The organism is Intrasporangium sp. DVR, assembly GCF_040365325.1.
In the GTDB taxonomy this organism is placed as follows: Bacteria; Actinomycetota; Actinomycetes; order Actinomycetales; family Dermatophilaceae; genus Intrasporangium.
Window position 1 is genome coordinate 228605 of the sequence record NZ_BAABZW010000013.1, and the last position, 57047, is coordinate 285651.

50 protein-coding genes and 3 tRNA genes (2 of these 53 running past the window's edge) are annotated in these 57047 nt (G+C 71.1%); 19 read left to right on the top strand and 34 right to left on the bottom strand.

Annotation, left to right across the window (positions count from 1 at the left end; translation table 11 throughout):
• On the top strand, positions 1-330 hold the final stretch of the coding sequence (locus tag ABWV20_RS10685; protein WP_353355137.1) for an acetyl-CoA C-acetyltransferase. The gene continues 894 nt to the left of window position 1, outside the view; 330 of the gene's 1224 nt are visible here — the last part of the coding sequence; its start codon lies off the left edge, out of view; it ends in the stop codon at positions 328-330.
• A gap of 87 nt (positions 331-417) precedes the next feature.
• Here the strand turns inward: ABWV20_RS10685 and ABWV20_RS10690 are convergent, their stop codons facing one another.
• Together ABWV20_RS10690 and ABWV20_RS10695 are read right to left on the bottom strand one after the other, a co-directional pair.
• Positions 418-717, bottom strand: a complete 300-nt coding sequence (locus ABWV20_RS10690) for a hypothetical protein (RefSeq protein WP_353355138.1) — start codon at positions 715-717, stop codon at positions 418-420.
• A 32-nt stretch (positions 718-749) separates the two neighbouring features.
• On the bottom strand, positions 750-1631 hold the full coding sequence (locus ABWV20_RS10695) for a Bax inhibitor-1/YccA family protein (RefSeq protein ID WP_353355139.1): 882 nt from the start codon (positions 1629-1631) through the stop codon (positions 750-752).
• A gap of 198 nt (positions 1632-1829) precedes the next feature.
• On the opposite strand from ABWV20_RS10695, the gene ABWV20_RS10700 reads away from it, so the two are divergent.
• Positions 1830-1903: transfer RNA gene (locus ABWV20_RS10700), tRNA-Leu, on the top strand.
• On the opposite strand, the gene ABWV20_RS10705 is transcribed toward ABWV20_RS10700, so the two are convergent.
• The 4 genes from ABWV20_RS10705 to eno form a co-directional block, all read right to left on the bottom strand.
• Positions 1878-2921: a Ppx/GppA phosphatase family protein gene (locus ABWV20_RS10705; protein WP_353355140.1), complete on the bottom strand. Its 1044-nt coding sequence runs from the start codon at positions 2919-2921 to the stop codon at positions 1878-1880. The two genes, ABWV20_RS10700 and ABWV20_RS10705, sit on opposite strands and share 26 nt — an antisense overlap.
• A complete protein-coding gene (locus ABWV20_RS10710) occupies positions 2914-3504 on the bottom strand; it encodes a DUF501 domain-containing protein (RefSeq protein WP_353355141.1) in 591 nt (196 codons plus the stop codon). The genes ABWV20_RS10705 and ABWV20_RS10710 overlap by 8 nt, the downstream gene beginning before the upstream one ends.
• Positions 3501-3893 (bottom strand): FtsB family cell division protein, encoded by a 393-nt coding sequence (locus ABWV20_RS10715; RefSeq protein ID WP_353355142.1) that lies wholly within the window; start codon positions 3891-3893, stop codon positions 3501-3503. Before ABWV20_RS10715 ends, ABWV20_RS10710 begins: the two co-directional genes overlap by 4 nt.
• Before the next feature lie 363 nt (positions 3894-4256).
• Positions 4257-5552 (bottom strand): phosphopyruvate hydratase, encoded by a 1296-nt coding sequence (gene eno, locus ABWV20_RS10720; protein WP_353355143.1) that lies wholly within the window; start codon positions 5550-5552, stop codon positions 4257-4259.
• Between the two features lie 263 nt (positions 5553-5815).
• Between eno and ABWV20_RS10725 the strand changes: the two genes are divergently transcribed.
• Together ABWV20_RS10725 and ABWV20_RS10730 are read left to right on the top strand one after the other, a co-directional pair.
• Positions 5816-7324: a sugar transferase gene (locus ABWV20_RS10725; RefSeq protein WP_353355144.1), complete on the top strand. Its 1509-nt coding sequence runs from the start codon at positions 5816-5818 to the stop codon at positions 7322-7324.
• 76 nt (positions 7325-7400) lie between these two features.
• The gene (locus tag ABWV20_RS10730) at positions 7401-7523 is read left to right on the top strand and encodes a hypothetical protein (RefSeq protein WP_353355145.1); all 123 of its coding nucleotides are present in this window, start codon (positions 7401-7403) and stop codon (positions 7521-7523) included.
• A 19-nt stretch (positions 7524-7542) separates the two neighbouring features.
• Here the strand turns inward: ABWV20_RS10730 and ABWV20_RS10735 are convergent, their stop codons facing one another.
• The 6 genes from ABWV20_RS10735 to ABWV20_RS10760 form a co-directional block, all read right to left on the bottom strand.
• Positions 7543-8547, bottom strand: coding sequence for a nucleoside triphosphate pyrophosphohydrolase (locus ABWV20_RS10735; RefSeq protein WP_353355146.1), 1005 nt, complete (start codon positions 8545-8547; stop codon positions 7543-7545).
• Positions 8544-9080 (bottom strand): hypothetical protein, encoded by a 537-nt coding sequence (locus ABWV20_RS10740; protein ID WP_353355147.1) that lies wholly within the window; start codon positions 9078-9080, stop codon positions 8544-8546. The genes ABWV20_RS10735 and ABWV20_RS10740 overlap by 4 nt, the downstream gene beginning before the upstream one ends.
• A gap of 56 nt (positions 9081-9136) precedes the next feature.
• Entirely contained in the window at positions 9137-12751 is a 3615-nt protein-coding gene (gene mfd, locus ABWV20_RS10745) for a transcription-repair coupling factor (protein WP_353355148.1), read from the bottom strand.
• A 114-nt stretch (positions 12752-12865) separates the two neighbouring features.
• Positions 12866-13450: an aminoacyl-tRNA hydrolase gene (pth, locus tag ABWV20_RS10750; protein WP_353355149.1), complete on the bottom strand. Its 585-nt coding sequence runs from the start codon at positions 13448-13450 to the stop codon at positions 12866-12868.
• A 95-nt stretch (positions 13451-13545) separates the two neighbouring features.
• Positions 13546-14229 carry a 50S ribosomal protein L25/general stress protein Ctc gene (locus ABWV20_RS10755; protein WP_353355150.1) on the bottom strand — a complete coding sequence of 228 codons (684 nt, stop codon included), beginning with the start codon at positions 14227-14229 and terminating at the stop codon, positions 13546-13548.
• Positions 14230-14461: 232 nt separating this feature from the next.
• Positions 14462-15499: an EamA family transporter gene (locus tag ABWV20_RS10760; RefSeq protein ID WP_353355151.1), complete on the bottom strand. Its 1038-nt coding sequence runs from the start codon at positions 15497-15499 to the stop codon at positions 14462-14464.
• 57 nt (positions 15500-15556) lie between these two features.
• Between ABWV20_RS10760 and ABWV20_RS10765 the strand changes: the two genes are divergently transcribed.
• Positions 15557-16132 (top strand): CGNR zinc finger domain-containing protein, encoded by a 576-nt coding sequence (locus ABWV20_RS10765; protein ID WP_353355152.1) that lies wholly within the window; start codon positions 15557-15559, stop codon positions 16130-16132.
• 73 nt (positions 16133-16205) lie between these two features.
• Here ABWV20_RS10765 and ABWV20_RS10770 read toward each other — a convergent pair whose 3' ends face one another.
• The gene (locus ABWV20_RS10770; protein WP_353355153.1) at positions 16206-17186 is read right to left on the bottom strand and encodes a ribose-phosphate diphosphokinase; all 981 of its coding nucleotides are present in this window, start codon (positions 17184-17186) and stop codon (positions 16206-16208) included.
• On the bottom strand, positions 17183-18628 hold the full coding sequence (gene glmU / locus ABWV20_RS10775) for a bifunctional UDP-N-acetylglucosamine diphosphorylase/glucosamine-1-phosphate N-acetyltransferase GlmU (RefSeq protein ID WP_353355154.1): 1446 nt from the start codon (positions 18626-18628) through the stop codon (positions 17183-17185). The genes ABWV20_RS10770 and glmU overlap by 4 nt, the downstream gene beginning before the upstream one ends.
• Positions 18629-18866: 238 nt before the next feature.
• On the opposite strand from glmU, the gene ABWV20_RS10780 reads away from it, so the two are divergent.
• Positions 18867-18945: transfer RNA gene (locus tag ABWV20_RS10780), tRNA-Gln, on the top strand.
• Between the two features lie 105 nt (positions 18946-19050).
• Complete coding sequence (locus ABWV20_RS10785) at positions 19051-19650, top strand: TetR/AcrR family transcriptional regulator (protein WP_353355201.1); 600 nt, start codon at positions 19051-19053, stop codon at positions 19648-19650.
• Positions 19651-19701: 51 nt separating this feature from the next.
• On the opposite strand, the gene ABWV20_RS10790 is transcribed toward ABWV20_RS10785, so the two are convergent.
• Positions 19702-21369 (bottom strand): sigma-70 family RNA polymerase sigma factor, encoded by a 1668-nt coding sequence (locus ABWV20_RS10790; protein WP_353355155.1) that lies wholly within the window; start codon positions 21367-21369, stop codon positions 19702-19704.
• A 303-nt stretch (positions 21370-21672) separates the two neighbouring features.
• Positions 21673-22497 carry a methyltransferase domain-containing protein gene (locus tag ABWV20_RS10795; RefSeq protein ID WP_353355156.1) on the bottom strand — a complete coding sequence of 275 codons (825 nt, stop codon included), beginning with the start codon at positions 22495-22497 and terminating at the stop codon, positions 21673-21675.
• A gap of 58 nt (positions 22498-22555) precedes the next feature.
• Here ABWV20_RS10795 and ABWV20_RS10800 point away from each other — a divergent pair, with 58 nt between their 5' ends.
• Both ABWV20_RS10800 and ABWV20_RS10805 read left to right on the top strand, forming a co-directional pair.
• Positions 22556-23071: a MarR family winged helix-turn-helix transcriptional regulator gene (locus ABWV20_RS10800; RefSeq protein WP_353355157.1), complete on the top strand. Its 516-nt coding sequence runs from the start codon at positions 22556-22558 to the stop codon at positions 23069-23071.
• A 92-nt stretch (positions 23072-23163) separates the two neighbouring features.
• Entirely contained in the window at positions 23164-26397 is a 3234-nt protein-coding gene (locus tag ABWV20_RS10805; RefSeq protein WP_353355158.1) for a M36 family metallopeptidase, read from the top strand.
• A 159-nt stretch (positions 26398-26556) separates the two neighbouring features.
• On the opposite strand, the gene ABWV20_RS10810 is transcribed toward ABWV20_RS10805, so the two are convergent.
• From ABWV20_RS10810 to metG, 7 genes are all read right to left on the bottom strand, one after another.
• Positions 26557-28698, bottom strand: a complete 2142-nt coding sequence (locus ABWV20_RS10810; protein WP_353355159.1) for a multicopper oxidase family protein — start codon at positions 28696-28698, stop codon at positions 26557-26559.
• Positions 28699-28812: 114 nt separating this feature from the next.
• On the bottom strand, positions 28813-30726 hold the full coding sequence (locus tag ABWV20_RS10815) for an ABC-F family ATP-binding cassette domain-containing protein (RefSeq protein ID WP_353355160.1): 1914 nt from the start codon (positions 30724-30726) through the stop codon (positions 28813-28815).
• Between the two features lie 130 nt (positions 30727-30856).
• Positions 30857-31810 carry a 4-(cytidine 5'-diphospho)-2-C-methyl-D-erythritol kinase gene (locus ABWV20_RS10820; RefSeq protein ID WP_353355161.1) on the bottom strand — a complete coding sequence of 318 codons (954 nt, stop codon included), beginning with the start codon at positions 31808-31810 and terminating at the stop codon, positions 30857-30859.
• 4 nt (positions 31811-31814) lie between these two features.
• Complete coding sequence (rsmA, locus tag ABWV20_RS10825) at positions 31815-32720, bottom strand: 16S rRNA (adenine(1518)-N(6)/adenine(1519)-N(6))-dimethyltransferase RsmA (protein ID WP_353355162.1); 906 nt, start codon at positions 32718-32720, stop codon at positions 31815-31817.
• A gap of 122 nt (positions 32721-32842) precedes the next feature.
• A complete protein-coding gene (locus ABWV20_RS10830; RefSeq protein WP_353355163.1) occupies positions 32843-33994 on the bottom strand; it encodes a resuscitation-promoting factor in 1152 nt (383 codons plus the stop codon).
• Between the two features lie 260 nt (positions 33995-34254).
• Positions 34255-35112, bottom strand: a complete 858-nt coding sequence (locus ABWV20_RS10835; protein ID WP_353355164.1) for a TatD family hydrolase — start codon at positions 35110-35112, stop codon at positions 34255-34257.
• The gene (gene metG, locus ABWV20_RS10840; protein WP_353355165.1) at positions 35109-36932 is read right to left on the bottom strand and encodes a methionine--tRNA ligase; all 1824 of its coding nucleotides are present in this window, start codon (positions 36930-36932) and stop codon (positions 35109-35111) included. The genes ABWV20_RS10835 and metG overlap by 4 nt, the downstream gene beginning before the upstream one ends.
• Before the next feature lie 141 nt (positions 36933-37073).
• Between metG and ABWV20_RS10845 the strand changes: the two genes are divergently transcribed.
• The 4 genes from ABWV20_RS10845 (at position 37074) to ABWV20_RS10860 (ending at position 39603) form a co-directional block, all read left to right on the top strand.
• Entirely contained in the window at positions 37074-37499 is a 426-nt protein-coding gene (locus tag ABWV20_RS10845) for an SRPBCC domain-containing protein (protein WP_353355166.1), read from the top strand.
• A 103-nt stretch (positions 37500-37602) separates the two neighbouring features.
• Positions 37603-38034: an OsmC family peroxiredoxin gene (locus tag ABWV20_RS10850; RefSeq protein WP_353355167.1), complete on the top strand. Its 432-nt coding sequence runs from the start codon at positions 37603-37605 to the stop codon at positions 38032-38034.
• A gap of 105 nt (positions 38035-38139) precedes the next feature.
• Positions 38140-38982 (top strand): 16S rRNA (cytidine(1402)-2'-O)-methyltransferase, encoded by an 843-nt coding sequence (gene rsmI, locus ABWV20_RS10855; protein ID WP_353355168.1) that lies wholly within the window; start codon positions 38140-38142, stop codon positions 38980-38982.
• A gap of 36 nt (positions 38983-39018) precedes the next feature.
• On the top strand, positions 39019-39603 hold the full coding sequence (locus ABWV20_RS10860) for a DinB family protein (protein WP_353355169.1): 585 nt from the start codon (positions 39019-39021) through the stop codon (positions 39601-39603).
• 432 nt (positions 39604-40035) lie between these two features.
• Here the strand turns inward: ABWV20_RS10860 and ABWV20_RS10865 are convergent, their stop codons facing one another.
• The 3 genes from ABWV20_RS10865 to ABWV20_RS10875 form a co-directional block, all read right to left on the bottom strand.
• Positions 40036-41340, bottom strand: a complete 1305-nt coding sequence (locus ABWV20_RS10865; protein WP_353355170.1) for an anaerobic C4-dicarboxylate transporter — start codon at positions 41338-41340, stop codon at positions 40036-40038.
• Positions 41337-42830 carry an aspartate ammonia-lyase gene (gene aspA, locus ABWV20_RS10870; RefSeq protein WP_353355171.1) on the bottom strand — a complete coding sequence of 498 codons (1494 nt, stop codon included), beginning with the start codon at positions 42828-42830 and terminating at the stop codon, positions 41337-41339. Before aspA ends, ABWV20_RS10865 begins: the two co-directional genes overlap by 4 nt.
• A 185-nt stretch (positions 42831-43015) precedes the next feature.
• Entirely contained in the window at positions 43016-43750 is a 735-nt protein-coding gene (locus tag ABWV20_RS10875; protein WP_353355172.1) for a dienelactone hydrolase family protein, read from the bottom strand.
• Positions 43751-43773: 23 nt separating this feature from the next.
• On the opposite strand from ABWV20_RS10875, the gene ABWV20_RS10880 reads away from it, so the two are divergent.
• The 3 genes from ABWV20_RS10880 (at position 43774) to ABWV20_RS10890 (ending at position 46481) form a co-directional block, all read left to right on the top strand.
• A complete protein-coding gene (locus ABWV20_RS10880; protein WP_353355173.1) occupies positions 43774-44610 on the top strand; it encodes a CPBP family intramembrane glutamic endopeptidase in 837 nt (278 codons plus the stop codon).
• A gap of 123 nt (positions 44611-44733) precedes the next feature.
• Positions 44734-46338, top strand: a complete 1605-nt coding sequence (locus tag ABWV20_RS10885; RefSeq protein ID WP_353355174.1) for a dolichyl-phosphate-mannose--protein mannosyltransferase — start codon at positions 44734-44736, stop codon at positions 46336-46338.
• 67 nt (positions 46339-46405) lie between these two features.
• Positions 46406-46481, top strand: a tRNA-Ala gene (locus ABWV20_RS10890).
• Between the two features lie 67 nt (positions 46482-46548).
• Here the strand turns inward: ABWV20_RS10890 and ABWV20_RS10895 are convergent.
• Complete coding sequence (locus tag ABWV20_RS10895) at positions 46549-47736, bottom strand: PucR family transcriptional regulator (RefSeq protein ID WP_353355175.1); 1188 nt, start codon at positions 47734-47736, stop codon at positions 46549-46551.
• Between the two features lie 285 nt (positions 47737-48021).
• Between ABWV20_RS10895 and ABWV20_RS10900 the strand changes: the two genes are divergently transcribed.
• Positions 48022-48786 (top strand): bile acid:sodium symporter family protein, encoded by a 765-nt coding sequence (locus tag ABWV20_RS10900; RefSeq protein ID WP_353355176.1) that lies wholly within the window; start codon positions 48022-48024, stop codon positions 48784-48786.
• A 55-nt stretch (positions 48787-48841) separates the two neighbouring features.
• Here the strand turns inward: ABWV20_RS10900 and ABWV20_RS10905 are convergent, their stop codons facing one another.
• Positions 48842-49900, bottom strand: a complete 1059-nt coding sequence (locus ABWV20_RS10905; RefSeq protein WP_353355177.1) for a zinc-dependent alcohol dehydrogenase family protein — start codon at positions 49898-49900, stop codon at positions 48842-48844.
• 52 nt (positions 49901-49952) lie between these two features.
• Positions 49953-51317, bottom strand: coding sequence for an NAD(P)-binding protein (locus ABWV20_RS10910; RefSeq protein ID WP_353355178.1), 1365 nt, complete (start codon positions 51315-51317; stop codon positions 49953-49955).
• An 89-nt stretch (positions 51318-51406) separates the two neighbouring features.
• On the opposite strand from ABWV20_RS10910, the gene ABWV20_RS10915 reads away from it, so the two are divergent.
• Together ABWV20_RS10915 and ABWV20_RS10920 are read left to right on the top strand one after the other, a co-directional pair.
• Positions 51407-52222 carry a DUF72 domain-containing protein gene (locus tag ABWV20_RS10915; protein WP_353355179.1) on the top strand — a complete coding sequence of 272 codons (816 nt, stop codon included), beginning with the start codon at positions 51407-51409 and terminating at the stop codon, positions 52220-52222.
• 65 nt (positions 52223-52287) lie between these two features.
• A complete protein-coding gene (locus tag ABWV20_RS10920) occupies positions 52288-53427 on the top strand; it encodes an AI-2E family transporter (protein ID WP_353355180.1) in 1140 nt (379 codons plus the stop codon).
• 7 nt (positions 53428-53434) lie between these two features.
• Here ABWV20_RS10920 and ABWV20_RS10925 read toward each other — a convergent pair whose 3' ends face one another.
• The 5 genes from ABWV20_RS10925 to ABWV20_RS10945 all read right to left on the bottom strand — a co-directional run.
• Positions 53435-54577, bottom strand: a complete 1143-nt coding sequence (locus ABWV20_RS10925; RefSeq protein ID WP_353355181.1) for a SepX/GlpR family protein — start codon at positions 54575-54577, stop codon at positions 53435-53437.
• A gap of 70 nt (positions 54578-54647) precedes the next feature.
• Positions 54648-55283, bottom strand: a complete 636-nt coding sequence (locus ABWV20_RS10930) for a GNAT family N-acetyltransferase (RefSeq protein ID WP_353355182.1) — start codon at positions 55281-55283, stop codon at positions 54648-54650.
• Between the two features lie 45 nt (positions 55284-55328).
• Positions 55329-55838 carry a MogA/MoaB family molybdenum cofactor biosynthesis protein gene (locus tag ABWV20_RS10935; RefSeq protein WP_353355183.1) on the bottom strand — a complete coding sequence of 170 codons (510 nt, stop codon included), beginning with the start codon at positions 55836-55838 and terminating at the stop codon, positions 55329-55331.
• Positions 55831-56256, bottom strand: a complete 426-nt coding sequence (gene moaC, locus ABWV20_RS10940; protein WP_353355202.1) for a cyclic pyranopterin monophosphate synthase MoaC — start codon at positions 56254-56256, stop codon at positions 55831-55833. Before moaC ends, ABWV20_RS10935 begins: the two co-directional genes overlap by 8 nt.
• Before the next feature lie 326 nt (positions 56257-56582).
• Positions 56583-57047 carry the final stretch of a UTP--glucose-1-phosphate uridylyltransferase gene (locus ABWV20_RS10945; RefSeq protein ID WP_353355184.1) on the bottom strand. 2205 nt of this gene lie beyond the right edge of the window, so only the last 465 of its 2670 coding nucleotides appear in the window; the start codon falls outside the window, past its right edge; its stop codon occupies positions 56583-56585.

Here is a 57047-nt window from a genome sequence, read left to right on the forward strand (position 1 = left end):
CCCGAGATCATGGGCCTCGGCCCCGTCGACGCCGTCAACCTCGCGCTCAAGCGGGCCGGCATGTCGATCGGCGACATCGACCTCTACGAGATCAACGAGGCGTTCGCCGCGCAGGTCGTCGGCTCGGCCGACCAGATCGGGATGGACTTCGACAAGCTCAACGTCAACGGCGGCGCCATCGCGATCGGCCACCCCTTCGGCGCCACCGGAGCCCGCATCACCGGCACGATCATCAACGCCCTGCGCGAGCGGGACGAGCAGTTCGGTCTCGAGACGATGTGCGTCGGTGGCGGCCAGGGCATGGCCGTCATCTTCGAGCGCCTCAGCTGAGCGCACCACCCCTCGCAACACACCCGCTTACCGCGTGCGACCACCTGCTGCAGCAGGTGGGAGCGCGCGGTGAGCGGGTGTGTTGCGTCAGAGTCGGTGACGTATGCCGCTGAGCTCGCTCAGGACGTCGGCGACCTCAGCGTCGGGCTGGGCCGCGTAGAGGTCGAACACCATGACGGTCAGCTGGTCCATGACGGCTGCCGGCCCGAGGTCGGGCACCCGCCGGGGCGGCCTTCCGCGCGAGCCGGCGACGCGGTCGGCGAGCCGTTGCACGACAGCCGACGTCAGCGGCATACGGGAAAGCGCGTGGTCGAGCGGCAGCTGACGCCACCGCTCGACCACGCGCCGGAGCTCCTCGGAGACCTCCTGCGGAACAGGCGATCTCACCGTCGGTCAGTCCTTTCGAGCGGGACTGACGGTCACGCGTCGCGCAGTCGCGCGAGGAGCCGGGCGATCTCGATGTAGAGCCAGACGACCGAGACGATCAGGCCGTGCGCGAGCAGCCAGGAGTACTTCCGCGGGGCACCCAGGCGGACGGCGTTGTCGATCGAGTCGAAGTCGACCGCGAGCGAGTAGGAGGCAAGGCCGACACCGAGGAGGCTGAGCCCGATGCCGAGCGGGCCGCTGCCCCCGAAGCCCCAACCGTCGATGACGCCCGTCATGAGCAGGACGACCTGGATGATCGAGAAGAGCGCGTAGCCGGCGATCATGAAGGTGAACATCCGACGCGACTTGTCGGTGACCTTGATGAGCCCGGTCGCATAGCCGGCGTACATCGCTGCGAACACGCTCAAGGTGGCGACGACCGCGGTGAGCACGAGGTCGATGCCGTAGCGGGCGGCGAGGAAGTAGCTGAACGCGCCGAGGAACACGCCCTGGACGAGGGCGTAGACGAAGTAGAGCGGCGTCGGGATGTTCTTCATGAACATCATCGCGAAGCCGAGGATCAACGTCCCGAACATGCCACCGAGCCACAGCGGCGAGATGAGGCTCTGGTTGGCGTCGACCATGAACCACGACACGCCGGCGGCGGCCAGCGTGACGGCGAAGAGCACGAGGCTCTTGACGATGACGTCGTCGAGCGTGACGCGGCCCGTGTCGAGGGGCCCGGCGGTCTGTCGCGCATAGAGGTCGTTGAGCTCACCGGCGGTCACGGCGTCCTGAGCCGCGTATCCGGAGGTTGCTGCCTGAGTCGAGCCCGTCGGGCCCTGCTGCCCGCGCTGCGGCGCGCCGAAGCCGGCGTAGCGCTCCTGCTGCAGCTGCTTGTCGATCCGGTCGAAGACCGGGTTTCCACCTGCCATGTTGTCTCGTGCCTCCCCAGCACTGGGGCCACGCCCCGTTGTTGGGCGCAGCGACTGTCACCACCCTAAGCGTTCGGGGGGACCGTTCTGGTTCCCGGCCTGTCCGGATCGAGCGGTCCGAGACGCAACCGTGACCGTGCCGGTCGGTGCCCGAGCGGCCCTGCGCCGCTGACCGGCCCCCATGCATACTGAGGCTGCGCCCCCGTAGCCCAATCGGCAGAGGCAGGCGACTTAAAATCGCTCGAGTCAGGGTTCGAGTCCCTGCGGGGGTACTGAGGCAACGGAGGCAGAGGGCTCGCGCGACGCGACGGGCGACGCGACGGGCGACGCGACGGACAGGGCGATGCCGTCGAGGATGTCGTGCTCCGACGTGATGACCTCGGTGATGCCTGCGGCCTCGGCGACGCGTTGGACGACTCGACGCCACACGAGTGCGCCCGCCCCGATGACGTCGACCCGGCCCTCGTGCATGTAGGGCAGGGCGCGTCGCTGTGCGTGGTCGAGATGCAGCAGCTCCGTGCAGGCGTCCACCACCCGGTCGACCGGAAGTCGGGACAGGTGGATCCGCTCCGGGTCGTACGTCGGCAGTCGCAGGGCGTGCGCGGTCACGGTCGTGACGGTGCCGGCCAGACCGACGAGCGCCCGGACCCCTGTCAGCGGCACGGTCCGGGCCGCCTCGTCGATGGCCCGGTCGACGTCGGCGGTGGCAGCCGCGATCTCGGCGGAGGTCGGCGGGTCCGAGTGCAGGTGGCGTTCGGTCATCCGGACGCAGCCCACGTCGACCGACCGAGCCGCGTCGACCTGCGTGGCGCCCCGGACGAACTCGGTCGAGCCGCCGCCGAGGTCGACGACGAGGTAGGGGCCCGGCACGCCGTGTGTGCCGAGGCCCCCCGTGGCCCCCCGGAACGACAGCTGCGCCTCCTCGTGGCCGGTCACCACCTCCGGCAGGACGTCCGCCCCCCAGTGCTCGTGGAAGGCCAGACGAACTCCGTCGATGAAGTCGGCTGCGTTGCGCGCGTCGCGGGAGGCGGAGGTCGCGACGAAGCGCACCCGGGACGCGCCGAGCTCACGGCACTCGGCGGCATAGATCCGCGTCACGCGCAGCGTGCGTTCCATCGACTCGGTGGAGATGACACCCGTGCGGTCGACGCCCAGCCCGAGCCGGACGATCTCCATCCGGCGCGTGACATCCCTCAGCTCGCCCGTCGCCGGGTCGACGTCGGCGACCAGGAGACGGATGGAGTTGGTGCCGCAGTCGATCGCTCCGACGCGGACCGCACGCTCATCCATCGGCGGTCGCCGGCTGGGCGGACGCACCGGCGCTCCCTGCTGCGTCCTCGGGCGCGTGCATCTCGGCACAGGAGGTCGGGGTCCACCAGTCGTCGAGCATCGCCAGCGCCTCGTCGCCGAGCGGGTTGGCGCCGGGCCCGGCCGCCAGCGAGTGCGCGACGAGGACATGGAGGCACTTGACGCGGGTCGGCATCCCGCCGGCCGACACCCCGTCGATCTCCGGCACCTCCCCTAGCTCGGCTCTGCTCGCCAGGTAGTGCTCGTGGGCCCGCTCGTAGGCGGCGCGCAGCTCGGCGTCCTGGGCGAGCCGGGTCGTCATCTCCTTCATGACTCCGCCGGCCTCGAGCGTGCTGACAGCGCCGGTGAGGCGCGGGCAGGTGGCGTAGTAGGTGGTCGGGAACGGCGTGCCGTCCGGCAGCCGCGGCTCCGTCCGCAGCACGTCCGGCTCGCCGCACGGGCACCGATGAGCCACCTCGACGACACCGCGTGCTGGCCGGCCCAGCTGCCGCTCGACGGCGAGCAGGTCGGCCTCGTCGACTCCCTCGGCACGCCCGTCCCGGCGAGCCGCTCCCGGGCCGGTCATCGGGAGAGACCCGCCGTCGGACGGTCGGCGATCTGGACCGACTGCCAGAGCTTGCCGTACCACGGCGACGAGGCGTTCGCCATCGGAGCGGCAACGATGGGGTCCTGCCCGGCCTGCTCCTGCGAGCGCTGCGAGTCGAGGCCGCTGACGGAGTAGGCGCGGTCACCCACCCGCACGAACCTCAGCCGCTTGCGGGCCTGCTCCTCGATGTACTGGGGGTCCTTCCACAGGGCCGCCTCCTTCTCGAGCTCCTCCACGGTGAGCTTCTGCTGGGCCACCCTCGCCTGGAGGGCGATGGTGTCGTTGCGCTGCTGGATGACTGATCGGAGGGTGGGGACGAGGGTCACCGCCAGCATGACGACGATCCCGAGGAGGATTGCGCCGCGCACCCAGGTCGTCGACTGGGACGGGGGCTCCGGCGGTCGGCTGCGTGCCCGGGCCGCCAGCGCGGGACGTTCCTTGCCTGGCCCCGGCCGGGCCGCCCCTGATCCCCCGCGGGCCGGCCCGGTGCGGGGTCCACCAGTGCGCCCCGGCGCCGCCTTCGACGCGGGCTTCGACCCGCTCATGGGGGCGCCGGGCGAGCCGGCCCTCGTCGCGGGTCTGCCGGTGCCCGAAGCGGGCCGCGGCCCCGGGCGCGCTGCGCTGGACCGACCCCCGCCCCCCGGGCCACGGCTCGACCGGGACCGGTCGTTGCCGCCCGAACGGGACGGGGTGCGGTCTGCCATCAGTCCTCCAGTGTCCGGGTCGTCGCGTCAGCCCTCGTAGCGCGACACGTCGAAGCGCGGGAAGGCGCCCGCACCCGCGTAGGTGGCGGCGTCGTCGAGCTCCTCCTCGATGCGGAGCAGCTGGTTGTACTTGGCGACCCGTTCCGAGCGCGCGGGAGCGCCGGTCTTGATCTGGCCGCAGTTGGTCGCGACGGCGAGGTCCGCGATGGTGACGTCCTCCGTCTCGCCTGAGCGGTGGCTCATCATGCACCGGTAGCCGTTGCTCTGGGCCAGCGTGACGGCGTCGAGCGTCTCGGTGAGGGTGCCGATCTGGTTGACCTTGACGAGGAGGGCGTTGGCCGTGCGGGTCGCGATGCCCCGGCCGAGCCGCTCGGGGTTGGTGACGAAGAGGTCGTCACCGACGAGCTGCACCTTCTCGCCGAGCCGGTCGGTGATGGCCTTCCAGCCGTCCCAGTCCTCCTCGTTGAGCGGGTCCTCGATGGACACGAGCGGGTAGGAGTCGACGAGCTCGGCGTAGTAGTCGATCATCTCGTCGGCCGACTTGGTCGCGCCCTCGAAGGCGTAGCCGCCCTCCTGGTGGAACTCGGACGCGGCCACGTCGAGCGCGAGGGCGACGTCCTTGCCGGGCACGTAGCCGGCGGCCCTGATGGCCTCGACGATGATGTCGAGCGCGGCCCGGTTGGACTCGAGGTTCGGTGCGAAGCCACCCTCGTCGCCGAGCCCGGTGGACAGGCCGCGGTCGTGCAGGACCTTCTTGAGCGAGTGGTAGACCTCGGTCCCCCAGCGGAGGGCCTCGCGGAAGGTCGGCGCCCCGATCGGGGCGACCATGAACTCCTGGATGTCGACGTTGGTGTCCGCGTGCGACCCACCGTTGAGGATGTTCATCATCGGGACGGGCAGGACGTGGGCGTTGGGGCCGCCGACGTACCGGAAGAGGGGCAGCCCGGCTGACTCCGCGGCAGCGTGCGCAACGGCGAGGGAGACGCCGAGGATGGCGTTGGCGCCGAGGTTCTCCTTGGTGGCGGACCCGTCGAGGGTCATCATCTCGGCGTCGATGAGGCGCTGCTCGCTGGCGTCGTAGCCGACGAGACGCGGGTTGATCTGCTCGATCACGGCGTCGACGGCCTGCTCGACCCCCTTGCCGAGGTAGCGCCCCTTGTCCCCGTCGCGTCGCTCCGATGCCTCGAAGGCCCCGGTCGACGCGCCGGACGGCACAGCTGCCCGGGCGAACGTCCCGTCGTCGAGACGGATCTCGACCTCGACGGTGGGGTTACCTCGCGAGTCAAGGATCTCGCGGGCGCCAATCTCCTCAATGGTGGCCACTCTTGCTCCTGTGGTCGGTCGAACCGGTCGGGCTGGGATGCTCACGTCGCTGTGAGGATCGTGACGATCCCGAGCGTAGCCCGTCCCCCCGCGTGCCCCGACGACCGACCCGGCATCCGGTCCCACCTGTCGCCGAAACCTCCCGTGCACCCGTTTCCCGGTCATTTCTTTGCCGCCGTCCCCCGCAGCGGGGCATACTCTCAAGGGTTCGCTCGGGGGGAAGAGCGTTCCGTCAACAGGGTCGGCGCCGAGGTGTGCCGGGGGTGGGTGTTCATCGAGACATGGTCCAGTCCGTGCACGAAGCCGGCATGATGCCCGACGTCGCCTCCCGGCCCGTGGTCCAGCCGCACACCGACCGCACCCGCAGCGTGCGGATCCTCCAGGTGGGTCTGGCCCTGGGCGACCTCGCCGTGATCTCCGGCGCTGCGGTGCTGGCGGCCGTGGGACGCCACCGGCTGACGATCTTCCGGGCCACGGACGACATCGCCACGGTGGCCCAGTCCGTCGGCGTCTGGATCGTCCTCGGTTGGATGCTCGTCAACGTCGTCGTGGGCACGTACGAGCGCACCGACCTCGGGGTGGGGACGACTGAGTACGCCCGGGTCCTGGCCGCCGCAGGCATGACGGCCGGGCTCATCGGGATCATCAGCTACCTGACGAAGTTCAACCTGTCCCGCGGCTTCTTCGTCCTGCTGTTCGTCGTCGGAGTGCCGCTGCTGCTGCTCTGGCGCTTCTCGGCTCGCCGTCTCGTCCACCGACTGCATCACCGCGGGCACCTGCTCACCCGGGTGCTCATCGCGGGCTCGGCCGGGCACGTCGACGAGGTGGCCGCGGTGCTCGACCGGGAGTCGTGGCTCGGCTACCGGATCGTCGGGGCCCTGCTGCCCCCGTCGCAGCGGCTGACCGCCACGCCCCGTGGCCTGCCGGTCGTCGGCCTGAGCACCGACACCGCCCTGGCCACACGGGACCACGAGGCCGACCTCGTCGTGTTCACCGAGGGTGCCTTCGAGTCGTCGACGGACTTCCGACGCATCGCGTGGGATCTCGAGGGCCACCACGTCCAGATGGCCGTGGTCCCGAGCCTCAGCGACATCTCCTCCGGCCGCATCATGATGCGGCCCGTCGGTGGCCTCCCCCTCGTCCACGTCGAGCAGCCGCAGAGCCTCGGCGCGAGCCGCAGCCTCAAGCGGGTCTTCGACGTCGTCGGCGCGTCCGCAAGCCTGCTCGTGTGCGCTCCGCTCATCCTCGCTGTGGCCATCGCGATCAAGGTGCATGACGGTGGCCCGATCCTCTTCCGCCAGACCCGGGTCGGTCGCGACGGCAACCTCTTCGAGTGCCTGAAGCTGCGCAGCATGGTCGTCGACGCCGAGGCCCAGCTGTCCGGGCTGACGCACCTGAGCCATGATCCCGGGCACGTCCTGTTCAAGGCCCAGCGCGACCCCCGCGTCACCCCGGTCGGCCGCTTCATCAGGCGTTACTCGATCGACGAGCTGCCCCAGCTGGTCAACGTGCTGCGCGGCGACATGAGCCTGGTCGGCCCCCGCCCGGCTCTCCCGGCGGAGGTGCGGCGCTACTCCACCGACGTCCAGCGTCGGCTCCACGTGCGGCCCGGGATGACGGGCCTGTGGCAGGTGTCGGGCCGCAGCGACCTGTCGTGGGAGGACACCGTCCGGCTCGACCTCTACTACGTCGACAACTGGTCCCTGGTGCAGGACCTGTCGATCGTCATCAAGACGCTGCGCGCCGTGCTCAGCTCGCGCGGGGCCTACTGACGGACCGCGGGACCTCCTCCTCCGGCGGCGCCGGCCACTGCGCCTGACCATGAGCGTGTCCGCAGAAGGTGCGGGAATGAGGCTTGTGCGCCACGGCGTGGCGGGGGTTGCGACGGCGGTGATCCTCGCCGCCGGCCTCGTCCCGCCCGGACCAGACGCGGGGGCGCGGGCCGACCGCGGGAGGGTCGTACGCCGCTGAGCCGGCTCCGCGGGTCCGCTCAGTCCGCTCGGGGTGGGCCCTCGCTCGCCTCCGCGAGTCGGCGAAGGGTCTCGCGCAGGGCTCCCTCGGCGTCGACGCCGGACGACCGGGCGCGGCGCACCATGGTGAGCAGCTGGGCGCCGAGGTCACCGGCGGCCTCGGCCGCGTCGAGCAGGTCGCTCCGACCGGCCTTCTCGAGCCGGCCGACGTACTTCTCGGCGCGGGCCAGGGCAGGGAGGCTGGACGGAACGCCCTCGAGCGGATGGAGGCGGTGCTCCTTCTCGGACGCCTTGATCGTCTCCCAGTTGGCCTCGACGGCCTCGGGGGTGTCAGCATCGACATCGGCGAAGACGTGCGGGTGCCGGCGCACCAGCTTCTGCACGAGCTCACCAGCCACGTCGTCGATGTCGAACGGCGCAGTGGGGTGCTCCTCCGCGACTCGGGAGTGGAAGGCGATCTGGAGCAGCAGGTCACCGAGCTCCTCACGCATGTGGTCGGTGTCGCCCGTCTCGAGGGCCTCGACCGCCTCGTGGGCCTCCTCGAGAAGGTAGGGAACGAGGCTCTGGTGCGTCTGCTTCGCGTCCCACGGGCAGCCGCCGGGTGACCGGAGCCGGTCCATGACGGCGACGACGTCGAGCAGGCGGGCGCCCGGGAGGTCGAACGCCCCGACCAGCACCTCGACATCGGGGGGCTCCGGCAGTCGGGTCACCTCCGTTGCGATGGCCTCGTTGAGGCCGGGGTCGCCGTCTGCCGAGCCGACCCACACGACCGTGCCGCTGTCGGCGGCGGAGACGAGCTGCCGAGCCAACGAGGGCGCGTCAGCTCGGTCGCGGGCGAGGACGTCGACGCCCGCCTCCGCGATGGCCTCGGCCTGCGGCTCGTCGGGGCCGGCCCACACCTGCCGGGCGGCCGCGAGCGCAGCCCACGCGTCACGGGTGAGCACGCCGGGGGCGACGCGTGGCGTCGAGACGAGCAGGACGACGCGGCGGTCGTCGGGGCCGTAGTCGCTCGTCGGACCCGTCATTCGGCGGGGGCGACGATCCAGTTGGGCCGCTTCTGGCCGATGGTGAAGAACACGGGCCCCTCCTCGGACGGCACGAGCTCGCCGTAGCGGGGGTTCACCTTGATGTCGGCCTTGGCGAGGTTGTCGCGGTAGCGCGCGACGTCCTCCTCGGTCATCCGGCCGGACTGGATCATGGCAACGGCCGACACGAACTCCTTCGTCGTGTCCGTGGCGCCCGGCATCGCGGCGATCGCACTGGCATAGGTCGCATCCGGCTCCCAGCTCTTGGACTCGCTGATGGCCTTTTCGAGGAGGGGCGCGGCGACGAGCGCGGTGACGACGATGTTCTCGGGGAAGTCGAACTTGGCCTCACGAAGCTGGCGTGCGGTCTCCTCCACCTCGTCCTCGTGGATGACGTCCCCGTTCACCACGGCGGCGCCCTGCTGCCTGGCCTCGAAGCCGCAGCCGCTGAGCAGGGCGACGGACGTCAGCCCCACGAGAACGGCCGCTGCGACGCGCTGGGATGACCGGGCGCGGACCGACGTTTGCTTCACTTGACTCCTCCTCGGACGGATCCGGGTGTCATCTTACGGGGCGGTCGACGCGGCCGTTACGGGGCGGTCGACGCGGCCGCCGAGGCCCCTGCCGCAGCAGCGATGTCGTCGAGCAGCACGGCGGTGATCAGCTGTCTCGCCCAGGTCAGGATGTCGACATCCCGCAGTGGCTTGCCGCCGACCCGGGCGGTCATCGGGGCGGGCACGAGGATGGTGCCGAGGGCCTCCTTGAGGATCGTCCCCGGGTAGAGCCGCATGAGCCGCAGCTGCTGGCTCTCACGCAGGTCCGTGACCGGCCCGAAGCGAACGTGCTTGCCCTGGACGCCGACGTCGCCGATCCGCGCCTTGCGCGCGACGACTCGGAGCCGGGCCACCTCGAGGAGGTTCTCGACCGGCTTGGGGGGTGCGCCGTAGCGGTCGCGCAGCTCCGCCTCGATCTCGTCGACAGCGTCGAACGACTCGACGGTGGCGAGCTTCTTGTAGGCCTCGAGACGCAGTCGTTCTCCCGGCACGTAGTCGTGGGGCAGGTGCGCGTCGACCGGCAGCTCGATCTTGATCTCGGCGGGCGCCGTCTCGCCGTCCCCTCGGAAGTCGGCGACGGCCTCCCCGATGAGCCGCACGTAGAGGTCGAAACCGACCCCGGCGATGTGCCCGGACTGTTCGCCACCGAGCAGGTTGCCGGCGCCGCGGATCTCGAGGTCCTTCATCGCGACCTGCATGCCGGATCCGAGGTCGGTGTGGCTCGCGATGGTCCGCAGGCGGTCGTGGGCGGTCTCGGTGAGCGGCTTCTCCGGCGGATAGAGGAAGTAGGCGTAGGCGCGGTCACGGCCGCGCCCCACCCGGCCGCGCAGCTGGTGCAGCTGGGACAGGCCCAGCATGTCGGCGCGCTCGACGATCAGGGTGTTGGCGTTGGAGATGTCGAGACCGGTCTCGACGATGGTCGTGCACACGAGGACGTCGGAGCGCTTCTGCCAGAAGTCCTCGACGACCTGCTCGAGCCGGTGCTCGCCCATCTTGCCGTGCGCCGTCGTGATCCGCGCCTCAGGCACGAGCTCCCGCAGCCTCGATGCGGCCCGCTCGATGCTGCTCACCTTGTTGTGGATGAAGAAGACCTGGCCCTCGCGCAGCAGCTCACGACGGATCGCGGCGGTGATCTGCTTCTCGTCGTAGGCCCCGACGAAGGTCAGGACCGGGTGGCGCTCCTCGGGCGGCGTGGCCAGGGTGGACATCTCGCGGATGCCGGTCACGGCCATCTCCAGGGTGCGCGGGATCGGCGTGGCCGACATCGACAGGACGTCGACCGCGGTCCGCAGCGTCTTGAGCAGCTCCTTGTGCTCCACCCCGAAGCGCTGCTCCTCGTCGACGACGACGAGACCGAGGTCCTTGAATCGGATGTCCTTGGCCAGCAGCCGATGCGTACCGATGACGAGGTCGATGGTGCCGTCGGCGAGCCCCTCGAGCACCTCCTTGGCCTCCTTGTCGGACTGGAACCGCGAGAGCGCCTTCACCTTGACGGGGAACTGGGCGTAGCGCTCCGAGAAGGTCTGGAAGTGCTGGCTGACGAGCAACGTCGTCGGCACGAGGATGGCGACCTGCTTGCCGTCCTGGATCGCCTTGAAGGCGGCTCGCACGGCGATCTCCGTCTTTCCGTAGCCCACGTCGCCACAGATGAGACGGTCCATCGGGACCTGCTTCTCCATGTCGGCCTTGACCTCGTCGATGCTCGAGAGCTGGTCGGGCGTCTCGACGTAGGCGAACGCATCCTCGAGCTCGCGCTGCCACGGGGTGTCCGGGCTGAACGCATGGCCCTTCGTCGCCTGCCGGGCGCTGTAGAGACGGATCAGGTCCGCAGCGATCTGCCTGACGTAACGCTTGGCCCGCGACTTGGTCTTGGTCCAGTCGGAGCCGCCCATCTTGTTGAGCGTGGGCTCCTCGCCACCGACGTACTTCGTCACCTGGTCCAGCTGGTCGGTGGGCACGTAGAGACGGTCCCCCGGCTGCCCCCGCTTCGACGGGGCGTACTCGATGACGAGGTACTCGCGGGTCGCTCCCGCGACGGTCCGCTGCATCATCTCGACGAAGCGGCCGACACCGTGCTGCTCGTGCACGACGTGGTCGCCCGGCCGCAGCTGGAGGGGGTCGACCTGGTTGCGCCGGCGCGAGGGCATCCGGCGCATGTCCTTCGTCGACGTGCCACCGGGCTGTCCGGTGAGGTCGGTCTCCGTGAGCACCTCGATGCGCCCGGCGTCGTGGACGAAACCGCGCCCGAGCGGGGCCGTGCAGACGCTGACGACTCCCGGCTCGACCTCGCCGCCGGCGAGCAGTCGGACGGGCACCTCCTCGTCCCGGAGAACCTCCTCCACGCGCTTCGCCAGGCCGGGGCCCTCGGTGATGACCGCGACGGTCCAGCCCTGCGCCGCGCGCTCGCGCAGGTGGTCGACGGCCCGCCCGGTATCCCCTCGGAAGGCCTCGGAGTCGGTCGTGCCGACCGTGAGTCGCGCGTCGACGTCGTCGTCCTCGATGTCGAGCCCCTCGTCGGCCGCGAAGGGTGTCACGGTCCACCACGGCCGGTCGTGCGCCAGCGCGTGGGCCCGCACCTCGGCGAGCGTCCAGTAGGAGGCCGAGCCGAGGATGGACTGGAGGTCGACAGGCACCTCGTTGCCGGCTGCGGCGTTGGCCCAGCTGGCCTCGAGGAACTCGGCACTCGTCGCGACGAGGTCGTGCGCCCGACGCCGGATCCGCTCGGGATCGGCCAGGAGGATGAGCGCCTCGGTGGGCAGGACGTCGAGGACCGACTCCATCCCGTCGACGAGAGCGGGGGCCAGGGACTCCATGCCCTCGACCGCGATCCCCTCCGCGACCTTGGCGAGCATCTCCGAGACACCCGGGAGCTGGTCGGCCAGCGTCCTGGCCCGAGCGCGCACCTCCGGAGTGAGCAGGACCTCGCGGCACGGTGGGGCCCACAGGCCGTGCTCCGCGATCTCGAGCGACCGCTGGTCGGCCACCTTGAACCAGCGCACCTCCTCGACCGTGTCGCCCCAGAACTCGACGCGGACCGGGTGCTCCTCGGTCGGCGGGAAGACATCGAGGATGCCACCGCGGACGGCGAACTCACCCCGGCGCTCGACGAGGTCGGTCCTCGTGTAGGCCGCGGCGGCCAAGGCGTCGACGACGTCCTCGAGGGGTCGCTCGTCGCCCGCCCGGAGCCGCACCGGGACGAGCTCACCCAGGCCCTTGGTGATCGGCTGCAGCAGCGCGCGGACAGGCGCCACGATGACGGAGAGCCGACCGTAGCTCGGGTCCGTCGGGTCAGGGTGCGTGACCCGGCGCAGCACGGCCAGCCGCCGACCGACCGTGTCACTGCGGGGTGAGAGCCGCTCGTGCGGGAGCGTCTCCCAGCTGGGGAAGACCGCGATGCCGTCAGCGGGGAGGAAGGCACCGAGGGCAGTGGCCAGGTCCTCGGCCTCACGGGTGGTCGCCGTGACGACGACGATCGGTGCGGCACCACCGGCCCCGGCCTGCTGCGCCACGCCCTCGACGAGCGAGGCCACGAGGAACGGTCGGGACCCATCGGAGGTCGAGACGTCGACGAGGCGTGCGCGACCGACCTGATCGAGGACGGCCTGGACATCGGGAAGAGCCCGGAACACGGGCAGAAGTGCATGAGGCATCAGGTCCCCCAGTCTAGGTCTCACCGCAGACACGCCAGGACCCTCCGCTCCGCCCACCAGCGGCGGGAACGGACGCCGGGACCGAGCCCAGCGGCATACGGCGACGGAGGTGGGTCAGGGCCGGGGCGCGTGGAAGCGCTGCTGTGCGTCGAGCAGACCGATCTCGACGAGCGCCTCCACCGCGTCGGCCGCCTCGTCGAGCAGGAAGGGCAGCTCCGTCCTCTCCTGCTTGGAGAAGTCCCGGAGGACGAACTCGGCCGGGTCCTGCCGCCCGGGCGGGCGTCCGATGCCGACGCGCACCCGGAGGTACTCCTTGGAGCCGATCGACGCGCTGACCGAGCGCAGGCCGTTGTGACCGCCCTCGCCGCCGCCCCGCTTGAGGCGGACGAGCCCGGCCTCGACGTCGAGCTCGTCGTGCACCACGATGAGCCGCTCGACGGGAACCCCGAAGTAGCTGAGCAGGCCGGCAACGGGCCCGCCGGAGACGTTCATGTAGGTGAGGGGGACGGCGAGCACGACCTTCGGCCCCGGCACCCGGAAGCGGCCCTCGACGACGCGGGCCCTCGACCGGTGCACCTTGAACGAACCGAGCCGGTGGCGGCCCACGAGCTCGTCGACGACCATGGCACCGACGTTGTGCCGGTTACCGGCATAGGCCGGCCCGGGGTTGCCCAGCCCGACGACGAGCCAGGTGTCCATGGCCCTCCTCGGTCGATCGCAGCGGACAGGCTCCGGGCGGGTCCGACGTGATCGACCGGCGACCGGGGCGGTCGATCACGTCGAGAGAGCCGGGATCAGGACTCGGTGGACTCGGTCGACTCGGCCGTGTCGCCCTCGGCGGCCTCGCCCTCGGCGGCCTCGGCCTCCTCGGCGGGCGCCTCGTGCTCGATGCCGGCCTCGGCCTCGGCCTCGGCGAGCTCGGCCTCGAGGGCCTCCTCGGAGATGGCCTGCGTGACGTTGACGACGAGGGCCTCCGGGTCGGTGACGAGCGTCGAGCCCTCGGGCAGCTCGATGGAGCCCGCGAGGACCTGCGTGCCGGCCTTCAGTCCCTCGACCGAGACGACGACCTGCTCGGGGATGTTGGTGGCGAGCGCCTCGAGCTGGAGGGTGTTGTGGTCCAGCGTGACGACGGTCTCGGGTGCCGCCTCACCCTCGAGGTGGACGGAGACGTCGACGGTGACCTTCTCGCCCTTGCGGACGACGACGAGGTCGACGTGCTCGATGATCGGCTTGATCGGGTCGCGCTGGACGTCCTTGGCGAGGGCCAGCTGCTCATCGCCGTCGACGACGATGGTCAGCAGCGCGTTGGTGTGCTTGAGCGCCTGGAACGTGTCGTGTCCCGGCAGCGAGATGTGGACGGGCGCGGTGCCGTGGCCGTACATGACGGCGGGGATGTTGCCGGCGCGGCGGATCTTGCGGGCGGCGCCCTTGCCGAAGTCGGTGCGCTTCTCGGCGACGAGCTTGGTGGCGTCAGACACGGGTACTCCTGAAGTCTCGGTGGTGAGCTGCGGTGTGGGCCTCGACGCGGGACGATGCGCGGGTGGCTGGCGGTCCGCACGCAGGGGCGGACCGGACCGAAGTCCAGGATCCACCGCGTCGATCACGGACCCACGGCTGGCAGCCGTGCAGCGTCCCTCGCCGAGGCAACCAGTCGATCTTACCGATGCCCGGCGGAGCCACGAAATCGATGGTGCCGTCGGGGCCGGAAGCTCAGGACTCGCGGGTCCCGGGATCAGGGTTGAGGGCGCCCGTGGGAAGCAGCTCGGCGGCGTAGTCCTCGTCGAGGTCGCCCGCAGCGACGTCGGCCGCCGCGGCGGCACCGACGGCCGCGTGGCCCCCACCGCGGGACTCGTCGGCACGGACCGCGACGAGGCCGGCGACGATGAGGGCGCCACCCACAAGCTGCACCGGCGTCGGCAGCTCGGCGAGAACCAGCCAGGCGAAGAGGACCGCGAAGAGGACCTCGGACAGCGCGACGAAGGAGGCCACCTTGGCGCCGAGCATCCGCACGGCCGCCACCCCGGCGACGTAGGCGAACGCCGCCGCCACGATCGAGATGACGAGGACGGGCACCCACCAGGGCACGGTCGCCGCGCCCACGACGACCGTCGCGGCCCCCCGAGTCGTGTCGAGCACGCCGACCAGGGACGCGAGCCAGAGCACGGCCGCCCCCACCGCGAGGCCGGATCCGGCCAGCGCGATCGGCGGCAGGTCCTCGTCGACCTGCGCGGTGATGAGGAAGTAGAGGACGAGGGACACGGCGGCGGTGAGACCCCAGAGGACGCCGGCGGCGCTGAGGCGCATGCCGCCCAGCACGTCGAGGACGAGCAGCAGGCCGGCCATCGCGAGGACCACTCCGACGACCGTGAGCGGCCGTGGTGCCTGCCGGTGGCGGAGCCACAGCCACCCGACGATGAGGACCGGTGCGAGGTACTCGAGCAGGAGCGCCACGCCCACCGACAGGTGGCTGACCGCGTAGAAGTAGGCGAGCTGGCAGCCGGCGACGCCGGTCAGCCCGTAGCCGATGACGAGGCGGGCGCTGCGTCGCAGCACGGGCCAGCGGCCCCGCAGGACCCAGAGGGTCGGCAGGAGGAGGACTGCGGCGGCGATCGTGATGCGGAGGGTGACCACGGCTCCCGGTGTCCATCCGCCGATGAGCAGGGACTTCGCGAACGCTCCCGACGTCGCGAAGGCGGCCGACGACGCCAGCGCGGCACCGAGGCCGAGAAGCGGGTGCCGGTGGGTCACGGCAGGTCCCCCTGTCAGGAGTCAAAGGAATTAGACTCATGACGGTAGTCACCGTCGATGTCAGGAGTCAAGAGCGTGTTCACCCATGACGCCGAGGAGGCGCTCCTCTGGGGCGCCGAGCTGGTCAACACCATGCCCGGCTCGCTTCCCGGTGACACCTCACCGGACTCCCTGACGACGGTGGAGGACCTGGCGGCCTTCTTCGCCGGCAAGCCGTGGACCGGCCGCTTCGACCGCGACCAGGCCGAGCTGGAGGCGGTCCGTGGGCTCCGGCCCCAGCTCCGGCGCTTCTGGGAGACCGACGAGGCCGAGACGGTCCGCCTCGTCAACGACATGCTGAGCGAGGCCGGAGCAGTCCCTCGGCTCGTCGACCATGACGGGCTCGGCTGGCACATCCACGCCACCCCCCTCGAGGCCCCGCTCGCCGAGCGGATGGCCGTGGAGTTCGCGTTCGGGATGGTCGACGTGGTGCGCGCCGGCGGCCTGGACCGACTGAGGATCTGCGAGGGCGACGACTGCGACGACGTCATCGTGGACCTGTCGAAGAACCGGTCGCGGCGCTACTGCGACGGCGGGTGCGCCGCCCGGGCCCACACGGCCGCCTACCGGGCGCGCCGGGCCGCGCGCGCCTGACCGCGCGCCTGACCGCGCGCCTGACCGCGGCGCGGAGCGAAGACGCTCGCGCCTCTCTCCCGACCCCGGCGGGTCAGGCCTTGCCGTCGAACAGCTTGGTGACCGACCCGTCCTCGAAGACCTCGCGGATCGCCTGGGACACGAGCGGGGCGATGGACAGGACGGTCAGCTTGTCGAAGCGCCGGTCATCGGGGATCGGGAGCGTGTTGGTGACGACGACCTCGTCGACCTTGCACGCCTTGAGCCGGTCGACCGCCGGGCCCGACAGGATGGCGTGGGTCGCGGCGATGATGACGGCCTTGGCGCCCTCGTCCATGAGCGCATCGGCCGCCTTGGTGATGGTCCCGGCGGTGTCGACCATGTCGTCGACGAGGATGCACACCCGCCCCTTGATCTCGCCGACGACGCGGTTGGCCATCACCTCGTTGGGCCGGTTGATGTCGCGCGTCTTGTGGATGAACGCGAGCGGCACGCCCCCGAGACGGGTCGACCAGTCCTCGGCGACCTTGATCCGCCCGGCGTCCGGCGAGACGACGGCGAGGTCGAGGTGGCCGTACTTGGTGTTGACGTAGTCGGTGAGGATCGGCATGGCCATGAGGTGGTCGACCGGTCCGTCGAAGAAGCCCTGGATCTGTGCCGTGTGCAGGTCGACCGCCATGAGGCGATCGGCTCCAGCGACCTTGAAGAGGTCGGCCATGAGCCGGGCGGAGATCGGCTCGCGGCCGCGGTGCTTCTTGTCCTGGCGGGCGTAGCCGTAGAACGGCAGGACGACGGTGATCCGCTTGGCCGAGGCCCGCTTCAGCGCGTCGACCATGATGAGGTGCTCCATGATCCACTCGTTGATCGGCGAGGTGTGGCTCTGGATGACGAAGGCATCGCAGCCGCGCACCGACTCCTCGTAGCGGACGTAGATCTCGCCGTTGGCGAAGTCGTAGGCGCTCGTCGGCACGAGCTCGGTCCCCAGAGCCTGGGCGACCTCCTGCGCGAGCTGGGGGTGGGCCCGGCCGGAGAACACCATGAGGTGCTTCTCGGTCGTCTTGTTGATGGTGCTCATCGGTCGCCACCCTTCGTCTCGCTGGCCGCTCGGGCAGCCTCGTCGGTCTTCGTGCCGGCGCGGCGCCGCGCGACCCAGCCATCGATGTTGCGCTGTTGGGCTCGGGTGACGGCCAGCTGTCCGGGACCGACGTCGCTGACGACGGCCGATCCCGCGGCGACGTAGGCGCCGTCGGCGATCGTGCGCGGCGCGACGATGACCGAGTTGCTGCCCACGAAGCTCCACGCCCCGACGTTGGTGTGACCCTTGGTCACTCCGTCGTAGTTGGCGAAGATCGTGCCGGCGCCGATGTTGGCGCCCTCGCCGATCGTCGCGTCACCGCAGTAGGTCAGGTGGGGCACCTTGGCGCCGGTGCCGATCGTCGCGTTCTTCGTCTCGACGAACCCGCCGATCTTGCCCCGGGTGCCGAGGTTGGTGCCGGGGCGCAGGTAGGAGAAGGGGCCGACGGTCGCGTCCGGCCCGATGACGGCGAGCTCGGCCAGGGTGCGCACGACGCTCGCCCGGTCGCCCACCTCGACGTCCGTGAGGGTCGTGTCGGGTCCGATCACGCACTCGGACCCGATCGTCGAGGCACCGTGGATCTGCGTGCCCGGATGGATCACCGTGTCCGCTCCGATCGTGACGTCGGAGTCGATCCAGGTCGTCGCCGGGTCGATGACGATCGCGCCGTCACGCATCGCCTGCTCGACGGTGCGGCGGTTGAGCTCCGCCCCGAGCCGGGCCAGCTGCACCTTGTCGTTGACGCCCTCGGTCTGCCAGATGTCCTCGATGACGTGCGCGTGCACGGTGAGCCCGCGCCGGCGCGCGACGGCGACGACGTCGGTGAGGTACTTCTCGCCCTGGGCGTTGTCGGTGCCGATCTCGGCGAGCGCCTCACGCAGCAGGGCGGCGTCGAAGGCGTAGAGGCCGCTGTTGATCTCGCGGACCGCGCGCTGCTCCTCGGTGGCGTCCTTCTGCTCGACGATCGCCTCGACCGCCCCGTCCACGCCGCGGATGACCCGGCCGTAGCCGGTGGGGTCCTCCAGCAGCGCGGTGAGGACGGTGACGGCGTCGTCGGCGGCGGCGTGCACCGCGCACAGCTGGTCGAGCGTCTCGGAGGTCAGCAGCGGCACGTCGCCGTAGGTCACGACGATGGTCCCGGTCAGGTCGCGGGGCAGCGCCTCGAGGGCGCACTCGACCGCCCGGCCGGTGCCCTTGACCTCGTCCTGGTCGACGATGATCGCGTCCTCGTCGTGCTCGGCGATGTGCGCCGCGACGCGGTCCCGCTCGTGCCGGACGACGACCGCCAGGTGCGACGGGTCGATCCCTCGAGCCGCCCGCATCGCATGGCCGACGAGGGAACGCCCACCGATCGTGTGCAGGACCTTCGGGGTGGTGGACTTCATGCGCGTGCCCTCGCCGGCGGCGAGGACGATCACGGCGGTCGGCCGACGATCGCTCACGGGTGGCAGCTCCTCCTGGTGGGGGTGGCGTCCTCCCCGGGTGTGCCGCCGGGGCGCCGCGCCCATGCTACTAGCGCAGCGGAACGCCGCTCGCCGCCAGACCGGAGCGGGGGTGTCGGGGATCACAGGGCCGTATGCCGCTGGGCCCGGCGCCGCTGCCGGGCGGCCTTCGAGGGGTGGCCGGGTCGACGTGCGGGCTGGACTACCCTGTGGTGGTCCCGGCGTGGCGCCGGAGCATTCCCCGGTTGGTCTGTCGGCAGGGCCCGCCTGACTTTGAATCAGGACAAGCGACGCAGGTTCGACTCCTGCCCGGGGAGCGCGTGGCTGGGCGCGCAGCCCGGCACTCCCCGACGATGGACCACACTGGGCACGTGACCCCTGACCCCGCCGAAGCACCCCGGCCCTCACGCACCCGCAACCGGATGACCGGACCCGAGCGGCGTGAGCAGCTCATCGACGTGGGTCGACGAGTTTTCGCGGACAAGGGCTTCGAGGCGGCCACCGTCGAGGAGATCGCCTCCCGGGCGAAGGTCTCCAAGCCGGTCGTCTACGAGCACTTCGGCGGGAAAGAGGGGCTGTACGCCGTCGTCGTCGACCGCGAGATCCAGCGCCTGCTGGGCGGAATCACCGCTGCTCTCGAGGGCGGAGTGGGCGCGCGGCACCTTCTCGAGCGGGCGACGCTGGCGCTGCTCGACTACATCGACAGCGACTCCGAGGGCTTTCGGATCCTCGTGCGTGACTCACCGCCGGGGCAGTCGACGGGGTCGTTCGCGAGCGTCCTCGGCGTCGTGGCCACCCGCGTGGAGCACCTCCTGGCGGTGGAGTTCAAGCAACGCGGCCTCGACCCCAAGTCGGCCCCGATCCACGCGCAGATGCTCGTCGGGATGGTGGCTCTGACGGGTCAGTGGTGGCTCGACCGGAGGAAGTTCAAGAAGGAACAGGTCGCCGCGCACCTGGTCAACCTCGCGTGGAACGGCCTCGCGGGGCTCGACCGCTCCCCCACGCTCGTCTCGCGCCGCTGACGCGACGACCGGGCCGGGTGGCCGTCGGTGACGCGGCGCCGCGGATGGTCGTCAGCCCAGCGAGAGCGTCTGGGTGCGGGTGGCGCCGCTCGACTCGGTGATGGTCACCCGGATCGGTGCGGGCGCGTCCAGGCCCGACTGGAGCAGCATCGCCTGACCGTCCCCGCCGGTGCAGCGGATGGACGCAGCGGTGAGGCTCGCACAGTCCCACGAGCTGTTGCGGAGCGTGAGCTCGCCGCCGGACGGGGTGGTCACGACGATCGTCACCGGTCCGTCGACCCCTCTGACGCGCAGCAGGAACCGCGTCGACTCCCGCTGCTGGACGACGTGGACGGAGGCCTCGGCCGCTGACCCGACCGGTGCGGGTGCCGGTGGGCGGCTGGGCGGTGGCGTGCGGGTCTCCGGCGTCCGCGGCGGGGGTGGCGCCGGCGACGTGCTGCGGGCGGGAGTCGGGCGCGGCGCCCGCGCTGGAGGAGATGCCACGCTGCGCGTCGGCGCGGGGGTCCGGGTCGCCGGCGGCGGAGTGGTCGGAGACGGCGTCGACGGGGACGGCGTGGGTGCGGGGGCAGGGGCGGCGGGGGACGTCACGACCGGGCCCGGCGCCGCGGCAGCGCGCTCGACCGGGACCGGGGCCGCGCTGGCCAGCCCGGCCGCGATCGCGACACCGGCCACCAGGGTCGTTGCCCGACCGGCGAGCTGACTGAGCGAGTCACCGAGTCCCGCCCCGGGCGGTGCGGTCGGGGGCGCGGCGGTCGCCAGCGGGGCCGCAGCGGCGACTCCACCTGCGGCGGAGCCGGTGGTGGCGCCGGCGGAGCCGGTGGTGGCGCCGGCGGCGCCGGTGGTGGCGCCGGCGGCGCCGGTGGTGGCGGCCGCCGCCGTGACACCCGCCAACGCCGTTGCATTGACGAACCCGGCGGTGCCCAGTCCGGCGAGGAACACGAACGGGACGATGAGAGAAGGGAACTCCGCATGGATGGCGTGCAGGTCGGCCGCGACGGTCGCCGCGTGCCGGCAGGTGCGCAGGTGCTCCTCCACGCGGGCCTTCTGCCGCTTGGGCAGGCGCCCCCGGACGTGGGCTCCCAGGTGCGCGATGGCCCACCGACACTCGTCGCTGTCGGCCCCGGGGAGGCTGCGCTCGGCACAGGCGTCGAGGTACTGCGCGCGCAACGCCTCGCGGGCGCGCATCGCACTGGCGCTCACGGCGTTGGCCGACATCCCCAGGACAGGAGCGAGGGTGCGGGGAGCGTCGCCCTCGACCGTGGTGTGCCAGAGGACCCGCTGGTCGCGCTCTGACAGGCCGCGGAAGGCGGCCCGGATCAGGTCGGCGTCGAACTCCTGCTCGACGCCCTCGAGGTTGTTGACGACGGGCTCGCCGAGCTGCTCCAAGGTCTCGTCCTCGGCGGGCACGACCTTGAGCTCGCGTCGACCGTGGTCGATGGCGACGGACCGGACGGCCGAGAGGAAGTAGGCGCGGAAGTGCTCGTCCGGGCCCTTGCCCTCCTGGATCAGCGCGAAGACCCGGGCGGACGCCTCGGCGACGATGTCCTCCGCCGCGGTGCGGCCCCGGTACTTGCCGGCGACGGCGTAGGCGGCCGGCAGATGACGCCGCCAGAGCTCGCCGAAGGCCTCGGCCGACCCCTCCCTGCTGCGGGACAGAAGGTACATGTCAGCAGCCGAGGACCACGCCTCGCTCGACCACATCGACATGTCAGCCGCCACGCACAGAACCTTCCGACGTCCCCCGGTGCCAGACCAGTGTGCCAAGCGGGCCAGAACTTCGTCGAGTCGGCCGGATTCAGAGCCTCGGGAGGGTGGGTGTTAAGGCTTCGCCCGTCCGAGGAGTCCCCTCCACCAAACTCCCCGGACGGGCGAAGCCCGACGGCGGCCAGGTCCCGTCAGAGGCACTCCCTCCCCTGACGACCGGGAGTCTGGGACCCGCCGTCACCTGGTAGACGATGTCGCCCGCAATTCATGACACGCTTTTCGCGCCTTTCGGCCCGTTTGCGGTCGCCGGGGTCGCGCTCACCCCCGTTTGTGGGCCACCGTGAAGAAGCGGGTGAACGGGAAGAGCACTCCGTAGCTGCGGCGAGGGTAGGCCTCCTCCAGCTCGCGCGCGTAGTCGGCGATGAACGCCGCGCGGTCCTCCTCGTCGGTCAGGGCGCCGAGGACGGGACGGAGCCCGGTGCTGCGGACCCAACCGAGCACCGGGTGCTCCCCGCCCTCCTCGGCGGGGAGCACCTGCAGGTAGGTCGTCTCCCAGGCATCGACCTCGGCGCCCAGGTCGAGCAGCAGTGCTGCATACGTCTCGAGCAGGGCGACGGACCGCACCCGGTCGAGGCCGGGAGCAAGCTCGGCCGCGCGACGGTGCCGGGCTGCGACCTCGCGCATGAGCCGGTGGGACGGCGCGTCGAAGTTGGCCGGCACCTGCATCGCGAAGGTCCCACCGGCAGCCAGTGCCTCGAACCACGCCGGGATGAGGCGCAGGTGGGTGGGCACCCATTGCAGGGTCGCGTTGGTGACGATGACGTCGACGGCTGCGTCCCCGCTGAGGACGGGGTCCCACTCCTCGGCCCGCGACTCGACCCACTCGACCCGTCCCTCGACGTCACGAGAACGAGCCTGCGCGAGCATCTCCGGCGAGCTGTCGACGCCGACGACTCGCGCGTCGGGCCACCGCCGCGCCAGCCCGAGGGTCAGGTCGCCCGGCCCGCACCCGATGTCGACGACTCGGCGCGGAGCCGGTGTCGGGATCCGCCCGACCAGCTCGTGGAACGGACGGCTGCGATGGTCGGCGAACCGCGCGTACTGGGTCGGGTCCCAGACTGGGTCCTGCGACGGCTCGGTCATGGGCGCTCCCCACTTTCCTTGATGTCAAGACTCTTGACGGTGCTCCTAGAGTGGGGTCATGAGCCCCGACCGCGTGTCCGTCGATGACGTCGACGTCATCGTCTCTGCGTGGCGCCGCGAGCGTCCAGACCTCGACGTCACTCCGTTGGAGGTTCTGTCGCGAGTGTCGCGGCTCGCTCGCCGACTCGACCTCGCCCGCGGATCCGCCTTCTCCGTGCACCTGCTCGACGGATGGGCGTTCGATGTCCTCTCCGCCCTGCGCCGCGCCGGCGAGCCGTACGAGCTCTCCCCCGGACAGCTGGTCCAGCAGACCCTCGTGACGTCCGGCACGATGACCAACCGGGTCGACCGCCTGGAGCGCAGTGGCTTCGTCGAGCGCCGCCCGGACCCCACCGACCGCCGTGGGGTGCTCGTCCGCCTCACCCCCGAGGGACGGGACGTGGTCGATGCAGCCATGGCCGACCTCATCGAGCAGGAGAAGTCGCTCCTGTCCGAGCTGTCCGCGGCCGACCAGGCGACGCTCGCCTCGCTGCTGCGGCGGATGCTCGCACCCCTGGAGTCGCAGGACGCGTAGCGGACCACCCGTAGCCCCGGAGCCCTGTGCCTCGTTGCTCTGCCGACGGGCCGACCCGGCCCGCTCCAGCTGGAGCTGCAAAGGAGCAACCTGTGGGCATCACACGCAAGCACGCCCTCGCCGCCGGACTGTGCGTCCTCACCGCCGCAGCGGGCGTCCCCCTCGCCGCGGCCGCCCCCTCGGCGAGCGACACGCCCCCGCCGTCGAACACCCTCTCCGACGTCACCGACGACCTGCTGAGGACGCTCGACACCCGAGCCGTCACCCGGGCCGTCGTCCCGACCCAAGCCGCGAGGAACGCCGTCGCCGACCTCGTCGCCCGGTCCGGTCCGGGCGCCCGGGCCACGTGGGACCCCCGCTTCGGCACGCTGCGCACGCTCCGGGCCGACGGCCACCTCACCGGGCCCAGGGCCGGCTCAGCCGTCGACATCGCCCGCTCGTGGCTGGGAGCCAGCCCAGCGGCATACGGCCTGACGGCGCGGCAGGTGAGCGCGCTGTCCGTCGCGAGGGACCACGCACTGCCCGGGACCGGGACGCACGTGGTCACCTTCGTGCAGACCGTGGCCGGGGCGCCCTCCGCGCGCGGGGGACGGGCGACCGTCGCCGTGACCAAGGACGGGCGGATCCTGTCGTATGCCGCTGAGCTCGCTCCCGGAGAGACCATGCGGTCCGCGTGGGTGCTGGGCGAGGCGGGGGCGCTGCTCAAGGTCGCCTCGACGCTGGCCCCCGGCGTGGCCTTCGCGCCGAAGGTGAGCGGAGCTCAGGCGGGGTTCACGACGTTCGAGCCGGGGCCCTTCGCGGGCCCGGGGTACGCGCGCAAGGTCGTCTTCCCGACGAAGGAGGGGCCCGTCGCGGCCTACAAGGTGTTCTTCATCAAGGAGCAGACGCAGGCGTGGGAGGTCATCGTCGACGGCACCACGGGAGCGGTCCTGCACCGGGCCGGCGTCGTCCAGTTCGAGGACCCGCACGGGACGGTCTACGACAACTACCCGGGCGCCCCGGGCGGCGGACAGCCCCGTCAGGCCCCCTTCGGGACGACCGCGGAGTCGCCGAAGGGATGGGTCGACCTCACCGGAGCGACCGGGACCGGCGTGACGACCCTCGGGAACAACGCGGACTCCTACGCCAACTGGTCCAACTTCATCGGCCCAGTGGACAACGCGCCGCGCCCCGTCGCGCCCGACGGGCACTTCGACGACGAGTACACCAACCAGTGGGCGGCGACGAAGGGCCAGACCGTGCCCCCGTCCTACGCGCAGGACCTCGACCCGGCCGCGACGAACCTCTTCTTCCACCACAACCGCATCCACGACCAGCTCTACCGCCTGGGGTTCACCGAGAGCGGCGGCAACTTCCAGGCCGACAACGGCGGCAACGGTGGACTCGGTGGCGACGCGATCCGCGGCCTCGTGCAGGCGGGAGCGGCGTCCGGTGGTGCGCCCACCTACACCGGGCGTGACAACGCCTACATGCTGACGCTCGACGACGGCATCCCACCGTGGAGCGGGATGTTCCTGTGGGAGCCGATCGAGGACGCGTTCGAAGGGCCCCACCGGGACGGCTCCTTCGACATGTCGGTGATCCAGCACGAGTACAGCCACGGCCTGTCGAACCGCTACGTCGCCGGCGGCGGTGCGCTCGGCTCGCACCAGTCGGGCTCGATGGGCGAGGGCTGGGGCGACTGGTACGCCCTCAACCACGCCCACGCCGAGGGGCTGGAGACCTCGCGGGCGGTCGTCGGGGCGTATGCGACCGGCAACGAGAAGCGCGGCATCCGCAACTACGACTACAACGAGAACCCCAACACCTTCGGCGACATCGGCTACGACGTCACGGGGCCCGAGGTGCACGCCGACGGGGAGATCTGGACGGCCATCCTCTGGGACCTGCACCGGGCGCTCGTCGCGAAGCACGGCAAGGCCGAGGGGGCCGAGCGCGCCGCGCGACTGGTGACCGACGCGATGCCGATCAGCGCGCCGAACCCGTCCTTCCTCGACCAGCGCGACGCGATCCTGACAGCGGACCTCGACCGCTACCACGGCGACGACACGGACCTCATCTGGTCGGTGTTCGCCCGACGCGGGGCCGGCGCCTCCGCCGTCTCCGCGACCGGTGACGAGACCGACCCGCAGCCGGGGTTCGACCACCCGGCGGCCGCGAGGAACGGGACGGTGGCGCTGACCTTCGTCAACGCGACGACGGGTCAACCCATCGCCGGCGCCAAGGTCATCCTCGGCGTCTTCGAGGCGCGGGTCAGCCCGCTCGTGCGGACCGGGTCGACCGGGGGTGCCACGGTGCGCGCGGTGGCCGGGACCTATCCCTTGACGGTCCAGGCGCCGGGTTTCGGGACGCAGACGATCGAGGACTTCTCGGTGGCGGCGGGCAAGAACCGGCCCAGGGTGGTCAAGCTCGCCCCCAACCTCACGTCCACCGCGGCCGGGGCGTCCATCGTCTCGGTGTCGAACCAGGACGACGGCCAGCCGGCGACGTTCGCCTTCGACGACACCGCGGCGTCGGTGTGGTCGACCCGCAAGGACGCCGCGGGCGCCTACAACGCCGGGCCGGACGAGCGCGTCACGGTCAAGCTCGCCGACACGGCGACCGTCTCGTCGGTCCGGGTCAGCGCCTTCAAGGCCACCAACGCGTCGCGGTTCTCCGCGGTCAAGGACTTCACCGTCCAGACCTCCCTCGACGGGGTCACGTGGACCACGGTGCGGACCGGGGCCTTCGGCTACCAGGCACCGCGGCCGACGGCCGCCGACCTCAACTACACGACGTTCCGCCTCGCTAAGCCGACGAAGGCCGCCTACCTGCGGTTCTTCATCGACTCGGTGCAGGGCGACACGACGAGGTACGCCCAGGTCGCCGAGATCGAGGCGTTCGGCACCGGCGCGGTGGTGGAGAACGGGTCGGTGACCCCGGACCCGGCCTACGCGGACGAGGGCACTATCTCGGTGCCGAACCCGGCCGCGGGCGACCCGACCGGACTCGCCACGGTCTTCGGCGTGACCGGCAGCGAGATGAACACGGCCTGTGCCTTCCCACCGGCCTCGCAGGGGGTCGACGGGTGGGTGACGAAGCTGCCGACCGGCTTCTCCGACGGGCTGCACTCCGTGGCGGTCACGGGCGCGAGCGCAGCCGACACGACCGTGGGCCACGACCTCGACCTGTACTTCCTCGACAGCTCGTGCGAGCTGACCGGGTCGGTGGCGACGTCGGCCGCGGACGAGTCGGCGGTGATCCCGCCCGGTTCGGTCTACGTGCTGACGCACCTGTGGACGGGGGCGGACGTCACGGTCGACGTCAAGGCCGTCGACAACCGCTGACCCGCACCGATCCACCCCGATCGAAAGAGCAGTTCGCGACAGCCCCCACCCGATCGAAGGAGCAGTTCGCGACAGCCCCCCACCCGATCGAAAGAGCAGTTCGCGACACCTCGCGTCGCGAACTGCTCTTTCGATCGTCGCGAACTGCTCTTTCGGTGGTCAGGAGGGCTGGTCAGGGTCTGGCTGGCCGACCTGGATCGGACGCATCATCTCGTGGTCCTCGTGCTCGAGGATGTGGCAGTGCCAGACGTAGCGTCCGGCAGTGTCGAACTGCATCCGGATCCGGGTCACCTCCTCGGGATAGGCGATCACCGTGTCCTTGCGCCCGGCCTCTCCCGGCTCCGGTCCGCGCGGGGAGCTGTCAGGGGGAATCGTCACCGTGCCGATGTGTTCGAGCTCGTGCTCCTCCGCGCCCCCATGGTCTTCACCGGGCTCTCCGAGGAGGATGGGCTGCCGGCTCACCACCTCGAAGGCGACCTCGTGGACATGGATGGGATGGGCATCTCCGGTGGTGTTGTAGATCTCCCAGAGCTCGGTCGCGCCCCGGTCGGGATCCTCGGTGACCTCGTCATGCCATTCCTTGACGAACACCTTCCCCCCGGCCGGCCGGGCCGGGTCCCCGACGACGACGCCCAGCAGCGCCCGGGCCGGCGCCTCCTCGGCCGCCATCGACATGGCCTCGATGAGGGCCACGCGCCGCACGCGTTCCTCGGCCGGCAGCGCGGGGATCTCGGGCAGCACGAGGTGTTGCGGAGGTGTCGAGCGGTCCGGGGTGCGCGCGCGGCCGACCCGGAACTGCAGGACCTGTCCCGTGGTCTGAGGGTCGGCGGGCTCGAACTCGCCACCCCCGAAGGGCTCGTCCGGGCCCACGTTGTGCAGTACCCAGGCCCCGGGTGGGACGTCCGTGAAGTCGACGACGAGGTCGGCGCGCTCGGCGGGCCCGAGCAGGACCCGATCGCTGAGGTCACCGGTCACGTGGACGGCCTCTGGCAGCAGACCGCCCTCGTTGCCGATCTGCCAGACGTCGACGTCCGGGATCGAGCCGAAGTCGAGCAGCAGCACGCGCGACTGGCACCCGTTGAGAACTCGGAACCGGTAGCGCCGCTGCTCCACCGCCAGGTGCGGCCAGACGCGGCCGTTGACGATGAGGGTGTTGCCGAAGAACTCGGGGTTCCACACCGGCGAGAGATCGGACTCGGGCAGCCAGGGCCCCGTGACGCCGTCGAAGAAGGTGCGCGAGTCGGGGTAGAACAGCGACCCGTCGCTGTTGAACGACCGGTCCTGGATCGCGATCGGGATCTCGTAGTAGGGCCTGCCCTGAGGCGGGTCGGTGCGCCGTGGCGCCGGCCCGGGGAGGGTGCCGCGCCCGCCGGTGCGGGCGTCACGGATCGGCCCGTCGCCGCCGGAGCCGTCGCGGAGCAGGAAGAACCCCGCGGGTCCGGCGTAGACGTTCAGGCGCGTCATGCCCAGGGCGTGGTCGTGGAACCACAGGGTGGAGGGCCGGTTGTCGTTGGGGTACTGGCTCGTCTGCGTGCCCGGCTCCGGTGCGACGCCGAAACGCTGGTGCACCAGGCCGGCGAGGTAGGCGTACCACCGGCCGCCCGTGGCCAGGTCAGGGTCGAGGTCGGTCGCGGCGGGCAGGTACCACGCCTCCGTGTAGCCGTCGCTCTCCTGGCCCACGCCGTCAGCACCGTGCAGGTGCGTCACGATCGGCACGGGGCCCTGGTAGGTCGTGTACTGCGTCGTCGGGTCGTGGTACTGGTCCGAAGGCACGAAGACCCGGCCGGTGAAGTCCGGCTTCTGGTCGGTCGAACGGTGCCCGTGCCGGTCCGGCAGCCGCTGGGGGTTCGCCCAGTGCAGCGTGGGGTCGACCGGCAGCAGGTGCGGCAGCGCACGCCCGTCGGCGTCGACGAGGTCGTTGATCCAGCGAACCCGGACGGGGACACCGGCGGTGGCCTCGATCGTCAGGGAGGGCGCGTGGTGCAGTGCCGTGCCGGATCCGGCCGGCCCGTAGCCCCAGACCGTCGTGGGCGGGAGCGGCGGCGGAAGCGCCTGCTGCTCGAACTGTCGCATCGCGATCTCGTAGTAGTCGACGCTCCTGGCGCCGCGCCACGGGATCGTGCCGGCGCGCGGCATCGCCGGTGGGATGAGCAGCGGCGATGCGAACTTCTCGACGCTGGCCGGGTCGAGGCTGCCGCCCGGGATGCTGGCGACCGCGATGCGCTGCCCTGCCGCCGTGGTCGCGAACAGCGTCAGCGTGGTCGCCCCGGTGTACTTGAGAAAGGTCCGTCTGGTGAGCATGGGTTCGCCTCCCCTACGAGGTCCCCCAAGCCACTTCCACCGTAAAGGCCCTCAACCGGTCACGCAGCACCTATCGGGACATTCGACGTTGAGATTCTCGACACGCGTCCGGCCTCACTCGAGGAGCTCGGCAGCCTCGAGCCACTCGAGCTCGAGCCCCTCCTTCTCGGCCACGACCTGTTGCAGCGTCGCGTTGAGGTCGGCCAGCGCCGCCGGGTCGGTCGCTGCCGTGACCATCTCACCGTGGAGGCGTGCCTCCCGGTCGGCCAGCCTGGACAGCTGCTTCTCGATCCGGGACATCGTCTTGCGCGCCTCCCGCACTTCCGCTGCCGTCGGGCCGGCGGCGTCCGCGGGAGCGGGCCCCGTCCCACCCTCGAGGGACCGTATGCCGCTGGGCCGGCTCGTCGAGGTCACGCCCGTCCTCGCTGGGGCTGAGCCCTCTCGAGCCGGCACCCGACCGGCCCTCCGTGGGCCGGCGGCGCGGAGGCGGAGGTACTCGTCGACCCCACCGGGGAGGTCGCGGAGGTGGCCGTCGCCGAGGAGCGCGAGCTGGTGGTCGCAGGCGCGCTCGAGGAGGTAGCGGTCGTGGCTGACGACGATGAGTGTGCCGGCCCACCCGTCGAGGACGTCCTCGAGGCTGGTCAGGGTCTCGATGTCGAGGTCGTTGGTCGGCTCGTCGAGGATCAGGACGTTGGGCTCGCTGAGGAGCAGCCGGGTCAGCTGCAGGCGACGGCGTTCACCGCCGGAGAGGTCACCGACTCGGGACTGCTGCCGGCCGCCGGGGAAGCCGAGGCGGGTGGCGAGCTGGGAGGCACTGATCTCCTTGCCGCCGAGGGTCGTGTACTGGCGGACGTCCTCGATGGCCTCGATGACGCGCCAGGTGGCGAAACGGTCGAGCTCGCGGACCTCTTGGGTCAGGTGCGCGATGGCCACCGTCTTGCCGACCTTGCGCCGGCCGCTCGTCAGCGGCTGCTCGCCCGTGAGCGCCCGCAGGAGCGTCGACTTGCCGGCGCCGTTGACACCGACGAGCCCGACGCGCTCCCCCGGGGCGAGCCGCCAGGTGACGCGGTCGAGGATGGTCCGCTCGTGCGGGGCCTGGCCGAGGACGACCGTGGCGTCCTCGAGGTCGAGGACGTCCTTGCCCAGCCGCTTCGTCGCGAAGGAGGTGAGCTCTACCGCGTTGCGCGGCGGCGGCTCGTCGGCGATGAGGGCGGTGGCGGCGTCGATGCGGAACTTCGGCTTGCTCGTGCGGGCAGGGGCGCCGCGCCGCAGCCACGCCAGCTCCTTGCGCATGAGGTTGCTGCGGCGATCGGCCACCACGCCGGCGAGGCGGTCCCGCTCTGCCTTGGCGAGCACGTAGGCCGCATAGCCGCCCTCGAAGGCGCTCACCCCTCCGGCCTCGACCTCCCACGTCAGGGTGGCGTAGGCGTCGAGGAACCATCGGTCGTGGGTGATGGCGACGGTCGCGTTGCCGGGCCGCGGTCGCTGGGTGGCCAGGTGGTGGGCGAGCCAGGCGACCCCTTCGACGTCGAGGTGGTTGGTGGGCTCGTCGAGGAGGAGCAGCTCGGGGTCGTCGACGAGCAGCTGGGCCAGGGCGAGCCGCCGCCGCTCACCGCCGGACATCGGACCCACGATGGCATCCAGGCCGCCGACGTCGGGCGCGTCGATCCCACCGAGCAGGCCCGTCAGGACGTCGCGGATGCGAGGGTCTCCGGCCCACACGTGCTCTGGCCGGTCGCGCAGGACTGCCTCGCGGACGGTGTGGCCGGGGTCGAGCGTGTCGTCCTGCGACAACATCCCCACCTTGATGCCGCCGGCGCCGCCCTGGCGCGACACCCGTCCCTCGTCCGGCTCCTGGAGGCCGGCGATGACGCGGAGCAGCGTCGACTTGCCACCGCCGTTGCGACCCACGATGCCGATGCGGTCCCCGGCGAGGACGCCGGCAGAGACGTCGTCGAGCACGTGGCTGGTGCCGAAGACGAGCGAGACGCGCTCGAGGTTGACGAGGTTCGTGGTGGGGCTGGCCATGGTGAGCCGACCCTAAACCCTCCCCCGGCCCCCCTCTCAATCGAGAGAGCAGTTCGCGACAGCCCCGCCCTCCATCTCAATCGAGAGAGCAGTTCGCGACAAGCCCCGGTGTCGCGAAGTGCTCTTTCGATCAGTCGGGGCGGGCACCGGTGACCACGTGGGCGCCGTGGACCGGGCCCTTGGCACGACGGATGTCGCGGCAGAGGTCGGAGGCTGCGAGGGAGACCGACAGGTCGAGGGAGGCCTCGTGGCTCTGGGTGAGGAAGGCCACGGTGGGACCCGAACCGCTGACGATGCCGCCGAGGGCGCCGAACTCCACGCCCGCATCGCGCAGGACCCGCAGCTCCGGCCGCAGGGAGAACGCGGCTTCGTCGAGGTCGTTGTGCAGGGCCGCGCCGAGCGCCTGGGAGTCTCCGCTGCGCAGGGCGGCCATCAGCTCCTGGCTGACCTCGGCCGAGTGGCTGGGGTCGGCGGGGTCGCCTCCGCCCGCCGCACGGAGCCGGTCGAGCTCGCGGTAGACGTCCGGGGTGGACAGGCCGGTGTCGCTGATCGCGAAGACCCAGTGGAAGGTACCGCGCGCGAGGACCGGCGCGAGCTGCTCCCCGCGGCCCGAGCCCATGGCGTTGCCCCCGGCGAGCGGGAAGGGCACGTCGCTGCCCAGCTCGGCCGCCAGCTCCGCGAGCTCGTCCCGCTCCAGGCCGAGGCCCCAGAGGTGGTCGCACGCGAGCAGGGTCGCGGCGGCGTCGGCCGAACCACCCGCCATGCCTCCGGCCACGGGAATGTCCTTGTCGATCCGGATCGACAGGACGTCGTCGATGTCCCACTGCTCGGCGACGAGCTTGGCGGCTCTGACCGCCAGGTTGCCGTTCGTCGTCGGGATGAGATCCGCGTAGGTGCCTCCGGGGACCACCTGCCACTCGTCCCAGCGCGCCACGGACACCTCGTCGTAGAGCGACACGGCCTGGAACACGGTGGCGAGGTCGTGGTACCCGTCGGGGCGCAGCGCACCGACCCGGAGCTCGAGGTTGACCTTGGCCGGGGCACGCACGGTCACCGACGGTGGCGGTGTCGGGGCGACGGTCATGCGGTCACCCTATGGTGCGTGGATCGGCCGGCTGGTCCCTGTGCTCCGCGATCCGCGCGAAGGCGGTGATGTCGAGCTGTTCCCCTCGGGCCTTCGGGTCGACTCCTGCGGCCCGGAGAGCCGCCTCCGCCCGGTTCGGTGAGCCGGCCCAGGACGCGAGCGCCCCGCGGAGCGACTTGCGCCGCTGGAGGAAGGCCGCGTCGATGCACCGGAAGACCTCCTCGCGCGATGCGGTGGTGGCCGGCGGGTCGCGGCGGACGAGGGAGACGAGGCCTGAGTCGACGTTGGGGGCCGGCCAGAAGACGGTGCGTCCGACCCGTCCTGCGAGCTCCACGTCGGCGTACCAGGCGGCCTTGAGGCTCGGGACCCCGTAGATCTTGCCGCCCGGCTTCGCGGCGAGGCGCTCGGCGACCTCGAGCTGGACCATGACGAGGACGCGCTGGATCGACGGGAACTGCTCGAGGAACGAGAGCACGACCGGCACGGAGATGTTGTACGGCAGGTTGGCGACCAGAGCCGTCGGCTTGGGACCGGGGAGCTTGGTGACGGTGAGGGCGTCCGCGGCGACGAGGCGCAGCTTGCCGGCGTTGACGGGCTGGAGGGAGCGGACGGTCTCCTCCAGCGCGCCGGCCAGCCGTGGGTCGACCTCGATGGCCGTGACCTGGCGGACGACGGGAAGCAGCGCGAGGGTGAGCGAGCCGAGACCCGGCCCGACCTCCACGACGACGTCGTCGGGGCCGACCCCGGCGACGCGGACGATCTTGCGGACGGTGTTGGGGTCGACGACGAAGTTCTGCCCCCACTGCTTCGTGGGACGGATGTCGAGCCGCTCGGCGAGCTCGCGGATCAGGGCCGGTCCGAGCAGGGCGGCATCAGCGGCGTCGGCCGGGTCGGCGGCCTCCTTCGTCATGGGCACACCCTATGGGTACCCCGATCCGCCCTCGTCTTTCAGCGGTGGAACGACGGGCAAGGGCCCTCGACCAGGCGTGCTGGTCGAGGGCTCTTGGTCCACTCCTTGGGGGTGAGACGGGCTCAGCCCTTGCAGCCCCACTGGGACAGGCCGTTGTCCGCGTAGACCCGGTTGGCCACGGTGATCTGCTCCGCACGGGAGGCGAGGTCCGCGCGCTGCGCGAAGTCGTCGCCGCCGTAGGCCAGCCACGTGCTGTAGGAGAACTGGAGGCCGCCGTAGTAGCCGTTGCCGGTGTTGATGGACCAGTTGCCGCCGGACTCACACTGCGCGACGCGGTCCCACATGTCCGAGCGGGCCAGGTTGATGCCGGTGCCGGACGTGCTGCCGGAGCTGGTCGAGGTGCTCGACGTGCTCGGCGCGCTCGTGGTCGCCGGGGCCGGGCGCTCCTTGGTGCCGACGAGAACGACCTCGGCGACAGGGGCCTTGGTGATCGCGGAGGAGATGCGCTGACGCTTGGTGACCTTGCCGTCGACGATCGTGGTGCGCACAGTGACGCGGCGGACGCCGTCGGCGCCTTCCCGGCTCACCTTGGTCGTGCCTTCGTAGAGGTCACCGCTCTCCTTGCGGATGGTGCGGTGGTCGACCACCTCGGTCCGGGTGGAGGTCTTGGTCCGGACGTCCTTGACGACGACCTTCATCCCACTCGTGAGTGCGGTGGTCGGCGCGGGCGTGATCCGGTCGTTGGAGTCGAAGCCGACGCGAAGCGTCTTGAGGGCCTCTTCGACGGTGGCCGCGGCGACGGTCTGCATGTTCGCCTTGCCGTCGGCGACGATGGTGACCGCCTTGGGGGTGACGACGGTGAGCTCCAGGCCGTCCCGGCCGATGGGCTGGGACCGCGAGACGGAGATGCGGGCCCCGTCGGTGTGCAGCCCGAGGGCGAGCAGCGCGGCGTCGACCGTGGTCTCCGTGGTGCGGATCTGCTTCGTCGTGCCGTCGATGGTGAGGTTGAGCGTCCGGGCGTAGCGCACGGTGACGCTGTCGCCGTCCGCGAGCGGGGCGTCAACGGCGGGATAGACGACGTCGCCGTCCCTGACGGTGATTCCTTCGCTCGCGAGCAGGTCACCGACGGTGCTGCCGAAGACGTGGGTCGCGGTGGACGCACCGTCCACGGACAGGTTCACCGCCTTGTCGAGTTGGGCTGCTCCGACGCCGGTGGCGGTGAGCAGCAAGGCGGCGCCGGCACCGGCGATGACCTTGAAATTGCGCGAAATCAAAATTCTCCGAACGTCGTTCTCCCCGGGTGACACGCGCTCTCGGGACCGCTCGGAGGGCTCCTTCCAGATCATTCGGGAAGGGCCTCGGTGAGCGACCGATGCGGGGCGACATCCGGCCAACAGTCACCCAGCGTGAACGAGCAAGGCCTTCCAGGTCAAATTTCGATAACGGTCTGTGGACTGTGGGAGGCGCAGGCCCGGGGATGTGGACGACCACGGAACCCTGCGCACACGGCCACACGACGTCGACATTCAGGACCTCAGGACCAGGGCCCGTACACCCGCTCGGAGTTGTCCGACACCGCTTGGCAGAGCGTCGGGACGTCCACGTTGAGAGCCCCTGCCATCGTCCGAATCGTATGCGGCACAAGGAAGGACGCGTTGGTGGCGCCGCGGTGTGGAGCCGGGGTCAAGTAGGGGGCGTCCGTCTCGACGAGGATCTGTGAGAGAGGTGTGACAGTGAGGGCGTCGCGCAGCGACCGGGCGTTCTTGAACGTCACCGTCCCGGCGAACGACAGGTAGTAGCCCCGCTCCACGCACTCTCGAGCCATCGGCAGGTCTCCGGAGAAGCAGTGCAGCACCGTGCGGTCCGGTGCGCCCTCCTCCTCGAGGACCCGAAGGACGTCCTCGTGGGCCTCACGGTCGTGGATCTGCAGTGCCTTGCCCAGCCGCTTGGCGAGGTCGATGTGCCACCGGAACCCCTCCTGCTGGATCCCCACCCCGTCCGGGCCGGTGCGGAAGTAGTCGAGGCCGGTCTCACCGACCGCGCGGACCCGCTCGTGGGTCGCGGCGCGCTCGACCTCGGCGTACGCCTCGGCCAGTGTCCCGTCGGCCGCGAGCTTTGGGACCTCGTTGGGGTGCAGGGCGACCGCCCCGAGCACTTCGGGGAACCGCTCGACCGCCTCGATGGTGAAGTCGATCGCCTCGAGGTCACAGCCGACCTGCACCAGGCGAGTCACCCCAACGGCGCGGGCTCGGCGGATCGCCTCGGCGACGTCGAGGGGCTCGGCTCCGTCGCGGCCGATGTCGAGGTGGACGTGGTTGTCCACCACGTCGATCGGCAGTGGGTCCGGAGCCCGCTCGGGGAGTCCCTGGTGAGACGACGGCTGCGGGCTCATGCGCCGGCGACCGCCTCGTCACCCTCGCCGCGGCGCATGCGCTCGATCTCCTCCTCGACCACGGCGGGGTCGAACTTCGTGAACACCGGAGTCGGCTTGGCGATGGGGGTCCCGACGACAACCGAGGTGCACTCCCAGCGGGGGGTGCTGGAGTACTCGCCGGTGATGATCGGGTAGGACTCGTCGCCGTCGAGGTCCGTGACGTCCTCGAGCCGCGGCATCGGCACGAAGTCGCCCGTACCCCCCATCACGCGGTGGACCCGGTTGGCCCCGTGCGGGAGGAACGGAGCCATCAGCGTGTTGATGCAGACGACCGCCTGGGCGAGGACGTGCAGCACCGTGCCGAGCCGTTCGCGCTGGTCGTCGCCCTTGAGCTTGAAGGGCTCGGTCTCGGTGACGTACTTGTTCGCGTCACCGACGACCCGCATCACCTCGCCGATCCCCTGCTTGAAGCGCTGCCTCTCGATCAGCCCGCCGACGGTGTCGAAGGCGTCACGGACCGTGGCGAGGAGGGCCTCGTCGACGGGCTCCAGAGGCCCGCGGGGCGGGATCTCGCCGAAGCTCTTGGCGATCATGGACGCGGTGCGGTTGACGAGGTTGCCCCAGCCGGCGACGAGCTCCGAGTTGTTGCGCTGGATGAACTCAGCCCAGGTGAAGTCGCTGTCCTGGTTCTCCGGGCCTGCGGCGCAGATGAAGTAGCGCAGCGGGTCCGGACCGTAGCGGTCGAGCACCTCACGGACGTAGATGACGTGGCCCCGACTCGTCGAGAACTGCCGGCCCTCCATCGTCATGAACTCGCTCGCGACGACCTCGGTGGGCAGGTCGAGCACCCCGTAGTCGCCGGGCTCTCCCCCGCGGCTGCCGCGACCGGCATAGGCGAGCAGCTCGGCCGGCCAGATCTGGGAGTGGAAGGTGATGTTGTCCTTGCCCTGGAAGTAGTAGGACACGGCGTCCGGGTCGTTCCACCACTCTCGCCAGCGCTCGGGCTCGCCGAGCCGACGGGCCCACTCGATCGACGCGGAGAGGTAGCCGATGACGGCGTCGAACCACACGTAGAGGCGCTTGTTGGGGTTGTCGCGCCAGCCGTCGAGAGGGACGGGGATGCCCCAGTCGATGTCGCGGGTCATGGCGCGCGGCCGGACGTCCTCGAGGAGGTTCTTGCTGAACTTGATGACGTTGGGGCGCCACGTGCCGGACGCCTCCCGCTCGTCCAGCCACTCCGAGAGGGCGTCGGCGAGGGCGGGCAGGTCGAGGAAGAAGTGCTGGGTCTCGACGAACTCGGGGGTCTCGCCGTTGATCTTGCTGCGCGGGTTGATCAGCTCGTCGGCGTCGAGCTGGTTGCCGCAGTTGTCGCACTGGTCCCCGCGCGCCTCGGGATAGCTGCAGATCGGGCAGGTGCCCTCGATGTAGCGGTCGGGCAGGGTGCGCCCGGTCGACGGGCTGATCGCTCCCCTGGTCGTCTGCTCGATCATGTAGCCGTTGGCGTGGCAGCCGACGAAGAGCTCCTGGGCGACGAGGTAGTGGTTGCGTGTGGTCGTCCGGGTGAACAGGTCGTAGGCGAGACCGAGATCGGTCAGGTCGGTGGCGATCACGCGGTTGTAGCGGTCGGCGACCTCCTGGGGTGTCACGCCCTCCTTCTCGGCGAGAACGAGGATCGGAGTGCCGTGCTCGTCGGTCCCCGACACCATGAGCACGTCGTGGCCTGCCATTCGCATGTACCGGCTGAAGACGTCGGAGGGCACACCGAATCCGGCCACGTGGCCGATGTGACGCGGGCCGTTGGTGTACGGCCAGGCGACGGCAGACAGCACTTTGCTCATGGGCTCGATCCTAGGGTGGCCGCTTCCGTGGTCGGGTCCCGGTTTCGCGGCGGCTCCGCCGACCATGCCGTATGCCGCTGGGCTCGCTCCCGCACTCCGCCCACCTGGGGACCGGGCGGGCCGAATGGGTACGGGCCGGTCATGACAGGTCACGTCGCACGGGCCGAGGTCACCGTCAACGCGACACCCGAGCGGGTGTGGCGCGCGCTGACCGACCCGGAGCAGGTCAAGCAGTGGATGGTCGGCACCGACCTCGAGACCGACTGGGAGGTGGGCAGCCCGATCGCCTGGCGGGGGGAGGTCGACGGCAGACCGTACGCGGACAAGGGCGAGGTGCTGGTCAACGACGCACCGCGCCGGCTGGCGATGACCCACTACAGCCCGCTGATGGGCCGCCCGGACGAGCCGGACAGCTATCACCGGGTCACCTACGACCTCGTCCCGGAGGGGTCGGCCACCAGGGTCGAGCTGAGCCAGGACGGCAACGAGTCGCCCGAGCAGGCCGAGCAGTTCTCGGCCAACTGGCAGGGCATGCTCGATGCGCTCAAGGCCACGGTCGAGGCCTGAGCGCGACCAGCGCCGGGATGTGCACACCGGCGCCCTTGCCAGACCGGACTGTTCGCGAAATGGTGATGCGGGAAAGCACCACCTCGAGATCGAAGGAGTGTTCATGTCAGCCACGCGCACCGCAACGGCCCACTGGGAGGGCGACCTCTTCACCGGGAGCGGCCAGGTCACGCTCGAGTCGTCGGGCAAGGGGACGTTCGACGTCTCGTGGCCGGCCCGCACCGAGGAGCCGGGCGGCAAGACGAGCCCTGAGGAGCTCCTCGCAGCGGCCCACTCGGCCTGCTACAACATGGCCTTCTCCAACATCCTCAACAAGGCCGGCACCCCGCCGACCACCCTCGACACGACCGCCGCGGTGACGTTCGTCCCCGGGACCGGCATCACGGAGATCAAGCTGAGCACCGTCGGCTCGGTGCCCGGCATCTCGGCCGAGGACTTCCAGGCCCGCGCCGAGGAGGCGAAGGACGGCTGCCCGGTGAGCCAGGCTCTCAAGTCGGTCCCCTCGATCACCATCGAGGCCCGGCTCGCCGACTGAGCGCCCCCGCACCGAACCGATCGAAAGAGCGGTTCGCGACACGTTTCGGGCGGGCGGACGCCCGCCGGATGTGTCGCGAACCGCTCTTTCGATCAGGATGGGGGCGTGAGCACCGCACCCACCGCCGGAACCCTCGTCCTCGCGGCAACCCCGATCGGCGACCCCCGCGACGCGGCTCCGCGCCTCGCGCAGGAGCTCGCGACGGCCGATGTCATCGCCGCCGAGGACACGCGCCGGCTCAAGCGGCTCCTCACCGATCTCGGTGTGAGCCCCCGCGGACGGGTCGTCAGCTACCACGACCACAACGAGGCCGCGCGCACCCCCGAGCTCGTCGACCGACTCCTCGCCGGGGACCGCGTCGTCGTCGTCACCGATGCCGGCATGCCCTCCGTGTCGGACCCGGGCTACCGGCTGGTCGCCGCCGCCGTCGCACGCGGGGTGCACGTCACGGCGATTCCCGGCCCGAGCGCCGTCCTCATGGCCCTCGCCGTGTCGGGCCTGCCCGTCGACCGGTTCTGCTTCGAGGGCTTCCTGGCCCGCAAGGCCGGTGAGCGCGCCCGCACCCTGACCGAGCTGGCCGGGGAACGCCGCACCATGGTGTTCTTCGAGGCCCCGCACCGGCTCGCCGACACCCTCACCGCCATGGCAGCCGCCTTCGGGGGCGAGCGGCGCGCGGCGGTCTGCCGGGAGCTGACCAAGACCTACGAGGAGGTCCGCCGCGGGACTCTCGACGAGCTCGCCGCCTGGGCCGGCGACGGTGTCCGGGGCGAGATCACGGTCGTCGTGACGGGGGCGGAGCGGGCGGTCACGACCGTCGAGAGCGAGCTGAGCGGCATACGGCAGCGGGTCGAGCGCGGCGAGCGCCTCAAGGACGTGTGCGCGGACGTGGCGGGGCGGACGGGACTGTCGAAGAAGGCGCTCTACGACGCGGCGGTGGCTGCCGGATGAGCCATTGACCTGAGACCGTGGGACATGGACACCCGCATGAACGAGCCTGCCGACTGGGCGGCCACCACCGACTGGACCGGTCACCTCATCGAGCAGATCGACTGGCACTGGACCAACCAGCTGCGGCCTCGCCTGGACGGCCTGACGGACGACGAGTACTTCTGGCAGCCGACGCCGGGCGCGTGGACCGTGCATCGTCGAGGTGAGGGCGCCACGGACCTCGACGCAGGCTCCGGGGACTTCACCATCGACTGGGCCTTCCCCGAGCCGGAGCCGGCACCGGTGACCACCATCTCGTGGCGCCTCGGCCATGTCATCGTCGGAGTCCTGGGCGCCCGGGTGCACGGGCACTTCGGCGGGCCGGCGGCCGACTACCTGACGTGGCCGTACAGCGGCACCGCGGCTGGGGCGCTGGCCCAGCTCGACGAGGGGTATGCCGCCTGGCTGGCCGGGGTGCGGTCGTGGCAGGGCCTGGCGCTGCTCGAGCCCTGCGGGCCGGCAGAGGGCGGGTGGGGTGGTGCTCCTCGACTCACCCTGGTGCTCCACATCAACCGCGAGCTGATTCATCACGGGGCGGAGATCTCGCTGCTGCGCGACCTCTGGGTCCACCGCAACGACTGACGCTCCGGCCGACGTGGCGAAGCCTGCTCCCGGGCAAAGGTGAAGGGCCCTTGGGAGTATGAGTCTCAAGGGCCCTTCGGTTGATCGGTCGATGTGACGCTCCCGATCGACGGCTCGGTCGCTCCGGTCCGACCACTTCGTCACCAAGTGATCTCGGCTAGTGCCGGATGGACCGTCGCTCTCAAGCTGCCCCGCTCTTCCCGAAGGAAGTGCGTAAGAGAGTTCTACGCCTCGATTTCCCGAGGGCGCAAGGGGTTTCGCAGAAGTAATTTCCTGTCCACAGAGATTGGGGGGTCATCCACCGTTTCGCCGAGGTTGTCCACAGACGTGGGGCTCCTGTCCCCACGTTGTCCCCATCCACTGTGGACAACCTGGCGCGCTGAGCCCGGCCGGTCGGCGGGGCGAAGGCCGACCGGCCGGGCTCCCGCTTCTCTAGAGGATCACCGACCCGATGGCGAAGCCGAGGGCGACGGCGATCGCGATGTTGACGACGCCCGGGATCATGAACGGGTGGTCGAAGACGTACTTGCCGATCCGGGTGGAGCCCGTGTCGTCCATCTCGACCGCGGCGAGGAGCGTCGGGTAGGTCGGCAGGACGAAGAGCGCCGAGACCGCCGGGAAGGCCGCGACCACCGTCAGCGGAGCCACACCGATGGCCAGGGCCGCCGGGACGAGGGCCTTCGTGGTCGCGGCCTGCGAGTAGAGCAGCGAGGCGGCGAAGAACAGCACGACCGCGAGGGCCCAGGGCTGGCCGGTCAGGACGTCACCGGCGAAGGCCTTGATCGTCTCGATGTGGGCGTTGACGAAGGTCGTCCCGAGCCAGGCCACGCCGAGGATGCACACGCACGCGCTCATGCCTGACTTGAAGGTCTGGGCGTCGAGGACCGCGACGGCGTCGAGGCGGCACACGAGGACGTTGACTGCAGCGACCGCGAGCATGATCGTGATGATCGCCTCGTTGCGGGGGATCGCCGGGTCGGTGATGAGGCCCACCTTGGGGCTGATCGCCGTCGCGTAGGCCATGACCAGCACGATGCCGGCGAGGAAGGCGAGGACGGAGAACTTGGCACCTCGCTGCTCGACGTAGTCGTGCTCTCCACGGTAGGAGACCAGACCGCGAGCCACTCGGTCCTGGTAGACCTCGTCGTCCGACAGCTCACGCCCGAGCCGGTTCGCCAGGAACGAGGTGAGAACGACGGCGAGCAGGGTTGAGGGGATCGCCACGGCGAGCAGCTGCAGGTAGTCGACGCCGACGGGCTCCAGCACGCTCGCCATGAAGACCACCGCCGCGGAGATCGGGGAGGCGGTGATGGCCATCTGCGACGAGACGACAGCGATGGACAGCGGACGCGACGGACGAATCCTGTTCTCCTTGGCGACTTCTGCGATCACCGGGAGCGTCGAGAAGGCCGTGTGACCGGTGCCCGCCATGAGCGTCATGAAGTAGGTGACGAGCGGCGCGACGAGTGTGACCTGCCGTGGGTTGCGCCGGAGCAGCCGGTCCGCGAGGTTGACGAGGTAGTCCATGCCGCCGGCCACCTGCATCGAGGCGATCGCCGCGATGACCGCCATGATGATGGCGATGACGTCGAAGGGGATGGCCTCCTGCGAGACCGGCACCCCGAGGAGTCCGAGGGCGAGCACGCCGAGGCCTCCGGCGAAGCCGATGGCGATGGACCCGAGCCGGGCGCCGAGGAAGATCGCGCCGAGGACGATGGCGAGGTGGAGCCAGATCATCGCACGGCCTCCTCATCGGACGCGGTGGCCGGTGCAGCGACAAGGGCGGCCGCCGGAGCCGGGAGCCCCCGGGACCCCTCCTCGTAGAACGTCCCCTGATAGGTCGGACGTCGCAGGTTCTCGAGGGAGAGCACTTCGTCGAGCCGTTCGGGCGTCAGCAGACCCAGCTCGAGCACGACGTCGCGGACGGACTCGCCCGTCTCGGCGCACCGCTTGCCGATGCGGTCGCCGTCGTGGTGGCCGAGGACGTCGTTGAGGTAGGTGACGATGCCGATGGAGTTGAGGACGAACCCGAGGCAGACCTCCGGGTTCGCCGTGATCCCCTCCACGCAGCGAGTCCTGAGGGTGCGGCAGGCGTTGGTCATCAGGTCGACCGACTCGAAGATCGACTGGGCGAGCCCGGGCTCCATGACGTTGAGCTGCAGCTGGCCGGCCTCGGCCGCCATGGTGACGGCGACGTCGTTGCCGATGACGGTGAAGCACACCTGGTTGACGACCTCCGGGATGACCGGGTTGACCTTGGCCGGCATGATCGACGAGCCGGCCTGCAGCTCAGGCAGGTTGATCTCGTGCAGGCCGGCGCGCGGACCGGACGAGAGCAGGCGCAGGTCGTTGCAGATCTTCGACAGCTTGACGGCGACGCGCTTGACCGCCGCGTGGAGGTGCACGTAGGCGCCGTTGTCGGACGTGGCCTCGATGAGGTCGTCCGCGGGGACGACGGGCAGCCCGGTGACCTCCGCGAGGTGACGGACCGCAACCGCTGCGTACCCCTCAGGCGTGTTGACGCCGGTGCCGATCGCCGTCGCCCCGAGGTTCACCTCGAGGAGGAACGACGAGCTGAACGCCAGGCTCCGCAGCTCCTCGCGCAGGTTGACCGCGAAACCGTGGAACTCCTGGCCCAACGTCATCGGGACGGCGTCCTGCAGCTGGGTGCGACCCATCTTGAGGATGTCCGCGAACTCGAGGGCCTTGGCGTCGAAGGCGTCCGCGAGCTCGGCGACCGCGTCCGAGAGCCGCCTGGTGGCCTCGTGGGCGGCGAGGCGGAACCCGGTCGGGTAGGCGTCGTTGGTCGACTGGCTCTTGTTGACGTGGTCGTTGGGGTGGATGAGGTCGTAGCGGCCCTTCTCGAACCCGGCGTGCTCGAGCGCCAGGTTGGCGATGACCTCGTTGGTGTTCATGTTGACCGAGGTCCCCGCGCCGCCCTGGAAGACGTCGAGGGGGAACTGGTCGAGGCACCGTCCCTCGAGCACCTCGTCGCAGGCGTGCACGATCGCGTCGGCGACGTCAGCAGGGAGGGTCTGCAGCTCCTTGTTCGCCAGGGCGGACGCCTTCTTCACGAACGCCATGCCGCGCACCATGTCGGGGAAGTCCCGGATGGTCAGGTGGCTGATCCTGAAGTTCTCCATGGCGCGCTGGGTGTGGATCCCGTAGTACGCCTCGGCCGGCACTTCTCTCGTTCCGAGGAGGTCTTCCTCGAGTCGGGTGGCCACTGTCGTGCTCCTTCGTGTGGTGTTGGACAGTCCGCGGGGGCCCGTTCGTGGCGGTCCGTCCCGCCCTTCGATCCTTGCGGGGAAGCCAGAAGTACTACAACTCGTAGTAGTGCTCCGCAGGTGTCTGATCGGTCACAGTAGCCGGACACGTGACTGGACAGACAGTCGGACAAGATGTCCAGCCGTCAAACGGTGAGGAGCCGTTCCCTGAAGAAGTCGACGACCCTCACCACGGCCACTGGATGCTTGTGGTCGGTCAAGGTCGAGTGGCCCCGGCCCGCGAGCTCGACGGAGATGAACCCGTCGCCGAGCTCGCGTCGTAGCGTCTCGAACCTCGTGCCGGTGACCCAGTCGTCGTGGTAGCGAACCCCGAGCACGGGACAGCCGGCAGCGACTCGCGCCCGCACCGTGGCGAGGTCCTCGGGCGACAGGTTGAGGTCAGCGGCGCGCCGCTCTCCCAAGGGGAGCGGCGTGGCGGGCTGTGCGACCACCGGTGCGACGACGACGGGGTCAACCATCATCGCGAGCGCGAAGCCGCCCGTGACGCACATGCCGATGGCGCCGACGCCGGATCCGCCCACGGAGGCATGGAGCTCGCGCGCGAGGCTGCGCAGCCACTCCGCCAGGGGGGCCGTCACCCCGGTGGCGAACATCGTGAACTCGCGGGTCACGCAGAGCCGTGGCACGACCCGGGCGGCCTCCCACGTGCGGGGTGGTGCGTGGGCGGAGCCGAAGAGGTGCGGCAGGACGACAGTGAAACCGGACTGGACGAGCTCGTCGCCGAACTCGATGACCTCCGGCGTCAGGCCGGGGCTCTCGTGGATGACGACGACACCCGGCCCACTCCCCCGCCGGTACGTGTCGTACGCGAACCCGGCCGCCTCGTGGCGGCCGCGCGTCCAGTCGGCGAGCAGGGACATGCTCCGAAAGTACAGTGAGCGCCATGTCGCGCCACCGCCTGCCGTATGCCGCTGGGCTCGGTCCCAGCGAACGTGACCCGCTGCCGGTGGCGGGGCCACCGGAGCGGCGCGTGCTGCGCCGGGAGACGGTGCTGCTCCTCGGGGTCAGCCTCGGGGCCTCGGCGATCTGGGCGGTCCTGTCCATCATCGACAAGCTGACCAGACAGACTCCGCTGCGGCAGCAGACCACGGCGATGAACCAGTCCGTCACCCCGGACCGGCCCTGGCTCGATCTCGCCTACCAGCTCACCGGGGCGGCCCTGCAGGTCGTCCCCGTCGTGCTCGCCCTCTTCCTGCTCGCCCACGTGCACCGGCCGTCGCCGGCGGTGGGGCCGGCCCGCTTCATCGGGTTCGACCGGACGGAGCCGTTCCGCGACCTGGCTCGAGGCGCCGGCCTCGCAGCGCTCATCGGCGTGCCGGGACTCGGCTTCTACGTCCTGGCCACGGCGGTCGGCATCAACACCAACGTCTCGGCTGCGAACCTCACCGACGTCTGGTGGTCGGCGCCCGTCCTCACGCTGGCCGCCATCGCTAATGCGTTGATCGAGGAGGTCGTCATGGTCGGCTACCTCTTCACCCGCTGGCGACAGATCAGCTGGTCGTGGCCGGTCGTCATCGGCACCTCCGCCCTGATCCGCGGGACCTACCACCTGTACCAAGGGTTCGGCGGCTTCCTCGGCAACGTCGTCATGGGACTCGTGCTCGGCTACGTCTACGCCCGGACGCGACGGGTCATGCCGCTCGTCATCTGCCATGCCCTGCTCGACATCGTCGCCTTCGTCGGCTACTCGGTCCTCAAGGCCCGCGGCATCAGCCTCTGACCCGGGCGCACGAGCTGCCCACTCGACGGGAAGCGCGCCCGGCTGGAAGGGCGCGGCGTGCGGGAGCGAGCTCAGCGGCATACGACATCGGCGAGGAACGGACGACTGCATACGATGGCGCCCATGAACTCCGCCCTGGCAGTGCGCTCCCGGCTGCTCGGGGCTCCGGGTGAGGACTTCCGCCGAGTCCCGCGCGGACGGCGTCTCAGGGGGCTGCTCACCCTCGGTTGGCTGGGGCCGCTCTTCTTCACGATCGTCGGCGGGGTCATGCGGTTCTGGCACGTCGGGGCTCCGCACCAGCTGATCTTCGACGAGACGTACTACGTCAAGCAGGGCTGGTCCCTGGTCCTGTTCGGCTACGAGATGAAGGTCGACCCCGTCCTCGAGCAGGCCAAGCAGGTCGACCAGCACTTCACCGCCAACGATCCGTTCGTGTGGGGCACCGAGGGCGACTTCGTCGTCCATCCCCCAGTCGGCAAGTGGCTCATCGGCCTCGGGGAGATCCCGTTCGGCATCCTCAACTCCTTCGGCTGGCGTTTCGCCGTCGCCCTTGCCGGGACACTGTCCATCCTCATGCTCGGCCTGATCGCGCGCCGGCTCTTCCGGTCCGACCTGCTCGGGACGGCCGCAGCGGCCCTGCTCGCCTTCGAGGGGCACCACTTCGTCCACTCGCGCACCGGCCTGCTCGACATCTTCGTCATGTTCTTCGGCCTCGCGGCGTTCGGCGCACTGCTCGTCGACCGGGACAAGGCGCGCGAGGTGCTGGCCGCCAGGGTCGCCGGCCGGGCCAGCGCGTCGCTGACCTACCTCGGGCCCTGGCTCGGCTGGCGGCCGTGGCGCTGGCTCGCCGGCGTCATGCTGGGGCTCGCGGCCGGGGTGAAGTGGTCCGGGCTCTACTTCATCGTCTTCTTCGGACTGCTCACCGTCCTGTGGGACATGGGGGCCCGCCGGGCCGCCGGAGTCCGGGGGTGGTACGTCGCCTGGGTCGTCAAGGACGGCTTCTACGCGGCGGTGCAGATCGTCGGCGGGGCGTTCGTCACGTACGTCGCGAGCTGGTCCGGGTGGATCCTCACCCGTGGCGGCTCGTTCCGCGACTGGGCCGAGACCCGGCCCTCCGGTGGGGTCGGTGGCCTGCTGCCCGACTGGTGGCGGTCACTGTGGGCCTACCACCAGCAGATGTTCGAGTCGAGCGCATCGATCAACTCCCCGCACCCGTACCAGACCAGCCCGTGGTCGTGGCTCGTGCAGGGTCGACCCACGTCGTTCTTCTACGAGGGGCCGGTCAAGGGCACCGACGGCTGCGTTGTCGACCAGTGCAGCAAGGCGATCACCTCGATCGGCACCGTCTCCGTCTGGTGGGGCGGCACCATCGCCATCTTCGTGCTGCTCTTCATGTGGGCGCTGCGCCGGGACTGGCGGGCGGGGGCGATCCTGTCGGGTATCGCGGCCGGCTACCTGCCGTGGTTCCTCCTGGCCGACCGGACGATCTACTCCTTCTACGAGGTGGCGTTCGTTCCCTGGGTCGTGCTGGCCTGCGTCTACACGCTGGGACTGCTCATCGGGGCGGGGGACGCCTCCCTCACCCGGCGCCGGGTCGGGCTCGTCGTTCTGGGATCGTTCGTGCTCTTGACGATCGGGCTGTTCGCCTTCTTCCACCCGATCTACGTCGCCGACGTGATCCCCCAGTCGGAGTGGTCGCAGCGGATGTGGTTCCCGAGCTGGGTCTGAGCCCCTCGTGCTCGGGTGGCGGTTTCATGTCGCGGCGCCCGTGGTGTTACAGTTCCTGTCGCATCAAGGGGCTGTGGCGCAGTTGGTAGCGCGTCTCGTTCGCAATGAGAAGGTCAGGGGTTCGAATCCCCTCAGCTCCACCACGCGCAGCAGGGCCGGGCCTTTCGCCCGGCCCTGCTGCATTGTCTGGGTGCTTGCTGATCCCCTTTGTCAGTGCCGTGACAGCGACGGCCAGCGGAGGGCGGTCTCCAGGCGATAGCGCTCGTCTGGGTCGTCCAGCGCGTCTCCGAAGACGGCCCGCAGCTGACGCAGGCGATATCGGATGGTCTGGGGATGGGCGTGCAGCGCCTCGGCCGTGGCCATGATGCGTCCTTGGTGTCGAAGCCAGGTCAGGAGCGTCGCCTCTAGCGTGCGGCGGTGCCCGGGTGACACCGCCTGCAGCGGCCGGAGGGCGTCGTCGGCAAAGCGCTCCGCCAGTCCCTCCTCCCAGCCGAGGATGAGGGTGAGGAGCTGGTCCGCGCAGATGACGAGCTCGGGCGCATCGAAGGCGCCGCCGTCCAGCAGGCGTAGAGCGCGGACGGCTTGGCGATACGACTCGCGCGCCCGAGGCAACGGGACGGTGGAGCCGAGCGCGGCCCGTCGGCCCGTGACCACCCGCCGCAGGTGGGACAGTCGGCCGGACGCGTCGGCGTCCGGGACGACCACGACGGCGGTGTCCTCGATCACGGCGCCGATGGTGTCCGCGCCGATCGTCCGCGCCAGCTGATCGGCGTCGGCGCCCTCCACGACGAGCACCCCGACCCGGTCCGGCAGCTGCCAGCGGGCCGCTTCGGCCGCCTTGCGCTGGGCGCTCTCTTCGACGCGCGCCGACTGGATGAGCGCCGAGACCAGTCTGCGCCGGCTCATCCCGAAGTCGATCGAGGTCCGCTCCTGCTCCTCGAGATAGCCTTCCGCGGCGGCTGCGGAGAGCTGGTCGAGGAAGGAGAGCAGTGCGCCGGCGAGCACATGGAGGTGCTCGGCCTCGACCTCCTTGGCATCGGCGAGCTCGACGACCACCGCCCAGATCGCCTGGGTCCCGGCACCGATCGTCGAGCGGAGCGCGTCGATGAAGCGGCCGTCGCGGAACTCCTCGCGTCCGAGCTGGCGGAACACGTGACGCGCTCGGTCGAGGTCGTGCTTCGGGTCGGCGACGAGAGCCAGGAACTCGTCGACCGCCGCGCGCACGCCGGTCTGGATGCCCCGGCCGGCGGCGCCTTCCAGCGGGCGGTCCTGGCCCTCGGACGACGCACGCGCTGCGTCCAGCACGCGCTCGAACAGCAGGTCCTGCGCCGCACCCAGCCGCTGGGCGACGGTTGGCGGCACCGGGCCGGGGACACCGGCCGGCTCGAGATCAGGCACGGGCACGTCCTACCGTCCTTGGCTACGACGAGGGGGTCCGCGCCATTTTGTCACGCAGATGACAAACCTGGGCCCGAAGATTGTCGCCCTGCGCGCTGGCTTTGGCCATACCGGCTAGGCGACGGTGGCTACCGTCTCACCTAGCCTTGGAGGAAATGTGAACGACTCCGCCCTCATCGCCGTCGGGCTCCCGGTCGCGTTGGCCATCATCATGTTCGGGCTGGGTCTGTCCCTCGTCCCCGACGACTTCCGGCGGGTGGCGCGCAGAGCCCGAGGGCCGGTGTCGTGGCGCTCGTCCTGCAGATCGTCGTCCTGCCCCTCGTGGCGTTCGGACTCGTGCAGGCCTTCCGGGTCGATCCCCTGATCGCCGTCGGCGTGATGCTGCTGGCTGCCTCACCGGGTGGCACGACCGCGAACCTCTTCAGCCACCTCTTCCGGGGCGACGTGGCGCTCAACGTCACGCTCACCGCGATAAACTCCGTGCTGGCGGCGCTGACGATCCCCCTCATCACCAACCTGGCGATCGGCTTCTTCGACGCGGGCGGCACCCTCGGGCTGCAGTTCGGCAAGGTGATGCAGGTGGTCGCGATCGTCCTCGTGCCCGTCGCTGTCGGGATGGTGGTCCGGCAGCGCTCGGCGTCCTTCGCGTTGCGGGCTGACCGGCCGGTGCGAGCCTTCTCCATCGTCGTGCTGGCAGCGGTCTCGCTCGGGGCGATCATCGGGGAGCGGGAGAGCCTCGGTGGTTACCTGCGCGAGGTGGGCCTGGTCGTGACGATCTTCTGCCTAGCGAGCCTGACCCTGGGCTATGCCGGGGCCCGGCTGTGCCGGCTGAGTCGCGAGCAGGGCATCGCCAGCGCGATGGAGGTGGGCATCCACAACACGACCGTGGCGCTCACCATCGCCCTCAGCGTCCTCAACAGCACCGCGGTCGCCATCCCCAGTGCCGTCTACAGCATCGTGATGTACTTCCTCGCCACGGCCTTCGGCTTCGCCATCACCCGGATCGGGTCTGCCGCCCGGCAGGAGGCAGCCGAGCGCGTCCCTGCCTGAGGCGCGGCCGACGTCGCACGCTCCGCCCGGCGGGGCGGTCACGTCGACCCGCCGGCTAGGGCATCCGCGGGCTGATCATCGTCATGCCGCTCGCGGTCCACGTATCCATCGTCGGGAGCAGCCGCGCCGCCTCCTGCAGTCCCACGACCCGCTCGACGAGGGCCTGGGGCTGCAGCTCACCGGACGCGATCAGAGCCATCATCGCCGGGTAGTCCACGGCGGCCATCCCGTGCGAGCCGAGCAGGTCGAGCTCCCAGGCGATGACCCGCGACATCGGCACGCGCGGATGCCCACCGACCGGGGGCAGCAGGCCGACCTGGACGTGACGGCCGCGACGGCGCAGCGACCAGATCGCCTGGGCGCACGTCTGCTCGCTCCCCACCGCGTCGACGGCGACGTGGCTGCCGCCCGCGGTCACCGCGTGAACCGCCGCGGCGACATCGGTCCCATCCGGCCCGTCGGCCCCGTCAGCGACGAGCGTCACGTCGGCACCGAGCAGCGTCGCCTTGGCCAGCGAACTCTCGTTCCTGTCCACCGCGACGACGTCGGCTCCCAACGCCTTGGCGATCATCACCGCGGAGAGGCCGAGGCCGCCTGCTCCGATGACGGTCACCCACTCGCCCCGCTGGACGGCTGCGCGCCCGGTCAACGCTCGCCACGCCGTCGCGAATCGGCACCCGAGTGCCGCCGCCGCCTCGAAGGACACCTCGTCCGGCACCGCGACGAGGTTGGTGTCGGCGGCGTGCAGCGCGACGTGCTCCGCGAACGACCCCCAGTGGGTGAACCCGGGCTGCTCCTGCGCGGGACACACCTGCGCCGCTCCGGAGAGGCACCACTCGCACCTGCCGCAGCCCTCGACGAACGGCACGGTCACCCGGTCCCCCACGGCCCACTGCTGGACGCCGTCACCCACGGCGGCCACGACGCCGGCCAGCTCGTGACCGGGGACGTGGGGCAGCGTGATGTCGTCGTGGCCCACCCAGGCGTGCCAGTCGCTGCGGCAGAGGCCGGTCGCGTGGACCCGGACGACGACACCCCCTGCGGGCGGCTCCGGCTCCGGCACGTCTCGGACCTCGGGCGTCGCGCCGATCGCGTCGAAGATCACCGCACGCACAACCTGCTCCTCTCACGGGGGACGAGAGAGACGATACGCAGGGCCCTGTCGGTCAGCTGAGCACGGCCAGCCGCTCCAGAGCCGGACGGGTGTGCCTCGCCAGGCGCTCCCGCGCGTCGTCGAGCGCCGGCGAGGAGGGGTGCCCCGGGGGGATCCGCGCCGGGTTGAGGGCCACCTGGTCGGCCCACCGCCTGATGTCCGGCTCGGCGGAGAAGGTCATCGAGCTCCTCGTCCCGAGGACCACGGACCTGGCCCACCCCGCCAAGGAGTCGCCGTACGGCGAGGGGGCGCAGATCCGGTTCTTCTCAGCATCGTCCTGACGGGTTGCCTCGACGTAGCCGACCAGCGCCGCGCCGAAGCACGGGAATCCGTTGCGGATCGGCTGCAGGGTGATCGCCTCGGTGCCCCAGACCGGGATGAGCGGCGGATACTTCAGGCCGTCCGCTGCGCAGTGCACGACCAGCGCGTCGTCGGCGACCGCGAGAGATCCGTCGCCGAAGCTGAGCCTTCCCCGGCTGACGGCCAGGAGGTGCCCCCGTCGCACGACGTTCTCGACGGTGCGCAGCTGCTCCAGCTCCCAGACCGCCAGCGTCGGTGTCTTCGCCATGGTGGGTGCGACCCCGCGGTCGATGCGCAGCATGACCCCGGCGTCCTCGAGGCGGAGGAAGAGGTCGTCGAGCGACTCCGCCACCGTCGCCAGCTCCATGATGTCGGCGGCCATTCCGAGAAAGACCTCTGGATCAGGTTGGACCACGGCCCGACTGAGCATCCACGGGTCGCGCGGTCGCACCCAGCACACCGTGTCCGGGTCGACCCCGCGTGCCAGCAGCCAGATGCAGGCGTCGGTGGCGGTCTTGCCCGACCCGACGATCACGTACTGGCTCGGCGCCTCCTCCAGCCGCGCCAACGCGTTGACCGGCACGACGCGCGCATCGTCGGCGACGTCGAAGGGAGGCGCCTGCTCGGCCGGGATGCCGGGCGCCAGGTAGCGAGCGTCGACCACCCGGCACCGCTCCGGCACCTCGGTCCTCAGACCGGACACGCGCGACACGACCGACCCGCCGAGGTACTCACAGTTGGGGAGGAACTCGACCTTCCCCGACTCCACCAGGCCGTCCATCACCCGGGCGTAGTACGAGCAGATCTCGGCCTGCGAGGCCCGCTCCTGCAGTCCCTCCTCGGGCCCACGCCGCTGCACCTGCCCGCCGCCGAGCAGCGTCGACGCCACCCCGTAGAACGCCGACGCCTGGTGGAGCCGGACGAAGGGATAGGCCTCGAGCCAGTGCCCGCCGACGCCGTGGCGACGGTCGACGAGGGCCACACGCACGTCCGCGTGCGTGGTCAGGGCATCGGCGAACGCCATCCCCATCGCGCCGGCTCCCACCACGAGGTAATCGGCCTCGACTGTGCGGGTCATCCCTTCACGGTGACACTGCTCGAGCGGCGGCGTCCACGGATTGCCTCCAGCCGGTGGCACCGACCAGCCGACGGGCTAGCCTCGACGGCATGAGTCAGGCGTTCGTCGGGGTCTCCGGGTGGCGCTACCCGCGCTGGCGCGGCGACTTCTACCCGAAGGGGCTGCGCCAGAAGGACGAGCTCGCCTACGCCGCCGACCGGATGAGCTCGGTGGAGATCAACGGCTCGTTCTACTCGCTCCAGCGCCCGTCCTCCTACGCTGCCTGGCGCGACGCCACCCCCGAGGACTTCGTCTTCGCGGTGAAGGGGGGCCGCTTCATCACCCACCTCAAGCAGCTCAACGACGTCGAGACACCGCTCGCCAACTTCTTCGCGTCGGGTGTGCTCGCGCTCGGCAGCAAGCTCGGCCCCGTGCTCTGGCAGCTCCCCGCCCGTATGCCGCTGAGCCCGGACCGCCTCGAGCGCTTCTTCGCGCTCCTCCCGCGCTCCCACGCCGAGGCCGCCCGGCTCGCGGCCACGCACGACGACAAGCTGCCCGAGGACCGCGTGCTCACGGAGGCGGCCGTCGACCTGCCGATCCGGCACGCTCTGGAGCCGCGGCACGAAAGCTTCGACACCCCGGCGGCTCGCGCCCTGCTCGCCGAGCACGACATCTGCACCGTCATCGCCGACAGCGCAGGCCGCTGGCCGCAGATGCACGACGCGACGAGCGACTTCCGCTACGTGCGGCTGCACGGAGAGACCGAGCTCTACGCGAGCGGCTACACCGACGAGTCCCTCGACCGCTGGGCAGACCAGGTCCGCCGCTGGCTCTCGGACGGGCTGGACACCCACGTCTACTTCGACAACGACGCCAAGGGCCACGCACCGCACGACGCCGTGGCCCTCCTCGCCCGCCTCGCCTGACCGACCCGCCACGAAACCAACGGCGCCTGACGGCGCGAGCGAGCCCAGCGGCATACCGTGTCCTCGTGACCGACAACGCCACCTCGCCCCGCCCCGCCGACCCGGCCCGCGCCTCGGCGGTCCCGCCCGCAGTGCGCGCGGCGAGCGAGTGGTCGCTGCGACTGCTCGTCATCGGCGTCGGCCTCTACATCGCCTCGCTGATCCTGCGCGAGTTCTCGCAGATCGTCGTCCCCCTGCTCGTCGCCGTTCTGCTCGCCGCCATGCTCGTGCCGATCACCCGCCGGCTCGCAATGGTCATGCCGGTCGGCGCCGCGGCGGGCATCACGCTCGTCGGGGTGGTCCTGCTCGTCAGCGCGCTCTTCACCCTCGTCGGCCGACAGTTCAGCAGCGGCCTGTCGGAGCTGACGACCCAGCTGGCGGCGGGCATCGACCAGATCCGCGAATGGGTGCGGACGACGTTCAGCATCACCGACTCGGAGTTCGACGCCTACTTCGAGAACCTCACCGACAGCGTCAGCAACTCCGGCAACCTCGGCCAGACCGCTGCAGACGTGGGGCTCACGGCGACGCACTTCATCGCCGGCATCTTCATCACGCTCTTCGCGCTCTTCTTCTTCCTCTACGACGGCCCGCGGATCTGGAGCTGGCTCGTGCGCCTCTTCCCCCGGGTGGCGCGCCCACGCATCACCTCCTCCGGCGAGATCGCCTGGGACCAGCTGTCCTCGTTCGTCCGAGCGACGATCATCGTGGCCCTCGTCGACGCGGTGGGGATCGGTGTCGGTGCCGCCATCCTCGACGTGCCGTTCGCGTTCGCGATCGGCGTGCTGGTCTTCCTCTTCGCGTTCATCCCGATCGTCGGCGCGCTGCTCTCCGGGGCCGTCGCGGTCATCCTGGCCCTCGTGGCCCAGGGCTTCGGCGTGGCGCTGATCATGCTCGCGGTCGTCATCGGGGTGCAGCAGCTCGAGTCGCACGTCCTCCAGCCGATCCTGCTCGGCCGGGCCGTGAGCGTCCACCCGCTGGCGGTCATCCTCGCCATCGCGGCCGGCTCGCAGATCGCCGGCATCGTCGGCGCCCTGGCGGCGGTGCCGTTCGCCGCCGTCCTCAACGCGGTCGGCAAGCACCTGCTCATGAAGGAGTCCGAGTCCGAGCTCGAAGCCGAGCTGGAGGAGTCGGCGGACGAAGGCTCCGCCCCCGCCAAGCCGTAGCCGCGGCCTACTGGCTGACGGCGCGACGCGCGAACAGCGCCCGGTCGTCGAGCTCGTCGGCCTCGTCGGCGAACTCCGGCGTGTCGAAGACGTCGGCCGGCACGCCGTCGGCCGTGTAGCGCGGCTCGGCCTTGGCCTTCATCGCATACGTCGGCGTCGGCACGGGGACCGGGCTCCACGTGCCGGGAGCGGGGGGCTCGGTCGCCGCCGGCGCGGGCTCGCTCGCCTGGAGGTCGAAGACCACGTCGTATGCCGCTGGGCTCGCGTGCGCTGCCACCGTCCCTCGCGACGCGGCGGGCGACGCGGAGTCCTCCGTGAAGGCAGTGACCGTGGCGGTGGCGACGGCCGTGGCCGCGGTGGCGGCGGTCGTGCGCACGGCGACCGCCTGGTGCGGGCCGTCGGTCGGCTCCGCCGCGTAGCGCTGCGGCTGCCGGATCACCTGGGTGACATCACTCGACAGGAGCGGCTCCGGCGTGACCAGGCGTCGGCGGCGCGGGCCGACACGCACGGGGCGGGCCCGCTCGGCGTGCTCGACCCGGGCCTCGGAGCGGAGCCAGACGACGACCGCGACGAGGGTCAGGACCGCGAAGGGAACCGGCACCCAGTTGAGCGGGCCGAGGACGGCCAAGGTCACCGAGACGGGGACCCAGAGCAGCGAGGTGAGGAGGACGGCGGCACGCACTCGGCGCTGGGAACGGCTGGCCGGGGGTGCTGCGCTCATGGGGTCCACCTCATGGTCGGTGCGGGGTCGGTCGGCGCTCGCTCGGTCGGTGCTCGCTCGGTCGATGCGGGCTCCCTGGGCGACGGCGACCTCGCGCTCCCGGGGCTGCGGCGGTAGGGCCTCGGCCTCCGACGTGCGTCGGGCGACGAGGGGTGAGCGACGCCGGGTCGCCGCCGCGGGCACGGCTCGCTTGACGTCGACCGTCGTGCGCACCACCCGCGCCGGGGTCACGGAGTAGGACCGCGGTCGCGGCTCCGACAGATCGGTGCTCGGCAGGACGGACCGCTTCTCCAGGACTCGCATCGCCTCGGTGAAGCCGTCGACCGACCGGGCGGCAGCGGCGTTCTCGCGGCGCCGGGACCAGTGCTGGAGCAGGTAGGCAGCCCAGATCGCCACGATGACGACGAAGATCAGACTGCTCGCGGGCACGAACCCCACGGTAGGTGGCGGGATGATCAACCTCATGCACATTCGAAGCGTGTCGCGCAAGTGGCGGAAGTTACAAGTGTGACAAACGTGAGACCAGGCCCTCGGTGCCGATCTCCTCGGCGGTGACGGCAAAGCTGAGGTGGTCGCGCCACGCACCGTCGATGTGCAGGTAGCGCTCCCGCACGCCCTCCTCGCGGAGCCCGAGGCGGCGAACGAGGGCCAGCGACCGGTGGTTGTCGAGGCGGATGTTGACCTCGACCCGGTGCAGACCTGCCGGGCCGAGGGCGTGGTCGATTGCGAGCGTCAGGGCCCGGGTGGCGATGCCCTGCCCGGACTCGGACTCCGCCAGCCAGTACCCGGCCGCCGCCGACTGCTGGGCGGCCCGCACCATGCCGAAGAGGTGGACCTGGCCGACGATCCGTCCGTCCACCTCGATGCACCACGGCATGGCCCGGTCGGACTCGGCCTCGTGGTCGAGGTCCGCGACGAACTGGCGGTAGGACACGGGCAGCCTGGTCGTCGCGCCCGGGGGGAGGGTCGGCTCCCACGGCCGGACGTGGTCGGCGTTCTCGCGGCGCAGATGGTGCCACTCGTCCTCGTCCTCCAGCCGCAGCGGCCGCAGGACCACCTCCGGCTCAGCCGACCCGTCCCGCAGGACCACCGGCCACGGGGCGAGCCGCGGCCCGCGACGCCAAGGTGCTCTCACTGGTGGCTCCGTCCCGTCGTCCTGTGCGCTGCAGGGCGCCGGGCCTCAGTGGTCCCCGCCGGGAAGCTGCTGGAGGACGTGCCCGATGACCGGCTCGAGCACGTCGAGGCCGTCACTGACACCTCCCCGGGAGCCTGGCAGGTTGACGACGAGGCAGCCACCGGCGATCCCGACGAGGCCCCGCGACAACATGGCCATCGGCACGCCCTTGGCGACCCCGGCGGCCCGCATCCCCTCGGCGAGGCCCGGCACGAGCCGGTCGAGCAGCGGCATCGTCTGCTCCGGCGTGACGTCCGTCGGGGTCAGGCCGGTGCCCCCCGTCGTGATGACGAGGTCCGGCTCCGAGGCGAGCACGTCCCGCAGGGCCAGCCCGAACTCGTCCCCGTCGGGGACGATGATGGGGTTGCCCGCGGTGAAGCCCCAGGACCGCACGCGCTCGACGATGACCGGCCCGGACCGGTCCGGGTAGACCCCCGCCGCGGCGCGGCTCGAGGACGTGATCACGACGGCACGCCTGCCCGCCCCCACCGGCTCGTCCGCCACGACCTCACTCATGCCAGTCACCCGATCTTCCTCCTGACTTCGCTGTGACCCGGACGTCGGTGATCCGCCCGTGCTTGTCGACCGCCTTGACCATGTCGATGAGGGCGAGGGCGGCCACGCTGACGGCCGTGAGCGCCTCCATCTCGATGCCCGTCCGATCCGCCGTGCGGACCGTCACGGCGATGTCGACACCGTCGTCGGCGACGGTGAGGTCGACCTCGACCCCGTGGACGGCGACCGGGTGGGCGAGCGGGATGAGCTCCGGCGTCCGCTTGACCGCCTGGATCCCGGCGATGCGCGCGACCGCGAGGGCGTCCCCCTTCGGCACGACACCGTCTCGGAGCGCGGAGACGGCCTCGTCGCTGAGCAGGACCCGCCCCCTGGCCGTGGCCTCGCGGGCCGTGACGGCCTTCGCGGACACGTCGACCATGTGTGCCGTGCCGTCCGCTCGCACGTGGGTCAGCCCGCGGGGCCCGGGGGACGCATCGCGCCGTGGGGTGCCGTCGGGAGGGGTCTCATCAGCCACCGGGTCATCATGTCACCGCCCCCTCGAGTGGCCCCGCCGTCCCCAGCACCCGGCCCCACCCTGCCCCTCGAGTGGCCCCGCCGTCCCCAGCACCCGGCCCCACCCTGCCCCTCGAGTGGCCCCGCCGTCCCCAGCACCCAGACCGATCGAGCGAACGGGAGGCACAGAAGGGCGGCGCCGAGCGGAACGGGCCCAGCGGCATACGGCGTCGTCGGAGCCGGACCCGGGCGTCAGTCGTCGAGGAGAATGACGTCGACCCGTTCACCGGCCACGAGGTCGGCGGTGTCCTCGGGCACGATGAACAGCGCGTTGGCCCGCGACAGGTCGGCGACGAAGTGTGAGCCCTGCCCCGCGACGGGGGTGCACATGAGGGCGCCCTCGGAGTTGCGCGTGACGACGGCCCGGCCGAACTGCCGCCGCCCCAGGTACGAGCGCAGGCCGGCCGTCAGCGTCGCCGTGCGGACCCGGCGCTTCTCCGGGCTGAGGCGCATCAGCCGTCGCAGCGCCGGGCGGACGAACACCTCGAAGGAGACGAACGACGAGACCGGGTTGCCGGGGAGCGCGAAGATCGGCACCCGGCGCCCGTCCGGGGCCGCGAGGTAACCGAACCCCTGCGGCTTGCCCGGCTGCATCGCCACCTTGACGAAGTCCACGCCCTGACCCGCCAGGGCGCTCTTGACGACGTCGTAGGCACC

Excerpts from the sequence above, each read along its gene's own strand:
- ABWV20_RS10695 (WP_353355139.1), bottom strand. The coding sequence starts at position 1,631 with ATGGCAGGTGGAAACCCGGTCTTCGACCGGATCGACAAGCAGCTGCAG.
- ABWV20_RS10705 (WP_353355140.1), bottom strand. The coding sequence starts at position 2,921 with ATGGATGAGCGTGCGGTCCGCGTCGGAGCGATCGACTGCGGCACCAAC.
- ABWV20_RS10710 (WP_353355141.1), bottom strand. The coding sequence starts at position 3,504 with ATGACCGGCCCGGGAGCGGCTCGCCGGGACGGGCGTGCCGAGGGAGTC.
- ABWV20_RS10730 (WP_353355145.1), top strand. The coding sequence starts at position 7,401 with ATGAGGCTTGTGCGCCACGGCGTGGCGGGGGTTGCGACGGCGGTGATC.
- ABWV20_RS10735 (WP_353355146.1), bottom strand. The coding sequence starts at position 8,547 with ATGACGGGTCCGACGAGCGACTACGGCCCCGACGACCGCCGCGTCGTC.
- mfd (WP_353355148.1), bottom strand. The coding sequence starts at position 12,751 with ATGCCTCATGCACTTCTGCCCGTGTTCCGGGCTCTTCCCGATGTCCAG.
- pth (WP_353355149.1), bottom strand. The coding sequence starts at position 13,450 with ATGGACACCTGGCTCGTCGTCGGGCTGGGCAACCCCGGGCCGGCCTAT.
- ABWV20_RS10765 (WP_353355152.1), top strand. The coding sequence starts at position 15,557 with ATGTCAGGAGTCAAGAGCGTGTTCACCCATGACGCCGAGGAGGCGCTC.
- ABWV20_RS10770 (WP_353355153.1), bottom strand. The coding sequence starts at position 17,186 with ATGAGCACCATCAACAAGACGACCGAGAAGCACCTCATGGTGTTCTCC.
- ABWV20_RS10785 (WP_353355201.1), top strand. The coding sequence starts at position 19,051 with ATGACCGGACCCGAGCGGCGTGAGCAGCTCATCGACGTGGGTCGACGA.
- ABWV20_RS10795 (WP_353355156.1), bottom strand. The coding sequence starts at position 22,497 with ATGACCGAGCCGTCGCAGGACCCAGTCTGGGACCCGACCCAGTACGCG.
- ABWV20_RS10800 (WP_353355157.1), top strand. The coding sequence starts at position 22,556 with ATGAGCCCCGACCGCGTGTCCGTCGATGACGTCGACGTCATCGTCTCT.
- ABWV20_RS10810 (WP_353355159.1), bottom strand. The coding sequence starts at position 28,698 with ATGCTCACCAGACGGACCTTTCTCAAGTACACCGGGGCGACCACGCTG.
- ABWV20_RS10815 (WP_353355160.1), bottom strand. The coding sequence starts at position 30,726 with ATGGCCAGCCCCACCACGAACCTCGTCAACCTCGAGCGCGTCTCGCTC.
- ABWV20_RS10820 (WP_353355161.1), bottom strand. The coding sequence starts at position 31,810 with ATGACCGTCGCCCCGACACCGCCACCGTCGGTGACCGTGCGTGCCCCG.
- rsmA (WP_353355162.1), bottom strand. The coding sequence starts at position 32,720 with ATGACGAAGGAGGCCGCCGACCCGGCCGACGCCGCTGATGCCGCCCTG.
- ABWV20_RS10835 (WP_353355164.1), bottom strand. The coding sequence starts at position 35,112 with ATGAGCCCGCAGCCGTCGTCTCACCAGGGACTCCCCGAGCGGGCTCCG.
- metG (WP_353355165.1), bottom strand. The coding sequence starts at position 36,932 with ATGAGCAAAGTGCTGTCTGCCGTCGCCTGGCCGTACACCAACGGCCCG.
- ABWV20_RS10845 (WP_353355166.1), top strand. The coding sequence starts at position 37,074 with ATGACAGGTCACGTCGCACGGGCCGAGGTCACCGTCAACGCGACACCC.
- ABWV20_RS10850 (WP_353355167.1), top strand. The coding sequence starts at position 37,603 with ATGTCAGCCACGCGCACCGCAACGGCCCACTGGGAGGGCGACCTCTTC.
- ABWV20_RS10860 (WP_353355169.1), top strand. The coding sequence starts at position 39,019 with ATGAACGAGCCTGCCGACTGGGCGGCCACCACCGACTGGACCGGTCAC.
- ABWV20_RS10865 (WP_353355170.1), bottom strand. The coding sequence starts at position 41,340 with ATGATCTGGCTCCACCTCGCCATCGTCCTCGGCGCGATCTTCCTCGGC.
- ABWV20_RS10875 (WP_353355172.1), bottom strand. The coding sequence starts at position 43,750 with ATGTCCCTGCTCGCCGACTGGACGCGCGGCCGCCACGAGGCGGCCGGG.
- ABWV20_RS10880 (WP_353355173.1), top strand. The coding sequence starts at position 43,774 with ATGTCGCGCCACCGCCTGCCGTATGCCGCTGGGCTCGGTCCCAGCGAA.
- ABWV20_RS10885 (WP_353355174.1), top strand. The coding sequence starts at position 44,734 with ATGAACTCCGCCCTGGCAGTGCGCTCCCGGCTGCTCGGGGCTCCGGGT.
- ABWV20_RS10910 (WP_353355178.1), bottom strand. The coding sequence starts at position 51,317 with ATGACCCGCACAGTCGAGGCCGATTACCTCGTGGTGGGAGCCGGCGCG.
- ABWV20_RS10915 (WP_353355179.1), top strand. The coding sequence starts at position 51,407 with ATGAGTCAGGCGTTCGTCGGGGTCTCCGGGTGGCGCTACCCGCGCTGG.
- ABWV20_RS10935 (WP_353355183.1), bottom strand. The coding sequence starts at position 55,838 with ATGAGTGAGGTCGTGGCGGACGAGCCGGTGGGGGCGGGCAGGCGTGCC.
- moaC (WP_353355202.1), bottom strand. The coding sequence starts at position 56,256 with ATGGTCGACGTGTCCGCGAAGGCCGTCACGGCCCGCGAGGCCACGGCC.